This window comes from Mesorhizobium sp. B2-1-1, assembly GCF_006442975.2.
GTDB lineage: Bacteria > Pseudomonadota > Alphaproteobacteria > Rhizobiales > Rhizobiaceae > Mesorhizobium.
In genome coordinates this window covers 4,991,700-5,049,370 of record NZ_CP083954.1, presented here as the reverse complement: position 1 = coordinate 5,049,370, position 57,671 = coordinate 4,991,700, and the positions used below count along the sequence as shown (strand labels likewise).

Sequence of the window (57,671 nt, the reverse complement as noted above, 5' to 3'; positions counted from 1 at the left end):
GGCCTCGCCACCGGCATATCGTCGTCGATCTTGATGCCGACCGTGCCGTTGGCGTGGTCGCCGTTGGAGTCGGTGATGGTGTACCCAAGCGAAAGATTGATGTCGTTCTCGCCGCCGCCTTGCGGGTGATCGACCTCCTGCAGCAGCGTGAAGTTATAGGTCGCCGCTGTCTGGTTAACCTCAATCTTGAAGGCGGCGTGGTTGGCTGCGGCCGTCGCGCCGGACGTGTCGGTCGTGCCGTACAAGGTGTGTGAGGCCGTGTCGTAGTAATAGTGGAGCGCGACGCCGTCATGCTTCACTGTGAAAGCGCCGTCCATGACGGTGTCGCCATTGGCAACGTCGAAGCTGAGCGAGCCATGCCCGTCTGGCCCATAGCTGCCAAGCGACATGTTCGCAGGGTTCGAAGTCGTATCGTCGCCCGGGCTGTTGGTGTTGTGGACGCCCGCTGCAAGATCGTCCTCGTCGACCACGATGCTCGACGAGGTGGCGGTCGGCTGACCGGTGCTGTCGAGCCCGACGGTCAGCGTCGCGGTCGAGCTGTCGCCGTCGCCGTCCTTCAGCGTGTAGGTGAACACGTCGCTGCCGGCCAGGCCGGAGACACGGGTATAGACGTAGCTGCCGTTCTCCTGCAGAGCCAGCGTGCCGAACTGGCCGCTGACGACGAAGCCGCCGCCAGCCACATCGGTGTCCGATCCGCCAGCGCCCGTAACGCCGCTGATCTTGGCGCCGTCGGCACCCAGGGTGTCGATACCGGTGCCGTGCAGACCTTCGTTGGTGCCGGCGCCGTCTGTCACATTGCCGAGGATCGAGCTGCCTATGATGCCAGTGCCGAAGGAATCGGTGTCATTGTGGGCCGTTGGGCCATCATCGCGTATCGCGATGTCCAGCGAAGAGGTGGTGCTGCTGCCGTCGGTGTCTGTAACGACAACACCGTAGTTCGCAAACACCTGATCCTCGAGGCCACGGTCACCGGGCGTCGCATCCGCCGTTGTATTCGGATGAGTGACATTGTCGAGCAAGGTGAACTTGTAGGTCACCGTGCCGCCGGTCGCGTCTCCGACAAAGCTTGTCACCTGGAGCAATCCGTAGGCCGGGCCGCCCAAGATGGTCACCGGCGCTCCGGGCGAGGCGGCCTGTAACTCCGCCAAGCTCAGCGCTGTGGTCCCGATCGTCAGCGTGACCAGGCCGTCGGGCGATGTGAAACCGAAGGCGCCGGTGTTGCTTTCCGACGGATCGACATTGGTAGCCGGATTGTTGTCGTTTTCGCCAGATCCCGCAGGTTCGCCGCTACGGATATCCAGGCCTTTTTCGTCCACGAATGTGTCGCCGCCGGAAGCTTGCAGCGTCAGACCAGTGAGCGTTGTCAAGTAGTTGACGTCAACGGTGGTCGAGCCCGCCGTGACCAGATGCTCATATTCGCTGCCCCCCGACTGCACCGACGCAATCGAATTGGAAATATTCGCCTGGTTGGTGATCTCGGCATCCGTGTAGGTGTGGCTTACGGATCCGGACGTCGCACCGGCGGCGATCGTCACCGTCTCGCCATTGGCCAGCGTGAAGGTCAGTGGCGCGGTCGGTGCGACCGAACCAGGAGTGCCGGTCAGCGTCACCGTGTAGAGGATCGAGCCGCCATTTTCCGACACTGGGATTGTTGAGGACGTGAGCGTCGCCGTCACCGTGTTTGTGGTGTCGGTGACCTGCGCCGTCGCCGTTGCGGCGCCGACCACGAGATGCTCGAAATTGCCACCGCTGGTGTTGATGATGGTCGCGGTCCGGCTCGACGCGTCGAGATAGACGTCCTCGTCATTGCCCGAGGCAATCGTCAGCGTGCCGGTGGTCTGGCCGTTCGCGATCGTGATGTCGCCCTGGTCGGTTGTGATCGTGGTCACGCCCTGGGAGGCGTTCGACAGTGTTGCCGTGAAGACGTAGTTGGCCACCGCTCCTTCCGACACCGTCGAGGCGCTAAGGTTGACCGTCGTGTCGTTGGTGGTGTCGTTTATCGCAAAGCCGAAGTTGGCGGTCGACGTGTCGCCGTCGCCATCCTTTACGGTGAAGGTGCCGGTTGCGGTGCCTCCGGTAAGATAGACGTCGTCGCCTTGCGCGGTGAATGTGTAGCTGCCATTCGCCATGACCGCCATCGTGCCGTGCTCGAAGACGATTGGCTGCGAGTAGCCATCGGCGCCGAACACCAGGGTCTTGCCGTTGATCTGCGTCACCGTGGCACCATCGGCGCCGGCGACGAAGTCCAGCACGCCGGTGACCGTTGTGCCCTCGGCGACGTTTTGCGAGGCACTCACACTCGCCGTCGGCGTGTCGTCGTCGACATCGATCGACAGCGTGCCGGTGGCCGTGTCGTGGTCGCCGTCCGTGACGGTGTAGTTGACCCCGAACTGCAGATTGTTCTCGTCGTCGCCGGCAGGGTGCTCGATCGCATGAAGCTGCGTGACCGTGTAGGCGCCGGATGTGGTGTCGGCCAGATGCACCTTCAGCACATCGACGACGACGTTGTTCTGCATCTGGCTGATGATCAGGTCGGTTCCCGAGTTCGAGGTCACCGAGAACCCGCCCGCAACCGGCAGCGTTGCGCCGGTGAGCAGCGTCGTACCGGCGCCGTCGGCGCCGTAGGTGTGACCGAGCGTACCGGATGTGTGGGCGGTGTCGGGATCGACATCGCCGGTGCCATCGGGATTGCCGCCCAGCGCGTCGTCATCGAGCTGGACCTGTGCATTCATCGCTGCCGCCGGCACGTCGTCCGCGACATTGACCGTAAAGCTCTGGGTGACGGAGTCGCCGTCGCCGTCGACGGCCTTGATGGTGAAGCCGAGCGGCAGCGAGGCGTCGCTGCCGCCGGTGTGGTCGTGGTCAAGCGGCTGCCAGAGGGTGAAGACAAAGGTCGGCGTGCCCACGCCGTTCAGGGTCACCATGAAGACGGGATTGGATACGGTGTCGCCTTGCTTGAAGGCGACGAGTTCCTCATCGACGCCGTTGGCGGCAAGACGGACTGTGTAGTCCAGCGAAACGCCGCCCGAGGTCAGCTCTTCGGGCGCCATGAGAGTGTTGCCGGGACCGCGCGCGAATTCGAGGTGGCTCGATCCCTTGTCGTCCGCATTCCAGTCGATGTTGAGATCGCCGGATGTCGGCTGTACCAGGGGCAGCAGGCTCTCCGACACATTGCCCGTACCCGCGGGGCTGGTGACGACCGGAATGTCGTCGGTGACATGCACGGTGAAGGTGGACGACGTGCTGTCGCCATCCGAATCCGTCGCGGTGAAGTCGAAGGACAGGGCCTTGTCGTTGTGGTCGGCTCCAGCCGGATGGTCGATATTGTCTTGCAGGTTGAACGAATAGTTGCCGTTAGTCTGATCGTTGATCGACACGGTGAAGATGGTGCGGATGACCGAGTTGTGCGTGGCGGTCGCCGTCAGCACGGTGTCGTTGCTGGACAGAGTGTAGGTGATGGCATCGCCATTGGACGTCAGGCCAGCCTGGACGCCGGCCAACGCCGGATTGAAGGTAACCGAGCGGTCGTGAATGCCGCTGTTGGGATTGGCGTCGTCGGCTCCCCACGAGATTCCCAGCGAGCCGGTCGCGGAGGCCGCGTTGAATGCGTTTGTGGAACCCGCTGCGGTGCTTTCCGCCACGGTGGCCTCCGCCGCAGCGATCACTGGCCTGTCATTTTCGACCACAATGTTCAACGTGCCGGCCAGGTTGACGCTGTCGCCGTCGAAGTCGGTCGCCTTGAAGAGCGAGCCGATGTCGATCGCCATCGTCCCGCTGTCGCCGGAATTGAGGCTATGGTCGAGGTGATCGAGCAGCGTCAGCGTAAAGGTGCCGTTGTTGTTGTCCGCAATCGTGAATACGGTGCGACCGTCCGCCGCGACACCATCGACGGCATCGACACCCACAACGAAATGAACCGCCGATCCCCCCGACGACACGCCCGCCTGAGTTCCATTCTTTTCGACGTTGAAGGAGAAAGTCGCGTCGTCATCAGCGCCGATCGAAAGCAGTGGGACGAAGGCCGATGCCCCAAACGTAACCGAGGTTGGCTGGCTGCCGCCTTCCGAATTTCCGCTCGACAGGCCGGTCAGCGTGTCTTCGTAGACGGTCGGAAGATTGGCGCTGCCGTTCAGCGCTACCGGAATGTCGTCCTCGATGCCAATGGTGAAGACGCCGCCGCTGGTGGTGGTGGTCGACGTATAGAGGAAATTTTCGGCGCGGATCTTGTCGCCGCTGTCGAGATCGAAGCGGATCACCAGATGGTCGAACGTGCCCGCCGGGTCGATCGTGACGACTGAGCCGTTGGCCGGCACAGTCATCGTTCCTATCTGGAAACCGGAGCTCCCGGAAACCGGCACGCCGGCGCCATTGTAGGCTTCCCAGGAAATTGTGCCCGAACCGTTGCCGTTGATGGTGAAGCTCACCGCGTCGGTGCCGGGCCGCGAGAAGATGAAGCCCTCATTGTCATGGATATGATTGTCGCCGATGCCGACGCCCTGACCCGAAACGTTGAAGGAATCGCTCCCGGCGCCATTGTTGAAATCGTGAGCCAAGGCTCCATTGAACGTTAGTCCGTCGAACGTAACGCCGCCCACGGTATAGGTGCCGTAATGGCCGGAATGCAGGCTCATGCCTGTTGTGGCTGTCGTGGTCGTCGTCTCGCCGGTGATCGCGATCGTGTCGCCGTCGGCGTCGGTGAACTGGAGCGCATGTGTGAAGTCGAGCACCAGCTTCTGGTTGTCATCGTTGGCGGGGGAGTTCGGCAGGTGGTCGATCTGGTCCAGCAAGGTGAAGGTGTAGGTGCCGTTCGGCTGGACATCGAGGGTGAAGACTTTGCGGTCGCCCGCATCGAGGCCGGGTGTTCCGCTCTCGACATAGCCGGTCAGCACCGTGCCGTCGACGTGGTAGACGATCGCCTCGCCCTTCGATGTCGCCGCCGGCAAGCCAGCGGGGTTCTGGATCAGCGAGAAGGAACCGGGTTCGTCCGCCCCGGCGGAGACCAGCGAGCTCAGCGAACCGGTCGCGACCGTGCCGAGGCCATCTCCGTCGGGATTGCCGACGGAATGACCATTCGAGTTCGCCAGCAAAAGCGCGTCCTCGCCGACATTGCCGGAGACGGTGGCGCTGGTCTGCACCGGAATGTCGTCGAGGACCTGGATCAGGAAGGTCCCGGCGCCAAGGGAGATGGAGTCGCCGTCACCGTCGGTCGCGACGATATACGAGGAAAGATCGATCGGGCTCGTCAGCTGGTTTTCGCCATTGTCTCCGGCCTGGCCGTCCAGCGTGGGATGATCGATCTGATCCTTGAGCGTGAAGACGTAGGAGCCGTCGGCACTCACGGTCAGCCGGAAGACCTCGCGGTCGCCGTCCGAGAATCCGGCGCCGTTTCCTGCCTCGGCATAACCATGCAAGGTGCTCCCATCGGATACGATGAGCACATGCGCGCCCTGCGACGTAAGGCCGGAATCCGCCGGCACGGCCGTCGAGGCAAGATGAAACGCCTGGGCGCCCGGGCCGTCGGCGCCGAAGTCGACGAGCGCGGTCAGCGCGCCGGCAGCGCCCGTGACGGTCGCGGAAAGGCCGATCGCTCCCGTCTCACCCGGCCTGCCGGCATCTGGGTTGTGTCCGGCAAGCCCGTCTTCGTCGACATTCGCCGTGATCGAGGCGGTTCCGACGGCCTTCGGCCCGTCATCCTCGAAGACGATGGTCTGGGAGATGTCGGCGCTTTGTGTGACGTGGTCGCCGTCGCCATCGGTCGCCGTGACGGTGACCGAGACCGAGCCGGCGCCGAGCGCGATGCCCTCGTCGTTGCTGCTGGTGTCGGGATGCTGGAGCGAGACGTATTGCGCAACCGCGACCTGGCCGGTGGCGGCATCGACATGCAGGGCGAAGGCGACCTTGTCGGTGGCGGTAACGCCGTTGTTGTTGGCGTCATAGACGCCGATGATGTGGCCGTTGCCGTCGTTGAACAGCGAGATTGCGTGGCCATCGGTGGTCTTCAGGCCGGAATCCACGCCCGTATTGCTGGCAAGGGTGAGCGCATAGACGAGCGAAGCTTTCGCTGCCGGTCCGTCGGCGCCGAACAGCGCCGTGGCGTTCACGACGCCGCCGCTGCCTTGCGCATATTGGTGCAGCGGCATGTCGGGATCGGTCCCGGCATTGACGCCGGCAAACAGGGCCGCCACGGCAGGATCGGTGGTGTCGTCGGAATCGGCATCGACACCTGCGGTCTCGTCGATAACGATGATGTCGCCGACCTTGATGTTGGCAAGGAAGGTGCCGGTATTGTCGCCCTTTTCGCCGATTTCACGGAACGTCAGTGAGTTGTCGCCGGCCGTCGCCGTGACGTCGATGGCGATGGTCTGCATGACGCCCGACGTGGGATCATAGGTTCCGACCGAGACGCCGTTCCACAGCACTTCGAGCTTGGCGCTGTGTGGGAGGCTGGTGTCGTTGGCGGCGCCGATCTCGAAGGAGATGCGGTATTCGCCGGCGCTGAGCAGCATGGTCTGCGAGATCTGGATGTTGCCGGGGCTGGCCTCGAGGTCGACCATAACGCTGTTGGTCGGGCTGTCTGCACCGCGATAGCCGTCACCGACCTTCTGCAATTCGATGCTGCTGGCGCCCTCGTAAGGCGAGGCCGTGACGGTCCAGGCGCCGGCGGGACCGGTCGTGGTGCCGCTGCCCGCACCCCAGGCGTCGCCATTGGGGACGAAGCCGTCCAGGAACAGGCCGTTCAAGGCACCGTTCGGCTGCGAGATGGTCAGGCTCGGACCATCGTCGTCGAAGCTGATCTGGCCCGAGACATCGGCGCTGGCGCTGGCGGTGTCGCCGTCGCCATCCGTGACGGTCACGCTCACCGCGACCGAATGCAGGTCCAGCACCACCGTGTCGTCCGGATTGGAGGCGTCCGAATGATGAAGCGACAGATATTGCTCGACGGTCACCTTGCCGGTGGCCGGATCGATCGACAGCGCGAACGCCGCATCGCCACTGAACATGCCGCCCTGGACGACGCCGACGACGACGCCGTTGGCCAGCGTCTGCAAGGTGATCAGCGAGCCGTCGGTGACGGCAAGGCCGGAGACCGCATTGGTGACGCTTAGCGCATAGACGGTGCTGCCCGAAACGGCCGGACCGTCGGCGCCGAACAGCGCCGTGATGTTGACGAAGGCACTGTCGCTGGTGCCGTGCGCGATCGCGCCGGTGCCGCCGACATCGGGATCCTCGCCCTTGGTGACCGTACCAGTGTCGATCCCAGCCGGGGTGCTCGTGGTCGCCGTCTCGTCAAGCGCTACCGTAACGCCGGTGGCGGCGACAGCCGTCACCTTCGGCCCGTCGTCGTCGAAGACGATCTTGGCGCCGATGGCGAGCGACTGGCTGACTGTGTCGCCGTCGAAGTCGGTGACGGTGACCACCGCATTGATCTTGCCGGACAGGTTGACCGGCTCGTCATAAGAGCCGGCCGAACCGTTGCCGGCCAGCGGATGCTGCAGCGACAGATATTGTGCCGTCGAGATATGGCCGGTCTGGTCGACCGAGACCGCGAAGGCAATGGCGCCGCCGGGATTGGCCGTACCGTTCGCGTTGTCGACGCGGCCGACGATCAGATTGCCTTGCTTGAACAGCGAGATCTCGTGCCCGTCGGTCGTCTTCAGGCCCGAATCGGTGCCTGGCTCTGCAACCGAAAGGCTGAGCACGGCCGCGCGCGGCTCGTCCGTGCCGGGCAGCGAGCCGAACAGCACCACCGGCAGGTTGCCATGCGCATAGCCCAGGCTTGCCGGGCCCAGTCCAAGCGAATCGAACTGGTGCGCGACCGAGGCGCTGCTGGTGTCGTCGTTCTGGTTGCCCGCCGTCTCGTCATGCACGACCGACACGCCGGTCGCGGTGATGAACACCTGCGGCACGTCGTCGACCACGGTGACCGTCGCCTTGCCGGTCAGCGTGACCGTATCGCCGTCGCCGTCCTTGGCCTGGAACACCGAGCCGAGGTCGATGCCGGCCACGCTGCCGCCGCCCAGATGCGTCTGCAGCGTGGTGTTCTGGTCCGATGTTCCGGCCGCCGGTGCGACATGGTCGAGCTGGTCGAACTGGCGCACCACGAAGGCGCCGCTCGAGGCGTTCAGCGTCACCGTCATCACGGTGCGGTCGCTAAGCCCGTTGTAAGCGCCGTTATGGTTGCTGTCGACAAAGCCGACCAGCGTGTTGCCCTGGATCGCCCAGCTCAGCTCGACGCCCTTCGACGACAGCCCGATGGCCGTCAGGTCTGCGGCCGCCGTGCCGGTGAAGCCGAAACCGCCGCCGGCGGCCGGGCCGTCGGCGCCGAAGTCGACAAGCCCGTTCAGCGAGCCGGATGCGATCGCCGCACCCAGCGGGAACTCCGTGCCCGAACCGTCGCCGGACCCGTCATAGGGCGAGGTTCCCTGCGACAGCAGGCTGGCAATGTCGTCCTCGTCGATCGTCACCGGCGCGGCATGGCCGCTCAGGACCTTCGGCCCGTCATCCTCGAAGACGATGGTCTGGGAGATGTCGGCGCTTTGTGTGACGTGGTCGCCGTCGCCATCGGTCGCCGTGACGGTGACCGAGACCGAGCCGGCGCCGAGCGCGATGCCCTCGTCGTTGCTGCTGGTGTCGGGATGCTGGAGCGAGACGTATTGCGCAACCGCGACCTGGCCGGTGGCGGCATCGACATGCAGGGCGAAGGCGACCTTGTCGGTGGCGGTAACGCCGTTGTTGTTGGCGTCATAGACGCCGATGATGTGGCCGTTGCCGTCGTTGAACAGCGAGATTGCGTGGCCATCGGTGGTCTTCAGGCCGGAATCCACGCCCGTATTGCTGGCAAGGGTGAGCGCATAGACGAGCGAAGCTTTCGCTGCCGGTCCGTCGGCGCCGAACAGCGCCGTGGCGTTCACGACGCCGCCGCTGCCTTGCGCATATTGGTGCAGCGGCATGTCGGGATCGGTCCCGGCATTGACGCCGGCAAACAGGGCCGCCACGGCAGGATCGGTGGTGTCGTCGGAATCGGCATCGACACCTGCGGTCTCGTCGATAACGATGATGTCGCCGACCTTGATGTTGGCAAGGAAGGTGCCGGTGTTGTCGCCCTGTTCGCCGATTTCACGGAACGTCAGTGAGTTGTCGCCGGCCGTCGCCGTGACGTCGATGGCGATGGTCTGCATGACGCCCGACGTGGGATTGTAGGTTCCGACCGAGACGCCGTTCCACAGCACTTCGAGCTTGGCGCTGTGTAGGAGGCTGGTGTCGTTGGCGGCGCCGATCTCGAAGGAGATGCGGTATTCGCCGGCGCTGAGGCCATGCAGCGTCTGCGAGATCTGGATGTTGCCGGGGCTGGCCTCGAGGTCGACCATAACGCTGTTGGTCGGGCTGTCTGCACCGCGATAGCCGTCACCGACCTTCTGCAATTCGATGCTGCTGGCGCCCTCGTAAGGCGAGGCCGTGACGGTCCAGGCGCCGGCGGGACCGGTCGTGGTGCCGCTGCCCGCACCCCAGGCGTCGCCATTGGGGACGAAGCCGTCCAGGAACAGGCCGTTCAAGGCACCGTTCGGCTGCGAGATGGTCAGGCTCGGACCATCGTCGTCGAAGCTGATCTGGCCCGAGACATCGGCGCTGGCGCTGGCGGTGTCGCCGTCGCCATCCGTGACGGTCACGCTCACTGCGACCGAATGCGAGCCCAGCACCACCGTGTCGTCCGGATTGGAGGCGTTCGAATGATGAAGCGACAGATATTGCTCGACGGTCACCTTGCCGGTGGCCGGATCGATCGACAGCGCGAACGCCGCATCGCCATTGAACGTTCCGCCCTGGACGACGCCGACGACGACGCCGTTGGCCAGCGTCTGCAAGGTGATCAGCGAGCCGTCGGTGACGGCAAGGCCGGAGACCGCATTGGTGACGCTTAGCGCATAGACGGTGCTGCCCGAAACGGCCGGACCGTCGGCGCCGAACAGCGCCGTGATGTTGACGAAGGCACTGTCGCTGGTGCCGTGCGCGATCGCGCCGGTGCCGCCGACATCGGGATCCTCGCCCTTGGTGACCGTACCAGTGTCGATCCCAGCCGGGGTGCTCGTGGTCGCCGTCTCGTCAAGCGCTACCGTAACGCCGGTGGCGGCGACAGCCGTCACCTTCGGCCCGTCATCGTCGAAACTGATCTGGCCCGAGACGTCGGCGCTGGCGCTGGCGGAGTCGCCATCGCTATCCGTGATCGTGACCTTCACGGCCAGCGAGCCGGCGGTGAGTGCAACCGTGTCGTCGGGATTACCGGTGTCGGAATGGTGGAGCGACAGATATTGCTCGACGGTCACCTTGCCGGTGGCCGGATCGATCGACAGCGCGAACGCGGCCTCGCCCTTGAACGCGCCGCCCTGCACGACTCCGACAACCACTCCGTTCGCAAGCGTCTGCAAGGTGATCGTTGAGCCGTCGGTGACGGTCAGGCCGGAAACGGCGTTCGTGACGCTCAGCTGATAGACGGTGGCGGTGCTTGCCGCCGGGCCGTCGCCGCCGAACAGCGCCGTCACATTGACCAGGGCGCCGTTGCTGGTGCCGGAGGTGATCGCCCCGGTACCGCCGATATCGGGATCATCGCCCTTGACGATGGTTCCTGTGTTGATCGCAGCCGCCATGCTCAAGGCCTGCGTTTCGTCGAGTGAGACCACGGCGCCGGCGTCGGCGACGACTGTCACCAAAGGTCCATCGTCGTGGAACTGGATCGCGCCGCCGATCTGGGCACCGCCGAATGCGCTGTCGCCATCGAAGTCGGTGACGGTCACCGAGGCTGTGATCTTGCCCGAGAGAGTCAGCACGTCGTCATGGGCAGCAGCGCTCGATCCATCGACAGTGTGCTCCAGCGGAGCGTATTGGGTGACCTTAAGCGTGCCATTGCCGTTGATGACGATGGTAAAGGCGGTGTGGGTGCCGCCGTTCTGATAAGTGCCGGTGACCGTCGTCGCATTGGTCTGCTGCAGCGTGATCGCAAAATCGCCAATGGCCGTCTTCAGGCCCGAATCGAGCGATGCGACATTGCCGGTCAGGCCCAGCGCATAGGCGATGCCGCCGCCGGCGGCGGCGCCGTCGGCACCGAAATTGGATGCAACGGAAATAATCGGGTTGGCGCTCGTCACATCGATCGGAAAGCCAGCCGGCGAACCAGCGTTGCTTTCATCGAGCACCGCGGAACTGGCTGCCGTGTTGCCCACCGTCAGGGCAGGGCTGTCGTCCTCGACGATCACGGTCATGTTGGCCGTTGCCGAGCCGCCGAACGGGTCCTGCACGGTAACCGGGACGACGATGGAGAGGTCATCCTCGAAGCCGGCCAGCGGGTGGTCGAGGGGACCGAGCAGGGCGATCTGGAAGGTTCCCGTGCTCGCATCCGTGATGGTGACGCTGATCACAACGTCCGATCCGACCCTGCCGACGAGATGCGTCGAATCGACCAGTTCCCACACGACGTCGGTGCCGTGCGAGGTAAGTGTCGTGGCAGGCACTCCGAGGCCGTAGGTCAGCGGATCGCCATTGGGATCCGTAGCGCCGAAGCTGCCGTTGATCACCGAAAGATTCGATTCGTCGAAGGGTGAGCCGGGATCGCCGTCCGGGTTTGCGCCGGAAAGCCCTTCTTCCGACACGCGGACGGTGAGATCGCCAAATTCCGGGTTCGCATTGGGAAGGAACAGTTCCCGCCTCTCGGCCTGCCCGAACTGCAGATCGGTCGGCGGCAAGAGCGCCGAAAGATCAAATCCATCGCCGATGCCGCCAGGAGGAATTTCAAAATTTCCACCGGCGCTCGAGGTCGAACCTCCAGGGCCAGCCGACATCGAACCATCGGCGCCGAAGGCGACATCCACATGGCTCGCCTCGAGCGCGGCGATCAAGGCGACGCGCGGCACCTCGACATCGCCAAGGACGAAGGTCGGCACGTTGAGCGCGCCGTCCTTGATCACGATAACCGAGCCGTCGGCCTGTTCGAGCACGAGATTGTGGCCGTCGACCTTGATGTTGTCGATCGAGACGTTCGCCGGAAGCTTCACGACGTTGCCGGCGTCGGCGACGTATTCGTGCGGCGCGGCTGCCGCCTGGGCCTTCGCCTCCGCGGGTGCTTCCGCCGGCGCGCCACTGCCCACATCGACCGGCACTGGTTCGGCCGCTGCCGGCGCGGCCTGTTGCGTCGAAGCCGCCTGTGCGACCTGGAACTCTGCCGGCGAGGTCTGGTCGTGACGTTCACTGGCCATGGAATGCTCGTCCCACGAACCCGAAACGGCGTCCAATTCGTTATTGATGGTCATTGCTTGTACCCCTCCGGCATTTCCCCGAAAGAGACAGCGGCAACCATTACTTTGCAACCGTCCGTCAATCTACTTTATATACCATTATATGCCTACAATGGCATTTTTTACGCGTGGTAAACTGGGAGCATATATTCTGTTATATAAGTCGATATGTGCCGGTGCGGATGAGGCTTCGCCCCCTGTTGTATGGTAAATAGAAGTATAAATTCAAATAAAATTTTACGAAAAATAGCGGAAACAAGTTTCGTCGCCATTATCTACCTTCATTGCCAATAATTTGAGACAAGATCGGTACCGTCCACAGTCAAAAGGTGGGCGTTATGAAAAAAGAAAAAACCGCGCCGGGAACAGCCGGCCTCAAGCTACTCTTGCTGACGATCAGCCTCGCAGGCCTGCCGCAGCCATCGCTCGCGAGCGTCCATTTAGAGGGCACCGCTTCGGTCGGCGGGCTTGTTGAAGACGTGCGGATGCCGCCCAGCCTGGGCGGCGTTTCCCTGGAAAGATTCCAGCCTTGGCGACCGGCGGTAGGATACCAGCCCGACCTGGTTTCCATGAGTTACACGATCGACGATGCCCAAGCGGGCGTTGCGCCGGCGCCTGCGAATGTCGGAATTGATCCCATCAAGACGGCAACGATTATCCCCGGCGTGTTCGGCTCGGTCGCGTTGTCCATGCATAACTTTCCCGTCGCCGCGCGGTGGGCACCGGTCTACCAGGCAATTGTCGGCTGCTCGGCGGGCAGTGCCTGCGAGCAGAAGAGTGCGGCTTTTGCCAGGCTGATCTCGTCGGCACAGGGCAAAGGGTTCAGCGAGAAACTGTCATTCGTCAACAGCGGCATCAATCACCTGATCGCCTACAGGAAGGACAGCGTCATCTATGGCAAGCTCGATTACTGGGCAAAGCCCACCGAGGTGCTCGATAAGCGCGCCGGCGACTGCGAGGATTTCGTCATACTGAAGATGACGGCGCTGCTGAGGGCCGGCATCCCCGCGCAAAGCATGGCGTTGGTTGTTCTCCAGGATCGCAGGCGGGGATTCTTCCATGCGGTCCTGTCGGTAAGCACGGCAAGTGGCGTGTTCATTCTCGACAGCCTCAACAACACCGTGCTGCGCGACAGCGATCTCCCCGATTATGTGCCGCTTTATTCCTTCAGCACGGACCGAGCCTGGATCCATGGTTCGAGATCGGGCAGCGCGCAGGTCGCGGAGATCAAGGGCGGTTTTGCAGGCGTCGCGCCCGGCGAGGGATTGCAGCCCGACACGGCTTCTGGAGCGCTTGCCCGTCGGTGAGCAACCGCGGTTCGCCGGCTTTTATGGAAAACGCCGAACCGCTCTATCTCTTTGTTTTGCGCAATTCCCAAGGGAAAGCGCTACACGCTTTTCCCGGGAAGCGTTTTGCACTTTTCCTGGAACTGCTGCTAGCCGCTGACGAATGCCATCAGCAGGTCCTGCCCGACCAGCGGTGCTCGCACGGCATTCAATTGGCCACGATATCGGCGTTCGCCGGCGCCGATGACGAACCCGCTGGCGACCGGAATCTCGCCATTGGCATCCAGCCGCGCGAAGATGTCCGCCACGTTGAGATCGAGCGCCAGCCTGAGATCCTGACGGCCGTCATCGCTCGGCGCCGTCGGCAATTGGCGCTTTACCAATTGTTGGAACGGAGCGTTGAAGGTCAGGATCTTTTTCGATGATGAAAGGGCGAAGGCGGGCGAGGGGCAGGCGACCAGTATCGCGGTGATCGTCCTGATCGATGCAAGCCTCTTCAACGTCAGGTTTTCTTCCGCCAGATCACGAATGCAAGCAACCCTGATCGCCGATGTCAGATTGCCGGCCGGAGGCTGGCTCTCGGCGATCTCATCGACAAGCATGCCGATCGTGCATTTCCGGTTTTCCGCCATCTGCCTGAGCGACGTCCAGAACGTCCGCTCCAGGCGGATGCCGCGGCGGATGCCGCGGCGCGCGACAACCCGGAACTCCATGCCGAGGTCTTCCGCGGCCATCGGCACGAGCAACCGCTCGAGAACAGCGGGAGGCGTGGCGCTATCGTTCACTCATCGCCTCCTCTCGTGCCTTGTTGATGGGTTTCAGCAGGTAGGTCAGGATCGTCTTGCGGCCGGTCTTGATGTCGACGGAGCAGATCATGCCCGGGATGATGGAATAGGTCTTGCCATCCCGCGTCAGCGTCGACCTGTCGGTCGCGACGCGCACCTGATAATAGGGCTCGCCTGTCTTCTGGTCGACGAGACTGTCGGCGGTGATGTTCGAGACCTTGCCTTCGATGCCGCCGAAGATCGAGAAATCATAGGCGGTGACCTTGATCAGCGCCTCCTGATCCGGCCGGATGAAGGCAACGTCGCGGGGCGAAACCCGCGCTTCGACCAGCAAGGTCTCCGAAGTCGGAACGATGCCGGCCACGACCGCGCCGGGCTGCACGAAGGCGCCAACCGTATTGATGTCAAGCGTGTTGACGATACCGTCGACTGGAGAACGGATGTCGGTGCGGGCCACCTTGTCGGTCGCGCCGCGTATGGTTTCATCGACCACCGAGAGATCGGCCAGCGCCTGCGTCAGGTCGCTCAGCGCTTCCTGTTGCAGCTGCAGACCGAGCTCATCGACCTGAAGCTGGGCCTCGGTGATGGCCGATTTGGCTTTCTTGGTGGTTTCTCCAGCAAGCGTCAGCTGCCCGTTGAGCTCTGTCTGCTCGCGTTCAACCCGGAGTTGCTCGGTTCGCGCCATCAGGCCTTTCTTGACCATGGCTTCGACCAGCTTTGCCTCCTGGTCGCTGACGACCAGATTCTTCGTGAGGCGATCGGAATTGGCCGTCGCCTCGTCCAATTCCTTCTCGCGCTGATCGAGGCGCGACTTGAGAACCGACAGCTTGACTTCGAAGTTGTCGCGGCGGGCGACGAGCAGCTTCTGCTCGTTGTCGCAGATTTCCGGGGCGACTTTCTGGATTTCGGCGGGACATGGAAATTCGCCTTGCAGATCGCCGCTCTGCTCGAACTTCAGCCGTGCAATGCGGGTCTGTAATGCCCGTGCCTTGGCCTGTTGCTCGCCAAGGCTGGAGGTGTTGAACGTATTGTCGAGGCGGATGATGAGGTCGTTCTTCTTCACGACCTGCCCGATCTTGACGGCAATTTCCTGGACGACGCCCGGCTCGCTGGCCTGGATGATCTGCGTTTTGGAAGCAGGTATGACCTTGCCGTCGCCGCGTGCGATTTCATCCACCTCGGCAAAGGACGCCCAAGCAACGGAAGACACGAAGAGTGCACCTATGATAAATATGGACGCCGACGCAAAGAGCGGCGGCCGGTCTTCTCTTGCAAGCATTTCCCACGGCCCCAACGCATTGAATACTTTGATAGTTTTCGTTCTTCAGGTGCTTTTTTTCTGCAGCGCCTGTATCACTTGGTCCTTTGGTCCATCGGCAACGATCCTGCCTTGCTCGATGACGATAAGCCGGTCGGCAAGTTCGAGCATGCTGAAGCGGTGCGTCGAGACGATCAGCGTGGTGTTTCGATCGAAAGCCACTTTGAGCTGCTTGATCAGTTGACGCTCGGAAGCCAGATCCATCGAGCCGGACGGCTCGTCCAGGAAGACGACTTTCGGTTTCGTCAGCAACAGCCGGGCGATCGCCATCGTCTGTCTCTGGCCGCCCGAGAGATTGGTGCCGCGCTCGCCGACATTCATGTCATAGCCACGCGGGTGGCGGGAGACGAAATCGTCGACGCCGGCGGCCTTGGCCGCTTCGACGATCTGCTCATCGGTCGCCTCCGGACAGGCCATCAAAAGATTTTCCTTGATGGTGCCTGAAAACAGATCGTTCGCCTGCGCGACGATGCCGACGGCGGCGCGAACCTCGGAGGGGTGGTATTGACGGATGTCGATGCCGTCCAGCAGCAGTTCGCCGGAACTCGGCAAGAAAAGCCTGCCGATCAGCCGCCCCATCGTCGTCTTTCCCGATCCTATGCGGCCGATGATGCCGATCCGCTCCCCCGGCTTCACGGAGAAATTCAGGCCGGTCAGGACTTCGTTCTCGGAGCCGGGATAGGTAAAGCCGACGTTCCGGAACACCATGGCGCCGTTGCGGATGGGCCGGTTGACGAAGCCCACAGTGTCCGGACGATCCTCCGGCTGAGCCATGATCGAATTCACCATCCGCAAAGAGAGCATGGCCTGGCGCAATCTGGACAAGGTGATGGCGATCTGCCCGAGCGGGGCCACAGCCCGGCTGGCCAGCATGACGGTGCCGATGATGGCTCCGGTGGAGACATGTCCTTCGGAGAAGGCGTAGGCGCCGGCCACCACCAGCGCGACGGTGACCAGCTGCTGGATGGCCTGCGTTATATTGCCGGCGGCGGCCGAAAGCTGCTTGATCTTCTCGGAGGTGTTGGAGGCGTTTTTGGAATGCTCTCCCCATTTTCGCAACAGGTAGGCTTCGGCGCGCAGCGACTTGATCGTCTCCAGCGTGGAAATGGATTCGACCAGCAGCGCCTGGCGCTGCGAGGCCTCGTTCATGGAGGCCGCCACACGCTTGCCGATGCGCCGCTGCGTGACCAGTCCGACGATCACCGACGCGACGAAGGCCAGCGCGGGTATCATGACCAGCCAGCCGCCTATCGCATAGATGACGAGGAGAAAAACAAACACGAAAGCCGTGTCGATGAACACGCTGATGGTGTTGGACGTGAAGAATTCGCGCACGAATTCATATTGGGTCACGCGATTTGCGTATTCGCCCGTCGAGCCCGGCCGTGCCGCCAGAGACGAGTTCAGCACCTTCTCGAACAGCATGTATGAAATGCGCAGATCCGCCTTGCGCCCGGCATAGTCGATGAGCGATGCCCGGGAGGTCTTTAGCAGCAGATCGAACAGGATGACCGCGCCGATGCCGATGGCCAGCACCCAGAGCGTCGATATCGCTTTGTTCGGCAGGATCCTGTCGTACACGTTCATGGTGAAGATCGGCGAGGCGATGGCGAGCAGATTGATGAACACCGCCGACAGGACAACCTTCGAATAGGTGCGCCAGAACGGCCCCATCGTTCCCGTCAGCCAATGTCGCCGCTCGATTTTCGGCGCCGAGCCGACGCTCATGGCCTCCGTCGCGTTGGCGTAGGTGATCGAGAAGGACGCACCGCCGCTGATATAGCTGTTGGCCAGTTCCGACCGGCTGATCCTGGTGCGCCCGTCCTCCTGGGGAGCTGTAAAATATTCCCCGGCTTCACCATCGGCCAGCAGCGCGACAGGCAGCTGGCTGACGCGAAAGACGATCGCGGGGAGGTCGATGCGCCCCCGAACAAAGTCGCGCTGGCTGAATTCGGTGATTTCAAGGCCGACGCGCTCGGCAAGATGCCGGATTGCGTCGATATCGATGCGCGTCTCGGCCAGCGGCACGCCGGCAAAGAGCACGGTTTCGGCGCTGGGGCGGCCGAGATATGCGGCGACGGCCGAAAAGCAGGCCTTGAAAGCCTCTTTCGGTGACAGGATGTTGGGTTGCTGGTTCACGATCCGCCCGCGGGGACTCTCGATCGATCCTTAGGCCCGCCTATTTTTTCCTGACCGGTGCCAGAATATCGAACGGCACGTCATTTTTCTGTTCCGAAGGCGTGCGCGCATAGGTCTCGGTGTCGGCTATTTCCGGTGCGGCGAACTCGGTTCGCGCGTAAGCCGTGGCCTGTTTTGGCGGGTGGATATCCATCGTTTTCAACAACTGCCCGGTCGCCGCCAGAAGCCGATATTGCGCGAAAAGGGATGCGTAGGACGCGGTGTCGGCCAGTGTCGCGGTGTTGAATCGCGTGTTCTGCGCATCGAGCACGTCGAGCAACGAGCGCTGACCGACCTTAAACTGTTCGCGATAGGACGCGACCAGCTTTTCGTTGGAGACTGCTTGTAGCTTCAGGGTCTTGGCCAGATCGGCCTGCCGGAAGCGACGATCCCATGACGTGCGAACGGCTTCCTCGATCTCTCGGAGAACCTGGTGCATCGCGAGCCGCTGCTCGCTGGTGCGGCGGATCTGCTCCTGCTCATTGGCCTTGTCGATGCCGCCCCGATAGAGATTCCAGCGCAACACCAGACGTGCCTGCAGATCGGATGCGTCTCCATTGTCGCCGTCAATGTCGTAGCCCGCCCGGGCAGAGCCTTCGGCAATGATCGAGGGACCATATTTCGCCCGCGCCGCGTCCACCAGCGAGGCCGCCGCGGCAATATCGCTGTTGGCCATGTGGACGCGCGGGTTACTCTCGCGCGCAAGGCCCAACGCATCGTCCAGCGACCTTGGCAGCGTGCCGGACACGTCGGCCGGCCTCGCTGCATTGGTCAGCGGCTTGCCGACGGTCTTGAAAAACCGTATCCGCGCGGCCTCCAGTTCCTCCGACGCTTCCTGCATGCGGGCCTTGGCCGCGAACAGCCGCTCCTCGGCCTGTTGCCGGTCGGCTTCGTTCAACCCGCCGCCGGCAATGCCTTCCTGGATGTCGTGGAGGATTGCTTGATGGAAGCCCAGGTTTTTCTTTGCCTCGGCAACAATCGAAGCCTGGAGCATGTATTCGAGGTAGTCCTGGACAACAGAGAGGCCGATGAATTCCGACCGTTCCAGCACTCGAAACGACGCGCCATCGACGCGGGAGGCCTGGCGGTTCAATTCTGCGCGCCTTGCGCCGCTGTCATAGAGCGTCTGCGAAACGGTCAGGTCGGTTTCTGCCGGATAAAGCGCGTCGTCCTCTATCGAGAGTGCGCGCCGTGACGAATTGTCGAGACGGCGAGCGCCAGCCGACGCCTGCAGGTCGACGCTGGGCAAATAGAGGCCCTTTGCCTGACGCAATTCGAACTCGATCGCTTCGCGATTTTCTATCGCCTGGCCGATCTCCGGATTGGATTCGACCGCTACCGCCACGGCCTCCTTGAGCGTGAGGGCGTTCGCCCCCCCGCAAGTCAGCATCGTAGCCGCCATCAAAAGACCAAGGCGCTTGCCTATGGCCGACATGCCAGTTCTATTCATTTAGCCCACCCGTTTCCCCAACGCCTTCCTCAAGGCGCTTAAGCGGGCCAACCCCAGGCCCACCATTGCCGAATTACCCGATATATTCAGAAAATACGTGAGCGAATATTAATTTAGGCGACTCTAAATGGGTTTTCCCAGTCATGAGCAGCGACATGTAGCAAAAATAACACATAACAGCGGGACCGATGGGGGTGGGAGAATGCCGATCGGCTGCAACGAAAAAATGCCTTGGTTGGAGCGGCTAGGGCACTTTTTTGAAAAAACCGCACAATGGTCCCGAAAGTTGCCTGGGCCGAGACGGTGGCGCTGTTGCCGAACGGGGATGCCGGACGCGGACTATAACGGATGTAGCCTCCGATAACTGCCGATAACGCGTCAATGGAGTGCTGCCCATCCAGTCACAAGAATAAGGGCAAGCGTAACCAGCGCTCCCGAAACGTACAGAACCGTCCTGACACTGCCTCCCTTTGCGGCGTTTCCGCCACGTAGGTAGATTCCCAGATGAATCAGGCGTATCGCCAGGTGCAGCCCCACAAGCGTCGCCAAAGTGGTCGGTCCAACACCAACCATCATCGCCAGCACCGCGGGCACGACAAAGGGCGCCAGCGCCTCAACCGAGTTCATGTGGACGCGGTCGATCCTGTAGAGCGGGTTGTGGTCGTCCGCCGGGACTACCGGTCCTGAAAGCACCCCTGCAAATCCCTTGGACGAACCGGAATAGACTGCCAACACCACCGACAGCAAACAAAGCATAAGCACGCCGAGGATGCTTAACCAATAGACTTCCATATTGTCTCTGCTCCTGGAATCCCAGTGGGCGATACGGTGCTTGCGAGTCATACCCCATGAACTGCAACGCGGTTGTCAGGCTGTCCGATGGTTGAACAAGTCGTGGAACCGTTGCAGGTAGAGCGGCCAGCCCTGATCGCTATCAACTGCACCCCTCACGCCTACCCAGCCTTCCCCATGGCGCTCGAAATGCCGGTGCTCGATCTCAACTCGGGTTCTGTTCTCGGTCTCGGCCGTGAACCGGACCTCCCATTCGCTCGTCTTGTTCGGGTCGGTCTCGATCTGCCACCGAGGGCTGATGTCCCAGCTCAGAACCAGCCGGCTGGGCGGATCGTAGGCCAACACACGAGCCCAGCGGCACTCGCTGCCATCCACACCTCGGTCGTAAACGTGCCCTCCGACCCGGGGTTCGAAGATCGTTTCTGCGATCGGAACGGCAAGAAGATTGTGCTCTCGAGGTTTGAATCTCCCGAAATCCTCGGTGAAAACCTTGAAGGCACGCGCAATGGATGCCTCGACAACGACGAAATGCCTTACGGGCGCGAGTGCAGGGTCCTTACTCATACTTGGTCCTTTTTTGGATACTCGACGGCTAATTTGTAGCCCGCCAGGGTCTTGCTCCAGAACTGGTCGATTTCCGCGCGCAGGCCTGCCAGCCCATCCTGATCGATACGGTATATGCGTTCTTTGCCCGAGCGCGTGTCGGCCACAAGCCCGGCAGCCTTGAGTATCTTCAAGTGCTGAGAGACGGCCGGCCGGGTTACAGGCAGGGCACGAGCAAGTCCGCTGACCGAACAGGGCTGTTCGACCAGCAGTTCGAAGATCGTGCGCCTTGTCGGATCTCCGAGCGCTGTCCAGTAGTTCGCGTTAGTAGCCACTAACGCGAACTTAAATCGATGGCCGCGACCTGTCAATATCGGGAGGTCAACGATGCGTCGTCCAAGCCCCCGTCCGGCTCCGCGGGATTAAAGGAAACCATTCAGCGACCTGCGCCGTCTCGTGGCGTGAATCATGCGGCCGTCGCAGGGAGTGCCAGTTGCGCTTTGACGGTATCGGCATACCGAATTGCATTTTTTGAATTGGTCTTTGCCGACCTGCCTTGGCATTTATCGAGCAGTCAGTTGATGCTGGGATCGAGGATGGCCAAAGTGGCGCAAGTCTATTGCAATCGGCGTTACATGCCCGAAGACGAGGCGCGCATCGGTCTCTTCGATCGGGGGTTCCTCTTTGCAGACGCGGTCTACGAGGTGACCGCCGTGATCGGCGGCAGGCTGATAGACAATGATTTCCATCTCAATCGTCTCCAGCGGTCGCTTGCCGAGATATGTATTCCCATGCCCGTGACGCTGCCTGAGATAGAAGCCATTCAATTGGAACTGATCTCGCTCAACGGATTGGATGAAGGAACGGTCTATCTCCAGATTTCGCGCGGCGAAGCCAAGCGCAATTTCCTGTTTCCCGATGATCTTGAGCCGACCATGGTCGCCTTCACAAGCGCCCGCAAACTCGTAGGAACCAAGGCTCAGGCCGAAGGCGTCGCCGTCGACTTGGCGCCTGATCCGCGCTGGGCGCGGCGCGACATAAAGACTGTCATGCTGCTGGGGCAGGTTCTGGCAAAGCATGCTGCAAGCGAGAAAGGCTTCGATGATGTCTGGTTTGTCGAGGGTGGACAGGTGACCGAGGGCGCATCGGCGACGGCTTTCATCGTTACGCACGACGGCCGTGTCATTACTCGCGCCAATTCTCAAGCCATCCTGCCCGGCTGTACGCGGCGAGCAGTGGCGCGTCTATGTGAAGACCAGGGCATTTTGTTTGAAGAGCGTGCGTTCTCGCCAGAGGAGGCGTTTTCGGCGGCGGAAGCGTTCCTGACCTCCGCCTCGAGCCTGGTCACCCCCGTCGTCCGTATTGCCGGCCACAGGATCGGAAACGGCCAACCTGGTCCATTGACACGCCGCCTGCAGGAAATTTACGTCCAGACAGCTTTTGCAGAGATGAACGGGCATGCGGCCGGAAGAGCGGCCCTTGCTTGATGAGTGGGATGTGAAAATGGGCGCGGCACGGCGTTTAGGCCTTTGCATGGGGCGGCTGCCGCCCGGCCCGAACAATGCGATCACGGACGTGCCGGGTGTCCTGGTCGGCCATAAGACGATCATCGCCGACGGACTTGCGACAGGCGTCACCGCCGTCTTGCCCCATGGCGGCGACCTGTTCAGATCCAAGGTCAGGGCGGCGGTCGATATCATCAACGGTTTCGGCAAGTCCGTCGGGCTCATGCAATTGTCCGAACTGTGCACGATCGAAACGCCGATCCTTCTGACCAACACGTTCTCGGTCGCACCATGTGCGGAGGCGCTGATCAAGCGTGCCATTGCCGCCAACCCGGAGATCGGGCGCAAGACCAGCACGGTCAATCCCGTCGTTTGCGAATGCAACGACGGCGGCATCAATGATATTCAGGCAATGGCGGTCACCCGGCATGACGCCGAAGCGGCGCTGGATGCCGCGAGCGCCGGTCCGGTCGAACAGGGCAGCATCGGCGCCGGCACCGGAATGACGTCGTTTGGCTTCAAGGCGGGTATCGGCAGCGCGTCCAGGTCTGTCGAGATCGGGTCTCGCGCCTTCACGCTTGGCGCTCTGGTGTTGTCCAACTTCGGCAGGGCAGGGGATCTTGTCCTCCCGGATGGCCGCAGAGCCGATCCCAAAGGGCTCGGCGAGCCTGAAAGCGGGTCGATCATCATCATTCTCGGCACGGATATTCCTCTTGACGACCGGCAATTGAACCGTGCCGCCAGCCGGGCCGGCGCCGGCATTGCCCGCCTCGGTTCGTATTGGGGACACGGCAGTGGCGATATCGCCATCGCCTTCACGACCGCCGATCCTCTGCCGCACGTCTCGCCCTCACCGTTCATTTCGATTTCGCGTGTCGATGACAGATACATCGACCTCATTTTCGAAGCGGTTGTGGAAACCACGGTCGAGGCCGTTCTGAACGCCCTGTGCGCCGCGCAAGGCGTGGTTGGACGAAATAGACGCAGGATTCCGGCGTTGACCGACTGGCTGAAGGAGCCCCTTTGAGCATGAAGATTTTCATTTCGGCCGATATCGAAGGCACCGCGGGCATTCAATCCTGGGACGAGGCGGAAAGAACGCATGCCGACCACAGGGAATTCCGCGAACTGATGACCGGGGAGGTCCTGGCCGCCTGCGAAGGAGCGCGAGCCGCTGGCGCCACCGAAATCATGATCAAGGATGCGCATGACAGCGGGCGCAACCTTATTCTCGAACGCATGCCGCCTTTCGCGCGCATCGTGAGGGGCTGGTCGGGACATCCGGACGCAATGATGTTCGGGATCGATGAAAGCTTCGATGCCGCGCTTTATACCGGCTACCATTCCAAGGCCGGCGTCGAGGACAACCCGCTTGCACACACATCGACATTGCGAATATCGCGGCTGATCCTGAATGGCGAAACAGCGTCCGAATTCACATTGAATGCGTTGTGCGCCGCGCGCTATGGCGTGCGCTCGGTATTTCTTTCCGGCGACGAAGGCATTTGCGCCGACGCCAGAGCCCTCGTCCCGGGGATAGCCACTGTCGAAACCCTCAAAGGCATCGGCGCGGCCACCATCTCCCTGGCGCCTGCGGCGGCGCGCGGCGCAATATGCGAGGGCGTTGAAAGGGCGTTGCGCGACAGGGCGCGGCAAGCTTTGCCGTCAATGCCGGAAAGGGTCGAGATCATCATCGAATTCAGCAACCCCGTCGATGCCTATCGCGCCTCCTGGTATCCCGGAGTGCGCCGGCACGGGCCACGTGCCGTCGCCTTTGCATCGAACGACTATTTCGAGGTGCTGCGCGCCTTCCGCTTCATGAAGAGCTGAAGGTCGCCGTGCCCGCGGCTGGCGCGGCGGGCTTCAACGTTTGCGCCAGCGCCTTGGATGATTGCCAAAGAGCCTCTACCATGGTGCTTCGCGTCTTCTCCGAGCTGCGATACAATCGTATCTCGAGATCGAGCGTCCATGTGCTGTCATTCGAACAGATGACAAGGGCTCCATTGGAGATGTCGTTCTCGACGAGGCTTTCTGGCAGCCAGCAGATGCCCGCGCCGGTCAGCGCAAGTTCCTTGAGTCCGGCGCTTATTGTGCTTTCATGCACTGTCTGACGCCGGAACGGCGAGTGCTTCGAGAACAGTTTTCCGAGGGCGACACCAAAGAAAGAGCTGTAACCATAGCCCAGATAGGGCAAAGCTCGCTTTGCCGTTTCCGGACTGTCCAGAATGCCCGCCGCGGGCACGGTCGACTTGTCGAAGCGCAGTTCCGGCGCCGCGACCGGGATGAGCCGATCCGATCCGATAGCCAGATGAGAAAACTTGTCGCGATCCAGGTGAAACGGCACTTCACGGTGCGCATAGGTCAGGAAGAAGTCGGTTTCGCCATCGGTCAGTGCAGCCAGGTTCGCCTCGATGCCACCCCTGTCAGCCATGAAGGATGTGCCGAAGGTGCGAGTGTTCCGCTGCACCTCCCGCAGCCAAACCGGAAAGAACGTGATGGTCAATGTGTGAAGGGCCGCAAAGCGTACAAGCCCCTGTTCCGCAGGCGGGCGCAGAGACTCGCGCACCGAATAGAACATCCTGATGGCGTCTTGCGCCATCGGAAGAAAATTGCGTCCGGCCGATGTCAGTTCGGCCGGCATGGTGGCACGACTGATGAGCGGTGCTCCGAGCCACGTCTCAAGCTGCTTGATGCGCCGACTGAAGGCCGACTGGGTGACATTGCGGATTTCGGCTGCCCGCGAAAAGCTCGATGTTTCTGCAAGTGTCACGAAATCTTCGAGCCATTTGATTTCCACGCGGCCTCTCCTCCACTGCGTTCGAGCATTGATCGAACCGCAATGGGGAACATATTTCATTATAATTGCTATGTTATGCAAATTTTGCATGCTTGATTGCGAAAACCGAATTGGCCTTGTGATCGCCGACGCCCCAACGTCTGCAAAACGAAAAAGCTGGCAACTGGAGCCGGTGGCAGGGGGAACGTGACGTCGAGCGCGGGAGAAGAATCTGACCGCGCGCGAAACGGAATGCCACTCAAAGTCAAATCTATGTCGGCGACGTCCGTGAACGCCGGGGAGAAGAAAAGGCAGCATGAATTCGCAGAACCAAGCCGATCTCGTTTTGCATGGCGGCAAGATTTGGACCGGTTACGGAAATCCGATCGCGGAGGCGATTGCGGTCTTGGGCAACCAGGTCGTGGCCAGTGGCTCCAACGCCGAAATCAAGGCCCTGATCGGAAAGGGCACGAGGGCCGTGGATCTGGCCGGGCGCTTCGCAATGCCCGGTCTGAACGATGCGCACCTGCATCTGATCTCGACGGGGCTCCTGCGCGGCAAGGTCGATGCGACGCCCGATGCCGCGCCGACCCGCGGCGCGCTGATGGCTGCGTTGCAGGCGCGGGCCGCCGAAACGCCCAAGGGCGCATGGGTGACCGCGCGGGGTTTTGACCAGACCCGATATCCCGACGCACTGATGCCGACCGTGAAGGAACTGGACGCCGCCCTGCCCGATCATCCCGTTTCGGTCACGCGCGCCTGCGGCCATGTCACTGTCGTGAATTCGCTGGCGCTGGCGCTGGCGGGAATCGATATCGACACGCCCGATCCGGATGGTGGCGTCATTGGGCGCGAGGCCGGGCAACTGACCGGAATGCTGGCTGAGAACGCCCAGAACTTCGTCTACGACGTCCAGCCGACACCCTCTTTCGCCGAGATACTCGATGCTATCGAAGCGGGGGGCCGTGACCTCCTGCGGTTCGGCATGACGTCCTGCATGGACGCGGCCACTGGCCAGATCGACGGTATGACCGAGATCGAGGCTTATCATGAGGCCGAGCGCAGCGGCCGGCTCCCGGTACGGGTCTGGGCAACACTTCTGGGCGACCCCGGTTCGTCCATCGTCGAGCCTTGCCATGCCGCGGGTCTCGTTACCGGGGTCGGCAGCGACATGTTCCGCATAGGCGGCGTAAAGATATTCACGGACGGCTCGGCCGGCGGACGCACGGCCTGGATGCGCCAGCCATATATTGACCAGCCTGACAATTTCGGTGTCCGGATGCTGCCAGACGCTCAATTGTTCGAACTGGTCGACCGCTACACCGCAATGGGCTACACCATGGTCTGCCATGGCATTGGCGATGCCGCCATCGACCAGCTCGTGCGCGCTTATGAACGTGTGCGCGCCGCCAGGCCGGATCACAAGCACCGGCACCGGATCGAGCATTGCGGCTATGCCGATGATGCCATCAATCAGCGGATGTTGAAGGCAGACATCCTGCCTGCGCCGCAGCAGGCCTTCATCTATGATTTCGGCGACGCCTACGTCTCTGTTCTCGGGCCGGAGCGCGGGTTGCGCTCCTATCCGATCGGAACCTGGGATCGCCTCGGCATGAAGCCGTCCACCGGCAGCGACTCGCCGGTCTGTTCGCCCAATCCCTTCCCGGACCTCTACGCCATGCTGACGCGCAAGACGCACAAGGGCACGGTAATGGACGCTTCCGAGATACTGACGCCCGAGCAGGCGTTGCGCGCCTATACCGAACATGGTGCCTACTCCCAGGGCGCGGAAATGGTGAAGGGCCGGCTGGAGCCTGGAATGCTCGCGGACATCGCCGTGTTCTCCAACGACCTCCTGACGGCCACACCGGAGACAATCCTGCGTGAAACGCGCTGTGAGATGACAATTCTGGATGGGCGCATCGTCCATGAAGGAAGTTGAGGCGGAATGCCGGCTGGGCCCGTCTCTGACAGGAAATCACCAACGAACCACAGGGAGGAATTGAGGGATGTTGAACAGACTTGGCTTGATCGCGGCGCTTGCGCTTGGAACGGCGACCGCCGCGCTGGCGCAGGACGCCACACCGAAGGATGGGGGGAAATTGGTGTTCACCGCGCCCTATGGCAACTCCATCACATCGCTGGACATCACGGCGACACCGCATACGCAAGACGAGATCGTGGCCAAAGCGATCAACCGCTCCCTCTACAAATGGAACCCGGAAAGCGGCAAGCCTGAGCTCGACCTCGCCGGAACGGTAGAGAAGTCGGCGGATGGCAAGACCTATACCTACAAGCTCCGGGAAGCGACCTTTCACAATGGCGACAAGCTCGACGCCGATGACGTGATCTGGTCCTACAACCGTCTGGCCGATCCCAAGAAGGCCCTGCCGGGCGCCGAGCAGATGTTGCAGATCGCCGGCGTCGCCGAATTTCAGGCAGGCAAGGCCGATCATATTTCCGGGTTGAAGAAGATCGACGACAGGACCATCGAAATCACCTTCATCAACCTGGCCGATCCGGGCTGGAACCTGATGTCCAACTATGCGCCGATCTACTCCAAGGACTATCCGGAGGATCAGCTCGCCTCCAAGCCGAACGGCCTTGGCCCGTTCAAGCTCGCCAATTACGTCGCGGGCTCGAAGGTCGAACTGGAGAAGTTCGACGGCTATTATGAGAAGGGCAAGCCGCATCTCGACAAGCTCGACATCATGCTGATGGGCGAAGCTTCGGCTCGCGACGTCGCCTTCCGCAACGCGGAGATCGATACCAACGTTCTCGGCCCTGTGCAGTATGAGGCCTACAGCCAGGATCCGGCGCTGAAGGATCACATCCTTGAGGTGGCCGAAGTCTACACCCGCAATATCGGCTTCAATCCGAAGGTCGAGGCATTCAAGGACAAGCGCGTCCGGCAGGCGATCAATTATGCGATCAACAAGGACCTGATTGTCGAGAAGCTCTTGAAGAACAAGGCTTATCCCGCGGTCTCCTGGCTGCCGATTTCATCGCCGGCCTTCGACAAGGACGCCAAGCCCTATGCCTATGATCCGGAAAAGGCCAAGGAACTGCTGAAGGAGGCAGGGTTCGAGACCGGTCTGAAGTTCTCGGTCACCGCGACCTCGAACGAAAGCTGGGGCCTGCCGATCGTCGAGGCGATCATCCCGATGCTGGCCAAGGTGGGCGTCACCGTGACGACCGACCCGGTGGAAAGCTCGGTCCTGTCCGACAAGATCCTGTCCGACAATTTTGATGCCTTTATCTGGTCGAACTCGTCGGGCCCGGATCCGCTGAAATATCTGAACTGCTTCTATTCGAAGACATCGCAAACCGCCTGCAACTACGTCAAGTTCAACAATGCCGACTTCGACAAGCTGATCGAGCAGGCAGGCAACGAAACCGATCCGGCCAAACAGAACGATCTTCTGAGGCAAGCCAACAACCTGCTGCAGGACGAGGCTCCGGTCTGGTTCTTCAATTACAACAAGGCCGTCATGGCCTACCAGCCATGGGTCCACGGGCTGAAGCCGAACGGCGCGGAACTGGCTATCCAGGATTACGAGGACATCTGGATCGACGACAGCGCACCCGCATCACGCAAGTAGCGCGATGGCATGGCTGGCGGGCGGGACCGGTTTGTACGGCCCCGCCCACCGCATGGCGCCCACTCCTCGCCCGCCGCGTGGCGCCCAGTTGTTGAAAGGCAGGATTCGCGGATGTCGCGCTTCATCTTTCGTCGCACGCTGCAGATGATCCCGACCCTGCTGGCGGTCGTGCTGATCATTTTCGTGATATTCAGCGTCGTCCCCGGCAGCTTCATATCGAGCCTGATGTCGGAGGGGCGCAACGCCACGAATGCCGATGTGATGGCGCATCTGAACGAGCAGTTCGGGCTGGACAAGCCTCTGCCGGTCCGCCTGTGGGACTATCTGTGGGGGCTGGCGCATTTCGACCTTGGAATTTCCTACCGCACCCGCGAACCGGTGTGGAACGTGATCGAGCCGCGGCTCTGGCCTTCGATCAAACTGGCGCTGGCGGCGATGGGCTTTGCCGCGGCAGTCGGTATTCCTCTGGGATTTCTGGCCGCGCTGAAGCCCGGCAGCGTGTTGGACACCGGCACGATGATGCTGGCGGTTTCCGGCCTGTCGGTTCCCGAATTCTGGCTAGGTTTGCTGCTAATGTACGTCTTTGCGCTGCAGCTCGGTCTGCTGCCGAGCTTCGGCTACCAGCCCGGCGGCATCCGCTACATCATATTGCCTGCCATCGCGCTCGGCGTATCGCCGATGGCGCTCCTGGCGCGAACCACCCGCGCTGGCGTTCTGGACGTGATGAACGCGGATTTCGTGCGAACGGCGCGAGCCAAAGGGTTGACCGAACCGCGTCTGGTGCGCAGTCACGTCACCCGCAACGTGCTGGTGTTGATCCTGACCACGCTTGGCCTTCAGATCGGTTCGCTCATGGGGCAGGCGATCGTGATCGAGAAACTGTTTTCCTGGCCAGGGATCGGGTCGCTTCTGGTCGACAGCGTGTCGGCACGCGACATTCCCGTGGTTCAGGGTACGGTCATCGTGATCGTGTTGTGGTTCCTTGTCATCAACATGCTGGTCGATATCGCCTATGCCATGATCGACCCGCGCATCAAGGTGGCCTGATCCATGCGGTTGCGTTTCAATTTCGCCCTTGGCCTGGCGCTGGCGTTGCTCGTGGTCGCCGCAGCCGTCAGCGCCGGCTGGATTGCCCCGTACAACCCGATATTCGACGCCGACCTGATGAATTCTGAAATGCCGCCGAGCTGGGACCATCTTTTGGGCACGGACGGGCAGGGTCGCGACGTCTTTTCCCGTATCCTCTACGGCGCCAGGGTGTCGCTGACCGTCGGCCTCGTTTCGCAGTTGATCAACTCGTGCATCGGTATGGCGCTTGGGGTTTCGGCCGGTTATTTCGGAGGCTGGTGGGACGACCTGGTGAACGGGCTGACCAACGTCATGCTGGCGATCCCATCCCTGGTCTTCGCGCTCGCCATCATGGCGGTGTTGGGACCCGGCTTGCCAAGCCTCCTGATCGCATTGGGCCTGACCAACTGGTCCTGGACCTGCCGCATCGCCCGCAGCTCCACCTTGTCGCTCAAGAATCAGGGCTTCGTGCAGGCCGCCAGGGCGGCCGGCTTCAGCGACGCCAACATCATGCGCACGCAGATACTGCCGAATATCGTCGGTCCGGTGCTGGTCATCGCGACACTTGGCATCGGCGGCGCGGTTCTGGCGGAAGCTGCACTGTCTTTCCTCGGCGTCGGCATCCGGCCACCACAGCCGAGCTGGGGGAACATGCTGACCGACGCGCGCGAACTGATCCGCACCGCCCCCTGGGCCTCGCTGTTCCCCGGCCTCGCAATCTTCGCCACGGTCCTTGGCTTCAATCTGCTCGGTGACGGGCTGCGCGACATGCTGGATCCGCATATGAGGATAAGGCAGGCATGAGCGGCATTCTTCCCGACCCTGTTCTGTCCATCCGCGACTTGCGCATCGGCGTCGGCAAGCGGAACGAAATCCTTCACGGCGTGTCTTTCGATATCCTGCCTGGGGAAACTTACGGACTTGTCGGCGAATCCGGTTCGGGCAAAAGCATCACCGGCCTTTCGGTGATGGGGTTGCTTAAACGCCCGCTGGAGGTGACCGGCGGCTCGATCTTCTTCCGGAGCCAGGACGTGTTGAAGCTTGGCAGCCGCGCCAGGCGCCGTCTGCGCGGCGACCGTATGGCGATGGTGTTTCAAGAGCCCATGACGGCGCTCAATCCGCTGATGGCGATTGGCCGTCAGATCGCGGAAATGTTCGTCGTTCACAGGGGCTTCGGGTGGTCGGATGCGCGCAGGAAAGCCGTCGAGGCACTGGAAAGCGTTCGTGTGCCGGCGCCCGAGGAACGCGCCCTGTCCTACCCCCATCAACTGTCGGGAGGGATGCGCCAGCGCGTCATGGTCGCCATTGCACTGGCCTGCCGTCCCGACCTGCTGATTGCGGACGAGCCGACCACCGCACTTGATGTGACGGTCCAGGCAGGCGTCCTGGAATTGCTTGCCGAACTTTGCACGGCTGAAGGAACGGCCGTGCTGCTGGTCAGTCACGATTTGGGCGTGATCGCCAATATGTGCCGGCGCGTCGGGGTCATGGACCGGGGGCGGCTCGTCGAGGAGCAGGACACCAAGGCTTTGTTCGAAAATCCGCTGCATCCCTATACCCGAGGCCTGCTCGCGGCGCGCCCGCGCCTGGGGTCGCGAACGCTGGTGGGACGAGCCCGCCTGACCGAACTGGACCAGGTCGTGACCAGCGAGGAGCGTGGACATGACGCACCGACGCTGACCACGCCGCGCGGCTTTGGCCTGGAGGCGATCGCATGAACCAGCCTCTTCTGGAAATCCGCGACCTCAACGTCCATTTCCCGCTGCCGCGTCGCTCGCTGCTGGGGCCAAAGCGGACGCTTCGTGCCGTTCAGGGCGTGAATCTGACCCTGAACGAGGGAGAGTGCCTGTCCATCGTCGGTGAATCCGGCTGCGGAAAATCCACCACCGCGCTGACCGTGATGGGCCTGCAGGAGCCGACTTCGGGAAAAATCCTGTTCCAGGGCAAGCCGTTGACAGGCCCTGGCGCTCCCGCCCGCAAGGAGCGCGCGCGCATCGCTCAGATGGTGTTTCAGGACCCGTATGCGTCGCTGAATCCGCGCCAGACCATCGGCCGCATGCTGTCCTCGCAGCTTTCCCTTCATGGAATCGCCAAGGGAAGCGAGGCCAGCCACCGCGTCGCCGAGATGCTGACCCGTGTCGGCCTGACGCCCGATCACGCCGACCGTTATCCGCATGAATTCTCCGGTGGGCAGCGCCAGCGGATCGGCATCGCGCGGGCGTTGATGCTCGATCCGAAGATCCTGGTGCTGGACGAGCCGGTGTCGGCGTTGGACGTGTCCATCCAGGCGCAGATCATCAACCTGCTGATGGACCTGCAGGAAACGCTGGGCTTGAGCTACATCATGATTTCCCATGATCTGAGCGTGGTCGAGCATGTCAGTGACCGGGTTGCCGTCATGTATTTCGGCCGCGTGGTGGAAGAGGGTGACTGGCATTCGATTTTCAGCCGCCCAACGCATCCCTACACGCGTCGCCTGATCGGTTCGGTTCCCGATCCCGACGCGATCCTGACCGGGGCACGCGCCTTGCCAGATGCTGCCTTCGTCCCAGACGCCGCCCGCTTTTCGCCCGACATTTCGCGCCGTCCGGACCCCGACGAAGAACCCGAGTCAAGCGAGCTTGTCGAGATCGGCCGCGGTCATCGCGTCCGCCTCGCGCAATAGGAATTGCCGATGACCTTCACCGTCCTTACCTGCGAATTCATGCACGAGAGCAATACGTTCTCGCGCTTCCGCACCGATTTGCCGCAGTTTCAGGTGGACACGCTTCTCCTTGGCGACGACGCGATCCGCGCCCGCCGCAACGCCAACACCGAACTTGCTGGGTTCATGGATGTGGCGGAACCGGCGGGCTGGAACGTGATCCACGCGATTTCGGCACATGCCGTGCCCGGGGGGCGGGTGACGAAAGCTGCCTATGACCACATCGCGGGTATTGTCCTGGAGGCAGCGCGTTCGAACAAGAGCCGCCTCGACGGAGTGCTGCTTGGACTTCATGGCTCGATGGTGCCTGAGTTTTGCCCGGACGGGGAAGGGTATCTGCTAGGCCTTCTGCGGGCCGAACTTGGAGCGGACATTCCTGTTGCGGTAACGCTCGACCTTCATGCGATGGTGTCCGAAGACATGGTTCGGGACGCGCAGATCCTTGTTTCCTACAAGACCTATCCGCATGTGGACATGCGCGAAATCGGCGCGCATGCCGCCCGTATCCTGGATCGCGCAATGAAAGGTGAAATCGCGCCCCGGACCGTCAGGGCGCATGTGCCGATGCTGGACGAAGCGAATTCCGGCCGCACCGACATTCCCGAGACGCTGGCCCTTTATGACCGCGCCCGCGAGGCCGAGGCCGAGGGCTTGCTCGCGGTTTCCGTCAATGCAGCCTTCACGGGCGCCGACGTGTCCTGCGTCGGTCCCACCGTGCTCGCAACCTATGACAGCCGTGATCCCGGCGCCAAGCCAGCCGCCATGCGTGTGACAGAGGAACTTGCGGACAGGATCTGGCAGGGCCGGACCAAGAAGCGCAATGTTTTCATCGAGGTCGACGAGGCGGCTGCCGAGGCGCATGCCTGGCGCGGCGACAAGCCACTTGTCATCGCCGATTACGCCGACAATCCCGGCGCCGGTTCCTACGGCGACTCGACCGCGCTGTTGAAGGGCCTGCTTGATGCGGGAGTAAAGGGTGCGGTACTCGCGCCGATGATCGATCCTCAAGCGGCAAATGAATTGCACCGTCACCGGCAAGGCGAGACTGTCACGGTGACGATTGGCGGCAGGGGCGACCCCAATTTCGGCGGTGGCCCGCTAACAGTGACGGGTGTGCTGACCAGGCTTTCGGAGGGCAGCTATGTCGGTGACGGACCGATTCAAGGCGGGCTCACCCATAGTTTCGGACCCACCGCCGTAATCGATGTCGACGGGATCGAAGTCCTGGTCGTTTCAGAAGCGCAGCAGATGGTCGACCTTCAGCAATTGCGGGCCTTCGGAATAGAACCGACGGCTCGCCGCGTGTTGGTCCTGAAATCGATGCAGCATTTCCGGGCGGCATTCGAGCCGATATCGGGCAAGGTCATCGTCTGCGATGCGGGCGCGCTGGCAACGCCGCGGGCAGAGCGGCGCCCCTATATCCACGCGCCGCGCCCGCTCTGGCCGCTCGACAAGGATTTCGAGCGCTTCGTTCGTCCCTTGGTCGACACATTCTAAATTACCAAAGCGGGCCAGTGCAGACGGCCCCTTCCTGGATGCGAATGCTGACAGCGAGCGCACTCTTCGCAGGCCCTGCATGTCGACCGGATTTGACCTCGCCATCCTCCTCCTCAGCGCGCCCTCGATACCGTCCAGTACGATGCCGCGCACACGCGTGGCGACGCGGTGCTATCGATCACCGACCGTCAAGACATCGCCACGTTTGCGATACGCTTCAGCTCATCTATTCGCTCCGGCCCGCGGGCCTGCCCCGGCCGTTCTTCGAGGCTGGGAAAACGGCGGCGTCCGCGCTGCATCGTGACGCGGGTCGTCCCGGTACCAGAAGTCGAGAACGGCTGCGGTGATAGCCTCTGGCGCGTCCTCCTGAACAAGATGCTTCGCATCCGGTACGACAATGAATGGAGCGTTTGGGATGCGCCGCGCGAGTTCTTCACCATCTTTCAACGGGATAAATTCATCCTCGGAGCCCCAAAGAATGCTCACGGGGCAGCGGATTTCACCGTAGCGGTCCTCGACCTCTTCGCTGTACTTGTCGTCCATCTGCGCCACCTGGCGCCAGAACGCCTTCTTGCCCTCCTCGCTAAGCCAAGGCTGGAGGTAAAGCCGCATCTCCTCTTCGCGCAATTTGTGCTTCGCTGCGGCACCGATATACGCGCGCAGGACGGCTTCATGGATATAGGCTGGTAGACCGGCAAAAACGTCTTGGTGCACCTTGGCCGCCTGCACCAGCGCGGATCCCTGCGGGCTGATTGCGACAGGATCGATCAGCATCAGGCTGCTGTAGTCGATGCCGTCCATGAGATGGGCGCGCAGCGCGGCAGACCCGCCAAAGTCATGCGCGACGACGTCCGGGCGCTCTATACCCCAGTGCTTTACCAGCGCCGCGAAAAGTCCATTCTGAAGACCATGCAGGACGTCGGCGTCCGGCTTGTCGGACTGCCCGAAACCCAGCAAATCATAATAGAAAACCCGACGGTGCCGCGCGAGCCACGGTGCAATTCGCCGCCACACCAGCGAGGAAAATGGCGAGCCGTGCAGGAGGATCGCAGCCTGTCCCTCGCCGAGCGTGCCCCAGGCGATCGCATGACCGCGGTAGATGAAGCGTTCAGGCAGAGTCCAGTTCGCAATCATCTCGTCCTCCGTATCCAGAGACTTGTCGAGGAATCCGACAGGAAGCGGGTCGGACCGAAACTCTCAGCCATGGTGCGATGGTGCGAATTCCGGCCCTGGACAATCTCTCGGCGACAGAAACCCAGGTGGTAGCGTCGTCAGGCCAGCCGTGCAGCAGCAAAGCCGCTGTGTCATGCTTCGCGCCTTCCTCCAGAAAGGCGATGTCGAGCATTTGTGGCCGCGGTTGACGGCATGATGAAGCGCGCGTGGGTCTGCATCCCTGCCCAACGAGGACGGCGCGATCGGGTTCCTTGGCATGCGACCATCAGGCCGCTCTTGTCGACCTCCGTCCGAGGCAGCCCGTTCACGGAAAGCCTTCCCCTATCCGAGCCGGACTTGCTTCATGATCCTGTTCCTCAGATGACCCCGCCATTCGCTCGGACGATCTGGCCGTTGATCCAGCCGCTGTCCGGTCCAACCAGCAGGGAGACGACGCGCGCGATGTCGTCGACCTCGCCCAGACGGCCGAGCGGGTTCATCTGTTTGATACGATCGAGCGTAGCCTGATCCTTGCCTTCGAGAAAAAGCTCGGTGGCCACCGGCCCCGGCGCAACCGCGTTGACCGTGATGGCGCGGGATCCCAACTCCTTCGCCAGAATGTGGGTGAGCGCTTCGACCGCGGCCTTGGTGGCCGCATAAACGCCATAGGTCGGCTGGTAGAGTCCGACGACGCTGGTCGAGAAGTTCACGATGCGGCCGCCGTCGCGCAGGCGCCTCGCCGCCTCGCGAAGGCCGTTGAACGTGCCCTTGAGATTGATCGCGATGGTCTGATCGAAAGTCGCATCATCAAATTGAGCGACCGGTGCGAGCTTCATGATGCCGGCATTGTTCACCAGCACGTCGACGCCGCCATGGGCCGCTTCGGCGGAATCGAACATCCGTCTCACAGCTTGGGGGTCGCTGACATCGGCCTGGAAGGAGGTGGCCCGACCGCCGGCCTTTTCGATCTCGTCCACCAGCTTGGCGGCCGCTTTGGTGCTACCTGCATAGTTGATGACGACCGTGAGGCCGTCGCTCGCCAGTCGGCGGGCGATGGCCGCTCCAATGCCACGAGACGCTCCCGTGACGATCGCAACTTTGTTCGTTGAGGTGGTCATTGTCGTTGTTCCTTTGCCGTGTTGTTGCCGACATCAATCCTTCGCTCGATATTCCTGCGGGATCACGAAGACCTCGTCGGCGCGGGCGTAACCGCCGTCCTTGACCTCCTCGATCAGGACCATGGTATGCGGCCGAGCGGCCTCGGAAAATATTCCACGAGCATCGCGGTGGCCCGATGGACGATCTCTTCTTTCTGGGCCCGGTTCAGCGCCGCCTCGGGGACCTTGAAATTGACGAAAGGCATGATCTTCACTCCTGTCGATCTGAGGACTTGAATGGTGTGAAGATAGCCGTTTTTAAAACCAGCACTAGAAAGCCGATTTCAACATCACCATTTCAAAAGCCATAACAATCGACTACGAGATGGTCATGGATCGTATCGACGTCATGCGGCTCTTCGTCAGGATCGTCGAGCGTGGGAGCTTTGCCCAGGCCTCGCGGGACCTGCAGGTTCCGCGGCCCACTGCCACCCATGCGATCCAGCGCCTGGAAGCGGATCTCGGCGTTCGGCTCCTCGAACGGACAACCCGAAATGTGAGGCCGACGCTCGATGGCGCACTCTACCATGAACGCTGCATCCGGCTCCTTGCGGACCTGGATGAGGTGGAGAGCGTCTTCAGGAATGCGGAACCCAAGGGTCCGCTTCGTGTGGATATGCAGGGGACCATCGCGCGGTTTTTCGTCATGCCCGCCTTGCCCGAGTTCATCACGCGCTATCCCGGCATCTCGCTCAGCCTCAGCGAAGGCGACCGGATGGTCGACCTCATCACTGAAGGCGTCGATTGCGTCGTGCGAGCCGGCGAACTGTCCGACTCGTCTCTGGTCGGTCGCCACATAACCGCATTCGAGCAACTCACCCTGGCGAGCCCAGCCTATCTTGAACGTCACGGCGTCCCTTCAACACCGGATGATCTCGGCGGCCATCGCATGGTTGCCTATACCGCCTCCGCGACAGGGCAGCCGTACGCGCTGGAATTCGAGATGGACGGCGCGGCAAGGGAAATTCCACTGCCCTACGATATCGTCGTCCGGGGCGCCGAAATCTACACGGCCTCCGGCGTCGCCGGGCTCGGGTTGATACAGGTCCCGCGCTATCGCGTAGAGCATCAGATCGCCACCGGGGAATTGGTTCCGATACTGGAAACCTTCCCACCACCGCCGATACCCGTATCCGTGCTCTATCCCCAGAGCCGCCATCTGTCTTCGCGGATCAGGGTGTTCATCGATTGGCTGGCGGACGTCTTTCGCGCCCCTCGCGGCGCTGCCGGGAGTTCCTCTCAGAAGGGCTCGGTCGAGATATCAAGCTGAGGCAGTTCATCGTTGCACGGAAAGGCGGAACAGGTACACCACGCTTCGGCACACCGTCTCATGGCCTGCCCCTCGACACGAATATGAGATGCCTCTGGTGCATTCTCAGGCGAAGGCGTCTGGCGAGCAGAAGCGCCAGACCAAGCGCAAATACGATGCCGCCCGCCACCAGCGCCTGGGCCGCCAGAACCAGCACCGTCTGCTCTGTCGTCGAGCCTGCCCGCATCTGGCGCACATCGGCTGCCGTGACGCTGACTTGCGGGTTTCCGAAGCGCGCTGTCACATAGTTTGCAAGGGCCGCCACCTGGCCGTCGTCCAGCCAGCCGTCAAAGGCCGCCATCGATTTGCGGCCCGCGACGCCGCCTGCCTTGACGCCTTCAAGGATGGTCATGACGACATTCTCAGGCGAGGTTACGCCGAGAGTGCTGTTGTTGGTCAGTGATGGATAGGTGCCATCCGCCGATCCGCCTCCATTCAGGCCATGACATCCCGAGCAGAGCGACCGGTAGAGATCGTCGCCCACCGCGACCCCGCTGCCCTCCACGCTGGTCTTCGTCCCGGCATCGCGGGCGGCTGCGGGCGGATTGGTCCACGCGAAGCGCGGCCGCTTCTCGTCTCCCGATTGGGCGGGCACGGTCCTGAGATAGGCGACGATGGCATGAATGTCGTCGTCCGAAAGATATTGCAGGCTGTTCATGACCGTTTCCGCCATCGGACCGCCCGCATATGCCTTTCCAGGCATGGCGCCGGTCTTGAGAAACCGAAACAGCTCCTCATCGCTCCAGCCGCCTATGCCCGCGATCTTGTCGCCGCTGATGTTGAACGCCTGCCAGATACCGGCGCTGCCGCCGGCAAGCTTGCGATCTTCATCCATGCCGAACGTCGTATTCCTTGGAGTGTGGCAGGCGCCGCAGTGGCCAAGCACCTCCACCAAGTAGGCGCCCCTGTTCCATGCGCCGGTTCGGCTTGGATCTGGTCCGAAGCCGCCGGCGTGGAGGTTGGCAAGTTTCCACAACCAGAGCGTCCAGCGCTGGTTAAATGGAAAGGGCAGTATGTTTGGCGGCGACGGCTGAGAAATCGGCGCGGTCGTGAGCAGGTAGGCTCGGATCGCGAGCACATCCTCGCGGTTCATCCCGACGAAGCTGTCATATGGCATGGCGGGATAGAGATCGGCCCCGTCGCGTCTGACGCCTTTCTGCACGGCTCGCACGAATTCGTCGGCGGAATAGCGCCCGATGCCTGTGTCGGGGTCCGGTGTGATGTTGGTGGAATAGACATCGCCGAACGGCGTCGGCACCCGATAGCCTCCGGCGAAAGGCCGGCTCGGATTGGACGTGTGGCAGCCGACGCAATCGGCGGCTCGGGCAAGATATTCGCCTTTCTGGATCTCGTTCGCCCGCAGCGGCGTGCCAGGCGCCAGCGACGCCATGACGGCCGCGATTCGTAGGAGAACGGCGAGGAACGGAACGCTTGCAGCAGGCCAACGCAAACGCTGCCCAGGGCGGATGACCGCTCGTCGGCTCCGCTGCACAGTCACAGTTCGCATCCGCTGAAGATCAATCCGGCCGCCATTTGCGCCAGCATGACGAGCGTGAACAGGGCCCCGATGCCTACCGAAGTCCTGGCCAGAAACGCGCGCGTGCGCGCCTTCAGGGGCGGGCTCGTGCCGTGCCCTGGATCATGAACGGCGCGCCATGACAACAGGACGCCCAGCGCCGCGACGGCGGCGCCTGTCAGCGAGAACAGAACAGTGGGCTGAAACCCGGCGTCGCATTGCCAATATGCGATTGAATAGTCGAGCTGCAGCGATATCGCCCACGCCGTTGGTCCGGTGGCCATGCCTGCCCAGGAAACGCCCGTGCGGATCGCCTGCATGTTACATCCTCGGAACCCAGTAGATTACGAGATAGAGCACGACCCATGAGACGACCACGAAGTCCCAGTAGAAGGCATTGTCCGACACGTCGCTGAAGTGGCGTCCGGTGTTGCCTTTCTTGGTGAACATGAGAACGGCGAGCACGATCGTGTCCCCGACATCGGTGAGGAGGTGTGTCGTGTGCAGGCCGAGCAGGAACCAGACGATCGACCCGTAGGCGTTCTGGTCCCAGGAGATCCGGAGCGCGGGAAATTCCCAGATGCGCACGATCAGGGGAAGAATTCCGGCGATCGACATGACGACGATGCCGATGCGCACCTTCACAAGGTCCTGCCGCCGCGCCCAAAGATCGATCAGACGGTTGGGGACGGCGCTGGCAAGCAGAATGATCAATATTGCCGTGCCCGGCAGGAGATCGGGTGCCGGCGCTCCGATCGGCCAATGCCGCGCCTGCACAGCCAGGTAGAAATAGGTGCCGATCGCCAGGGCAAAACCGGTTGCTTCAAGGGTGATGAAGGCCACCGTTCCCCACCAGATCGGGCTTGCCGATCCAAAATCATAGGTGGGCAGGTGGCTGACGTCGACGGTTGGCCGGTGTCTCATTCTTCGTCCTCCGGCTCGCCTTTCGGCCAGAACCAGCAGATAAAGCCGATCGAGACCGGTATCGCGCCCCAGACCACCGCCCATGGCGTGTAAATCGAGCCCAGAAACGCGCCACCCACGGCGACGGCCGAGAGCAGCGGCCAGATCGAGTTGTCGGCCGATGGCACGCGCAGTTGCGGCACCGCATCGGCGACCGTGCCGGCAAGCACTTCGCGCGCATCGACGCGCAGGCCCTCGACCACCGGGAGTATGTCGGGTTCGGCCCAAAGCGGCTCGCGATGGGTCACCACTGGCAGGCGCGAAAAATCGTAGGAAGGTGGCGGCGACGTCGTTGCCCATTCCAGTGTGCTCGCCCCCCAGGGATTGTCTCCCGCGAGGCGACCGTTGCGAAGGCTGAGCAGCATGTTCAGGACGAGAAGCGCGAAGCCGGCGAACACCACCAGCGACGAGATGCTGATGAACAGGTTCGTGCCGCCCCAGCCGCTCGCCGGCGGATAGGTGTAGACGCGCCGCGGCATGCCTTGCAAGCCAAGGATGTGCATCGGGAAGAAGGTGAGATTGAAGCCGATGAAGACAAGCCAGAAATTCCAGCGGCCGAGCCTTTCGGACAGCATGCGGCCAGTGATCTTGGGAAACCAGTAGTAGACGGCGCCGAGCAGGGGGAAGACGGCGCCGCCGACCAGCACATAGTGGAAATGCGCGACGACGAAATAGGTGTCGTGCACCTGCAGGTCGAGCGGCACCGAGGCGACCATGACTCCGGTCAGCCCGCCAATCACGAAGGTGAAAATGAAGCCGAGCACGAAAAGCAGCGGCGTGGCAAAAATCGGCCGGCCGCCCCAGATCGTCGCGATCCAGCAGAAGATCTGGATGCCGCTCGGAATGGCGATCATCATCGAGGAGGCGGTGAAGAAGCTTTCGCCGAGCTGCGGCAGGCCCGTGGCGAACATATGGTGCACCCACAGGCCGAAGGAAAGAAAGCCGATCGCGATCAGCGACAGCACGATCCCGAGATAGCCGAAGACCGGACGGCGCACGAAGCTCGGCAGGATAGCCGAGACGAAGCCGGTCGCGGGAATGAAGATGATATAGACCTCCGGGTGGCCGAAGAACCAGAACAGGTGCTGCCAGAGCAGTGCGTCGCCCCCCGCCGCCGGGTCGAAGAACCTGGTGCCGACCAGCCGGTCGAGGATCAGCATGGTGCTCGACACCATCACCGCGGGCATGGCGAACAATATGATGAAAGCCATGACGAGGACTGACCAGACATAGAGCGGGATGCGATCGAGCGACATGCCAGGGGCGCGCTGCTTGAACACAGTCGCGATGATCTCGACGGCGACCGCGAGTGCGGACACTTCGGTGTAGGTCACCATCTGCGCCCAGAAATCGGGGCGCTTGCCGATCCCATATTCAGGTCCGGCGAGCGGCACGTAGGAAAACCAGCCGGCATCCGCGCCGGTGTCGAAAGCGAAGGCGATCCAGATCATCAACCCACCGGAGAGATAGACCCAGTAGCTGAAGGCGTTGAGCCGCGGGAAGGCGACGTTTCGGGTGCCGATCATCAGCGGCACCAGGTAGATGGCGAACGCTTCCATGACCGGTACGGCGAACAGGAACATCATCGTCGTGCCATGCATGGTGAAGAGCTGGTTGTAGAGATCGGGGCCGATATGGCGTGCCTCCGGCGTGGCAAGCTGGAACCGCATGGCAAGTGCCGACAGGCCTGCAAGGGCGAGGAACAGGAAGGCCGTCACCATATAGCGCCGGGCGATCAGCTTGTGGTCGACCGTGACCAGCCAACCATAGAGGCCGTTCGGCGTCCGCCAGGCATGCGCCAGATAGTCGTGCAGTCTTGCCTCGTCGAGCCCGGTGTCGCGGATGCCTTTCAGGGCCGCTTCCTGTTTTCGCCTAGCCGTCTTCCCGGCAACGCCACTCATTCAAGACTTCCAAGATAGGTGACGACCGCACGAAGATCGTCGGCGCTGAGAGCAATGCGCGGCATCTTCGCGCCGGGTTTTGTGGATTGCGGATCGGCGATCCACGCGGCGAGCGCGCCGGGTGTCATGGCCAGCGTGTCGGCGGCCAATGCACGCCGGTTTGCGAGATGGGTAAGGTCGGGCCCGACCGCTCCCTTGGCCGGCGTCCCCCTTATCGTGTGGCAGAGCGCGCAACCGGTGGAAAGAAAAGCCCGCTGGCCGCGGCGTTCCTCCTCGCTGGCAGGCGCGATGGCGGCGGCGTCTTGTCTGGACCGCCATGCCTCGAACGCTTCGCGGCTTTCCGCGATGACGGTGACGGCCATGTGAGCATGCTGGTAGCCGCAGAACTCGGCGCACTGGCCGCGATAGATACCAGGCCTGTCGGCAATGAGGGTGATCTCGCTCGGCCGGCCCGGAATGAGGTCCCTTTTACCGGCCAGGCTTGGCACCCATAAGCTGTGAATGACATCGGTCGAATCGAGTTCCACCTTTACCCGTTCGCCGACGGGAAGATGGATCTCGTTCGCCGTGACAATCATGCGCGACCGATCATCGTTGGGATAGCGTATTTCCCACCACCATTGATGCCCTGTGATGCGGATGGTGAGCGTCTCCTTTCCGCCCAGCGAGGCGATGGATTTGCCGGCGAAGAAGCTCGTTATCGTCAGCGCGGCGAGAACCAGCACGGTCGCCGCGACGGCGCTTCCGACCGCGCGGTTAAACCTGTGCTCCTGATGGCTGTCGATGACCAGCGGCGGGGGTCCTGCTTGTGCCCGGCGCTGATGGAAGAGCGCCATTGCCAGGGCCAGCATGACGAGCAGCCAGGTGATGGTCGCCACTGCGCCAAAAGACCAGATGAGATCGAGAATCGCACGGGCATTCGCACCATGTGCGTGGAGTGCGGATTGCCAGCCGCTGCACCCGCTCAGGACCGGTGCCGAGACCACTGTAGACGCGAGGCCGAGCCATTTCAGGACGCCTGGAAGACGGCTGCCGGACGTGCTTCGAGCTGGACGTGCAAAGGCGGACGCAATGGGCCATTGCCGCCGTTGCCGCAGGCGGATGGACGGGCCCGTGCATCTTGCCATGTGAAATCCCCATGGATGCCAAGGCGATAACGCGAATCGCTGTAAAAGGATGCTGGCAACGATGGCCGGCTTTTCTCCGCCATGCGATTGGCGCCGGGCCGATGCTTGCGCGCCGGGAGCGCAACCAAATGGCGGATATGTCCGTTTCTCCAGGCAAAGGCGCGGGACGCGCATCGGACGGTTCCACGCCGCGAAAGCTTAGGAACTAGCCATGAGCAACACAGACAAAACGGCCGGCGGAAATCGAAGCGTCGCAGGCAAGGACGATCGCAGCCAGGACGCGACGCGCAACGACCGCCGAGGCAGGGAAGAGACGCGGCAGGAACAGGCTGCGGACAGCCATCCGGAAGAGGATCCGGCGGAGGGCTCTCGCCAAACGGTCGAGCACGAGTTGGACAGGCTGGATCGGTCGGGGCGCAGCGCCTCGCAATCCGCGGACGAGGGCCAGGTGGAACGCGCGCGTGAGGAGTTGCGGAAGCAGGTCAGCGAAGAGACGCAATTACCGGGACGAGGTTCCGCCTGACAGCGGCTGTGGATCGCCCCGCGGTTGGCTTTTTGTTTCGATTCTTCGGTGTCAGACGGCACGCAGGTCGTGTCGGGCCTGCCGCCTTCCGCTTTCCCGGATCCAGAGGGTCGCCATGAGCAGCGCCGCCCCGCCATAGATCGGGCCGGCGAGGGGAAGGTGCGGGTGAAGAGCCTCACCGCACTCTTTTCGACCGTCGGTCCCAGGCATATCCATGTCGATCTTCAAGGCGATGCGGCTCCAGCCGCATCAACGGCCAAGGCGGGCGCTGCGTTTCATTGGCGGTTGGCTTCCACAGGAACAAAAAGCTTGACCGGAGGTTCGAACCTCAATCTCGGCATCGGCACTTGGTCGGAACAATCGACATGATTTTTTCCCGTGTGGTCTCGTTGGACACGCATCTCCCATGAGTGGAGCAGCTGACGATGCCGGCCGAAGCGAGGGAGAGCGAAAAGACGGCGGCATCACACGCGCTCTCGGGCTCGGACTGATCACTGGGGCGGCTGACGACGATTGCTCGGCCATTGGCACCTATGCGAGTGCCGGAGCCCGGTTCGGGCCCGACCTTTTGTGGACGGCTCCTGTCACTCTCCCGATGATGTACATCGTCGTCTATCTCTCGTCCAAACTTGGCCAGGTGTCGGGCCGTGGTCTTTTCAAGGTCATTTCCGATTTCTATCCGCGTTGGCTGCTGTGGTCCGTGCTGGTGGGCGTGCTGATCGGCAACACGATCGAGGCAGCCGCCGACCTTGGCGCGATGTCGGCGGCTGTCGTGCTGTTCGTTCCGCTGCCTTCAAACTCGGTCGTCATCGGTGTCGCGATGATTATTTTTGCCTTGCAGATGTTCGGATCCTACAAGCTAATCCGCAACATATTCCGATGGTTGGCACTGGCCCTGCTCGCCTATGTGGTCTCCGCTGTGCTCGCCAAGCCGGATGTGGTCTCGGTGCTGCGCGGCACCTTGCTGCCGAAAATCGAGTTCAGCCGCGAATATCTGTCCATCATCGTCGCCATCATCGGCACGACGCTGTCCGCCTATCTCTACACCTGGCAGTCCAATCAGGAGGTGGAGGAGGAGATCGCCAAGGGCAGGACGAGCCTCGAAGAGCGCAAGGGAGCCACCGAGGGTGAACTCCGCCGGTCCCGGCGCGATATCCTGATCGGCATGATCTTTTCCAACCTGATCATGTATTTCATCATCCTTTCGACCGGATCGACGCTGTACGAGGCGGGGCATACCCAGATCGAAACGGCGGCGCAGGCGGCCGAAGCGCTGCGGCCGCTTGCCGGCGACGCGGCCGGAATTCTCTTTGCGGCCGGGGTGATCGGCGTCGGCTTCCTGGCGGTGCCGGTCATGACTGCCGGCGCCGCTTTCGATTTCGCGCAGGCCATGGGGTGGAAGAATGGCCTGAACGCCAAGCCCCGGCATGCGCCCAAATTCTACATCGCGACGGGAGTGATCACCCTGGTGGCGGTGGGTCTCAATTTCTTTGGCTTCAACCCGATGAAAGCCTTGGTCTGGTCCGGCATCGTGCAGGGTTTTTCGACGCCACCTCTGCTGCTTCTCATGCTCATCATGACCAACAATCGCAAGATCATGGGCGACAAGGTCAACAGCAGGGCCACCAACATTCTGGGCGGCGTGACGACCATAGCGGTCTTTGCGGCGTCCGCGGGACTGGTGGCGACCTGGTTCATGTAGTTCGCCGGCGCGGAAGGACGTTCAGGCGCAGTGGAACATCCACGGTCAACTCTCGTTGAAATGCGTGTGAGAGAAAGGGCTGTCCATGTCAAAGCTCCAAGCCGTCACTCAAGAGCATTTAGAGCAACTGAGACTCGAGGCTTCGGCTCGTTTCGCCCCGATGATGCTGCATGAGGCATTGTTGCGTCTTTCCCGGGCCTGCGGGGGTGATAGCCTTGCCCGGTTCGAGAAAGCCATGGTCGATCAGATCGAGGCGACCAAGGACGATCGAGCCGATTTCGAGGCAATCAAGGAATTCGCGATCGAACAGCTTTATGCCTGGATCAGGAACGCGAACGAATCGCCGGATAAGAAGCAACCGCTGGAAAAGATAGAGGACCGCAGAACCCCCGGCCGCTCGGAAGAGCCGCAAACGCTGGAGGATCAGCTGCAGGCCGGTCTGGAAGATTCCTTTCCCGCAAGCGACCCGCCAGCGGTGGTGTCCACCTCCATTCCAGGCGGAGCCAAGAAGCTGGTCGGAACCGACGAAGTGCTGAGAAAACAGCGGGAGGCCAAGGAGCAAGACCGCCCCTAGCCCGCACCGACTGGAATCCCGCTGGCCGAACCGCCGCTCACGGACGGGAATCCGTGCCGGTCGATAGCGTCACAGCTTGACGGCCGCTTCCCGGGCCCACAGCCGCAGCTTGCGGCAAGCCTGCACGAATGTGTTGGCGGAGGCTGCGGAGTCCAGCCGCATCAATCCCTCATCGGCATCGGCTGCGACGCCTGCCTTGGCCAGGAGAGGCGCGGCTCCCGGTGTGAAGCCGATGAATTTGCAATGCGCAAAGGCATCCGACACGAAGTCCTTCGCGGCTGCCTCCTTGACCAACAACTCGGCGCCCGGCTCGGACAGGAGCAGTACCACGGCGTCGAACAGGACCGACGGACCGCCGTCGATCATGTGTCTGGCTTCGATGTGGGTGCCGTCTGCGGCCTCGACGCCGCCCACCTTGGGCGCTATCACCTCCATGACCGCGCCTTCCGTTTCGATGGCCGAGCGAAGTTGTTCGAAAAGGGCCGTGTCGGCCCCGTCGCTCAGCAAGACGCCGACCTTGCGGCCTTTGAAACTGTCGGGGCCGTTCTCGATGATACTGAGAGCCGGAGACGGCGGCAGGTCGTCGCGCGGCGGGATGGCGGTCTCGGCGGGGTCGGGCATGTTCCGAATGCCAAGCTTGTCGGCGACTTGAGTCGCCAGCGTTTCGTCTATGTTCAGCAGATGCGCCACCATGCGTTCGCGGATCGCCGGTGCCTGCACCTTGCTCAATTCGAATGTCAGCGCCATGGCGATATGGCGTTGCTCCGGCGCTGTCTGGCTGTTGAAGAATTGCCGCGCCTGGCTGTAGTGGTCGGCGAAGCTCTCCGCCCGCAGACGCACCTTCTGCCCCTCTTCGGCGTCGGCGAAAGAGCGGAAGCCGCGTTGCGGATCCTCGCGGGGACCCGAGCCCCACGAATTCGGCTCATAGTTGGCGCGGCCGACCGGGTTGTGCATGGCCATGTGCCCGTCCTGCTGAAAATGTGCGAAGGGGCATTTCGGAGCGTTGATCGGAATATGGGTGAAGTTCGGGCTGCCCAGCCGCTTCAACTGGGTGTCGAGATAGGAGAAGTTGCGGCCCTGCAGAAGCGGGTCGTTGGAGAAGTCGATCCCGGGCGGCACGTTCTGGGTCATGAATGCAACCTGCTCGGTCTCGGCGAAGAAATTCTCCGGCATGCGGTCGAGCACCAGCCGCCCGACCGGGATTGGCTCGATGATCTCTTCAGGTATGATCTTCGTGGCGTCCAAGATGTCGAAGTCGAAGCTGTCGGCAAAATCCTGGTCGAACAATTGCACCGTCAGCTCCCATTCCGGGAAGTTTCCTGACTGGATCGCTTCCCACAGGTCGCGGCGGTGGAAGTCGGGATCGGCGCCATTGATCTTGACCGCTTCGTTCCAGATCACCGACTGCATGCCGAGTTTCGGCTTCCAGATGAATTTGACGAATGTGGATTCGTCGTCGGCATTGACGAGGCGGAACGTATGGACGCCAAAGCCTTGCATGAAACGGAAGGAGCGCGGTATCGCTCGATCCGACATGATCCACATGACCATGTGCATCGATTCCGGCATCAGGCTGATGAAATCCCAGAAATTGTCATGTGCGGTCTGGGCCTGCGGGAAAGCCCGGTCTGGCTCCTGCTTGGCAGCATGGATGAGGTCCGGAAATTTGATGGCGTCCTGGATGAAGAACACGGGAATATTGTTGCCGACGAGGTCCCAATTGCCTTCTTTGGTGTAGAGCTTGACGGCAAAGCCGCGCACGTCTCGGGCGAGGTCGAACGAGCCCTTGTTGCCGGCAACCGTCGAGAACCGCACGAAGGCAGGCGTCTTTTCGCCGGCGCGCTGGAAAATGTCGGCACGCGTGTATTTGGCCAGCGATTCATAAGTCTCGAAATAGCCATGAGCGCCGTAACCACGGGCATGCACCACCCTTTCCGGGATGCGTTCGTGATCGAAGTGGAAGATCTTGTCGCGAAAGTGGGAGTCCTCGATCAGAGACGGTCCGCGCTCGCCAATCCGCAATGTGTTCTGGTCGTCGGAGACAGGCGTCCCCAGGGCAGTCGTGAGAACAGGCGTGTCGGCTTCCGCGATCTGGTGCAATTCGCCGCCATTTCCGCGCGCGGCATTCTGATCGTGCATAGGCGCCGATTTGGGAACTGAACGGTGTGCGGATTTGGCCATGATTTTTTCCTCGATTGACGCCCGTGGGCTGACTTGGCTCAAGGCGCCGAACTGCCGGTGCATGGCTTTGTTCCCGCACAACGGCGCGTCGCGCCTATCCTAAGCCAGCGCGAACACGCTGGTGGACGGCGCGCAAGGGGGGCGCGGCCGCAGCAGGATCGTTCGGCCGCATCAGAATTTTCTGGAGAGTTGTCTTCAACGCCCGGAACGATACAAACGTCCATGCATTTAGCTGGGGTCTGCATTCATACTTCTTTCTGGGAGCTGGACCATTGTCAGGCGAAGGCTATCTTTTGGCCGACCAGGAAACCCATGAAGTTTCCATCGTTGACCTGATACCCGCGCTACGGGCTTTCGCGCGCACCTTCTGCCGTATCCCCGACGATGCCGACGATCTGGTGCAGGAAACGTTGACGAAGGGCCTTGCCAACATCGACAAGTTCGAACCCGGCACGCGCATGAAGTCGTGGCTCTTCACGATCATGCGCAACACCTACTACACCCGGGTCAAGGTCGCGGCCAGGGAAGCGCCTGGCCTGCTCGACTGCGCGTCCTCGAGGCCGATTTCGGAAGCCACACAGGAATGGACCGTTCAGAGCAAGGAAGTTCACGGCGCCATCCAGAGGCTCCCTGAACACCAGCGCGAGGTGCTGATGCTGATCGGCGTCCTAGGTGTCAGCTATGAGGAGACGGCCGAGATATGTGGCTGTGCGGTGGGAACGGTCAAAAGCCGGCTCAACCGTGCCCGCGCCGCCGTTCTTGAGTTCCTGGGGGAGAGTTCGCTGCAGACGCTGATGGAAAGACGAAATCATCTGTCGGACGGGCAGATCGATATCGATGCCGACAGCCGAAGATAGTCAGTTCTTTATGTCGCGCCGGCGTTTCGCAAGGAGCGCGTTTTGCAGTTCGATCGCCAGTCTGGTCAAGCGATCAGGAACCTTTTCCTGCTCGATCGCGATCAGCAGAGAGGCAATCTCCTGATCCATCGCCATTCCTGCGCGCGGGTCCATTCTATCATCGCTCGAACGAGACATCGTATTCCCTGGCTGGATGGATGGCAGTCCGTCATCCTATTGTGATGACAAGCAACCGCCATTACAAGGAGATGCCCGGTGCCGAAACCGTTGCCGGCAGCCCTTGCACAGGTTTTTCTTCCACTCTCGATTGCCGAGGTCACAGATCCACTGCGGCGCTTTCAGTCCTTCGGCAATCGATTTGCGGCATGATCCTGATATTGATCGGACTTGATCTGATTGCCGTCCAGGCCGCGTTCCTCGCTGTGCTGCTTCTTGTCCCTGTTGGATAAAACGGCATTCTCTTCGATCTTGTCCTTGGCCAGTTCGGTCATTGCTCCGGCGCCGGCCCCTTTGCCGTGGCTGCCACGGCCGATATGTTTCTTGCTGCCGGATGCCATGCTGTCCTCCTTCGAATTGGCGCCGCTCTTCAGCGTCGCTGTGTTCGACGCCCGAACTGGCATTGGCTGGTAATGTTCCGTCACGCCGGCAAGCAGGAAGGCGTCGCCGTCCCACAGCCGAAACGGCTTTTCGCCATCGATGACGACCTGCAATCCGTGACGTTGCGCCAGGCGACATATATCGGAGCGGTCCAAAAACAGTGATTCGCGATATGAGTAGTTCAGCAAGGCCAGCCTGCCCGGCCTTTTGAGGACGCGCGCAATTTCGCCGAAATGCCGCTCCGCCACGCCGGCTAGCACCAGATAGGGGAAACTGTCGACCGCCAGAACGCAGTCGAAACTCGCGTCGCCGAACTCCGCCAGATCCAGGCCTGAGGTCCGCCGCAACTCTACATTGCCAAGCGCTGCGCATTGCTCACGGGCGATCGATATCATCCTCGACGATATGTCGATACCGACGACCCGCCCACAGGACGCCGACAGCGCGCGTTCGAAACGCCCGATGCCGCAACCGATGTCCAGAATGCTGCGTCCAGCGCCGGTGAAGTCTTGCGCTGTCAGCCATGCAACGATTTCGTCGGTCGTGGCTGCCAGCCTTTCCTCATCGCCAAGGGAAGCCAACTGGACACTCGCCACCCGGGAAATCGCTGCCGCGGCATCAAAGCCCGAGGCCAGCCGCGTCACGACATCTGCATCCGTCTCGTCGTCGTCGCGTTCGTGACGAACGGCAGAACCCGTTTTCTGCAACGTGGCAAAAACCTCCGATCCGCGGCGAAGCAGCCCGGCTATCTGCTGGAGCCTTTCCCTGTCTCGAGTATCGACCGGATCGATCTCCGCCACGATCTCCGCCAATTCGACTGCCCCGATGCCTGGGTGGAGATGCAACGCCAGCCTGGCGATGACGGCCTCGGCACTGACAGCGTCCGCCATACAGTCCTCGACCGCCAGCCTGACCGCTATCCGGCGGCGCACGGATGTTGGTTCCATCGAAACCATGGTCTCATTTCCGCGTCCAAGTCCTTCGCATCGTCCACCTGTCGCCAGCGCCCCAGCCATATTTGTACGGCTCCTGGCCGCGCAGGAAGTCGAACTCGCGCGCACCTTCGCGGATCGATTCGGCGATTGCGTGGCCGACCAGGATCGCGCCTGGACTTTCCTCGGCATAGGCAGGATCGAAACCGCCAAGATAGGCATAGGCACGGCCGCGATGGTGAAATCCGTAGTAGACGCCGATTGGCTTGCCGTCGATGGCGAGCACCCAGCATCGGGTCAGGTCTCGAGCGTCGAGCAGGGGAAGCGAGCACCTGTGGAATTGCTCGACGGCGGGGTCGGCCAGCACGCCGCCTCCGTTTCCGGCCCAGCGCGCCCCGTGCAGGCCTATCAGGTGGTCGAGGAACAGTTGAGGATCGCCTCGTGCCGGCGACAACTCGACCCGGCCGCGTCTGGATGCGGCGCGGCGCGCCCGGCGCAACTGGCGTCTGCGCCGGGCAGGGACGCAGCCCGCCAGCGTTTCATCGCCGTCGGTGGCAAGCACGGGACAAACGGCGTGGCCGACCAGTCCATCGGCTTTCAATTCGGGATGTTCGATCGCCAGACCGGCACTGCCTTGCGGCAGATCCGGCAGGATCCACTGCGACCACTCGATCGAGAGTATCTTCTCTGCAAGGGCAGCGGCGACCTGGGCCTCGCTGCCGGGCACACACAGCACGTCCAGATAGTCGCTGAGGGAAATGCCGATCGGAAGCAGTTTCGAGCCTTCCGTGCCAGGTTCGAGATAGAGCGGCGCCAGGCCCACCAGATCGTTGCCGCGCCAGATGGCGACCGTCGCCAGCTCCCCCGGAGCGAATGTGCGCCACCACGGCAGCAGCCAGGCGGGACATTGAAAGGGCGTCGCCGACGAACTCTGCTCCCACAGGTTCCACCAGTGCGGCGCCAGTGCATGCAATTGCTCTGGATCACCGATGATCTCGCTGCGCAGCATCTGCTCTTTCACCGCACCGCGGCGAGACGCCTGCGGTCGGCGCCGAGCCGGGCCAGCGCCAGATAGGCGCTCATGTAGGACGAGACCATGCGCTCGAGCGAAAACCGCCGGCGCGCCTCGCTTCGGCACGTCTCGGCATCAAGGCTGGGTGCCGCGACAATTGCTTGCGCCATCTCGTCGACATTGTTGACGATAAAGCCGGTCTTGCCGTGCTCGACCACTTCGGGAAGCGCACCATTTGGAAAGGCGATCACCGGTGTGCCGCAGGCGAGTGCTTCCATCGCGACCAGCGAACTGGTCTCGGCGGCGAGGCTCGGAACGACCAGGCAGCGTGCTGCATTGAGCAAGCGCCGCTTGGCGGCGAAGCCGAGCGGACCGAGGAAGCAGCGCCGACGATCGAGGCGAGGTTCGACCTCATCGCGAAAGTACTGGGTATGCGTCTCGTAAGGATAGACCCGCCCGCCGATGACCAGCGGCACATCAGCCTGCCTGGCGGCATCCAATGCCAGGTGTATGCCCTTTTCCGGGCAGATGCGGCTGAGCACGACGGCGAAGTCGCCCCTGGGCCGCGGCTGGTTCAGCGCGTCGATATCGACACCATTCGGGATCGGGGCAACCAAGCTTGCGTCCGGCGGTGCGGTTCTTTGCTGGGCTGACGAGACGGCGTGAAGCCAGAGATCGTCGCGCCCTGGGCGCAGCGCCCCGGCCGGGTACCAGTCGAGCGGCAGGTGAAGCGTCACCAGGGTCGGACCGTCGGCAGGCAGGTAGGCGTCGAAGTCGATGCCATGCAGGTGAACCACGTCGATCGGCCATTGGGCGCGGGCAGCGGCGATCGCGGCGCGATGGGACTCCTGTGCCCGGTTTTTTGCTGACTGGTCGAGCACGCCGGCTTCGGCGGGCGTTTCCACCAGAATGCCGCTTGCACTGGAACCCTGGCAGCCGATGACGATGGACCGGTGACCGGCGCGGGTCAGGGCCTGATCGAGCATTGACAGCACCTGCTCGGCGCCGCCAACGGCGTTCGGTCCCACCGGCGCGAGAGGATAGGCAACATTGAGCACTGTGAGCGTCATGGCTGGTCGAGCCGGAGCGCCTCGTGAGCACGGGCGCTTGCATGCAGCCAGGTGCCGGGCTCGAAACCCAGCGGCAGCGATTCATAGTAGAGCCTGCCATCGTTGGGCAGCTTCAGGAAATCATAGGTCGGCGCCAGCCGGAAACGCTCGGTGTGGGTCGAGAACGGCGCCAGCGTCCGCTGCTGCGTCAGGTGGCTGGCCAGCATGCGCTGCTTTTGCTGAAAGGCCGCTTCGGTCAGGCAGACCTCTATGCAATCACTGCCGGTGCCGCTGGCGAAATCCTGAAATACCGGGCCGTCCGGGCCAGCCGAATAAAAGGCCATTTCGATGATGGTGGGCACGGGCCGGCGGTCACGGCGCAGAAGATGGCAGGCCGCGTGAACGGCAAAAGCGGTCGCGTCGTGGTCGGGATGGCCTCCCTCGAAAGGATGTGTGCAGACGAAGCGGATGTCGGGTTCGCAAACAAGGCAGGCGAGTTCCTGCGCGAGCGCCACGAGATTCGCCGCAGCCTCCTTGTCGGGATAGCCAAGAGCGGTCAGGCCCGATGGCGATATGCCGGCCGCGGCCAAGGCTTCCGTCAGTTCCGCACGGCGGGCATCGGCATAGTCCTGCCATGTCTCGAAACCATGCGCTTGCGCGTCGGCAAGATCGCGTGGTGCTCCGTCCGTGACATGGACGATGCGGCATGACCGCAGTCCGGCAAGATGCCCGCCGATGCCGATCGTCTCGTCGTCCGGATGCGCGACGACGACCATGATGGCGGAGCCATGTGCTGCGTCACTGCCCGTCAACAGGGCCGCGAATTCGCCCAGGGTTGCCGACGGTTGATGCATGGGGGCCTCACGCTGCCGAGGCTCGCCGCTTCGACGTGGAAGCCACGCCGGGCGCGTAGCGGCGGATCATGGTTGCACAGAATTCGGCGAATTCCTCCGGCACCAGCGGCGGACTGGTGTGGTGAGGCATCATCCCGCGATGCTCTGGCGTGAAGCAGAAGGTGACGGTCACGTCGAAATCGGCGAGCGCTTCCATCTGTCGGTCGAACCAGTTCAATGCATTCGGCCTGAAACTGTCGGCCCAGGAAAGTCCGGTCCGCATATTGGTGACCCCGAGCCGCTTCATCCAGGCGACGGCGTCGTCCAGCCGCGGGTCCTCGAAATGAAACCACTGCACCAGCCCCATCTCGGGCGTATGGCGCAGGAATTCCTCCAGTGCCGGTTTTGGCGTGCCGTCCTGGCGCAGCAGCCCCATATGGAAGTGACGATAGTAGGAGGAGCCTTCCGCTTCGCGATGGCGCGTTGTTGCTTCCCATTCGCGCGGAAGATCATAAAGGCTGTACCACTGGATGCGCGGAGCGTTGCCGAGCAGCAATTCAGCGGTGCGCCTGAGGCCCCAGACCTGGATCTCGTCGGCGCCGAAGGTCGATACGCCAACTTCGCTGACCCAGATCGGGAGATCGGTGACGGCCGCGATCTCACCGATCTTCTGTGGCCATTCCTGGATCTGCCACAGGTTCCAGTCGAGCGGAAAGCCATGCACCGCGACGGCATCGACGTGGTCCAGCAATCTGAGTTCCTTCATGCGCGTGACGAAGCCGGGGTCGATCGGAGAGATGCCGCCGAGCACCTTGGTCAGGGCCGGGTTCTCGGACGCTATCGCATCCGCCGACAACATTGCCATGGCGGCGAAGCGGCTCCAATCGGGGTCGAGCTCGGGATCCCAATGCGATTTGTTGTTGGGCTCGTTCCAGATCATCGCGGCTTCAATCATGGATCTGTCCTTTCGACGGGTAGACGGCGCCGCCGCCGGCCGGATCGCCGGCGGAACGGCAAAAATAAACCTCCTGCTCGGGGTGCAAAAAAATCTCGAAGCCGGCGCTGCGCAACATCGCTTCGGTGCAGGCGCGGTTGGGAATCCACCAATTGGTCGGATCGTCGGCATATCGATGTTCGATGAAATGCAGTTTCGGAAATTCCGGCCGATCGAACAGGTCGTGCGTCCAGAAATGATAATTCTGCTCAAGCGCAGGCAGATCGGCGCTGCCGCGTTGCATGGACTGGAAGATCATCAGGTCGCCGGCGACATGCCCGCGGATCAGGTCGAGCGCGAGCAGGGGATGGCGCAGGTGGTAAAGAACCCCCATGAACAGCACGATGTCGAATGTCTCGCGCAGGGCGCCGACGTCATAAACCGAAAGCTTCTGGAACTCGATGTCGCAGTCCGCGATCTCGGCGGCAAAGCGCGCCTGTGCCAGATAGGCCTCGTCGAAATCGATGCCGAGGACGCGACCGGCGCCGCGCCGTTTCATTTCGATGGAATAAAAACCGGCATTGCAGCCGATATCGAGCACGGACTTGCCGGACAGGTCGGCTGGAATGGCATAGGCGAACTTGCGCCATTTGACCAGCGGGTAGTTACCGAGAAAATGGTCCGGAGCAGTTTCGACGCCGGCTAGTTCCATGTTGTGGAACCATGGGCCGAGGGCATCGATACGGCGTTGGATTTCAGCATGGGAATGCAGCATGGCTAAGCTCCTTCGCCCGGAACGGCATGCGAATGTGCAGTAGGCGCGATCATCGTGGGCCGGTGCTGTTTGGACGCAGCATCGTCGTCGAGCAGCCGAAGGGCCGCGCGATAACCGTTGAAAGTGCCGACATCGACGTAGGCGGCCCCTGCCTTCACCCCATACGCCTGACCGCCCGCCGTCAGGTAGGCGTTGATCAACGTGCCGATATATTCGTCATAGCAATCCCGCTCGCGCCAGAGTGCCGCGAGCTGGTGCAGGACATGGCCCGGCATCTTGAACGCGCCCCATATCCAGTTCGTCGCCGCGTCCTGCCGCTTGACCTGGATTTCCCGCACCCGGCCCTCCTCGTCGAGAACCACGGCATCGAAGAATTCCGGCCGATCCACCGGGAAGAGCAGGAATGACAGCCGGTCGTCCGGCAGACGGCAGAAGCCGTCTTCGGGAAACCAGATCGTATCGGGAAGCCCGATCAACACCGTCTCGTCCGGTGCGACGAGGGGTGCTGCCCGGAAGATGGCGTCGCAAAGGCCAACGGGGTTGGGTTGTACCACGAACAGAGCGGTCGCCGCTCCGTAGCCCGCGGCATAGTATTCGAGAATGTCGGATTTACCCGATCCGATGATGAAACAGACCTTGTCGACGCCGGCGCGCACCATCCGCCGCACCAGGTACTCGCTTACGGCACATGGGCGCTCTGTCTGTCCATCGATCCGGCTCCCGACCGGCAGCAGCTCTTTCGAGAAGCCGAGCGGTTGAATGCGGCTGCCGCGTCCGGCAGCGGGCACGATGCCCAACATCAGACTGCTTCCTTCATCGGTTCGCCGGCCGACCTCTGCAAGGCTTCGTTCAGGATGCGATCCAGTTCCGCCGCGCGCCGCGTGGATGTGTGTTCGTCCAGAACCCGTTCACGCGCACGGCTTCGAATTGCATCGAGCTCGTGCGATGGCAGTTTGAGCGCCGCGATCACGTCGTCTGTGTCGTACGCCAGCAGGATCTCGCTACCGGGTTCGAAGAAACTGCTGAGGCCCGGCCAGGTGTCGGTGACGATCGGCACGCCGCATGCCGCTGCTTCGAACAGCCGGCCCGAAGGGCACCACCCCTTTTGCGCCATCGCCTCGCGCGTCACATTCAGCGTCAGGCGGGACGACGAAAAGAAGGCTGGATGATCTGCCGGCGGAAGATGCCTGACGAAGAAGATGTTGTCGCTCCACGGGAATTCCTGTGGATATTGTGCACCGCCGATGATGAAGCGGTGGTCAGGCAGGAGTGCGGCCGGACGGACCAGCAGTTTCTCGACGCCGGCCTGGCGATCTGCCGCATAGGTCCCGAGATAGGACAGATCGCCCGCAAATTCCGGCCTAGGTGCTGCCGGCCGGTGTTGGTCGGGATCGACATGGCCATAGAGCGGCACCACGTGGCGTGCACCGAGGACCGACTTGAGTGCATCGATTGCCGAGCCGCCCGTGTAACTCAGGACGAGATCGAAATCGGCAAGGCCCTCGGGCCCGAAATAGGGTGGGCGTTCACCTTGATCGAGGCGCGCCAGAGTGACCGGAGTGTCCAAGTCGTAAAAGACGCGCAGCCCGCGGCATGCCTGCTGCGCCAGGCGCGAAGCGTCCACGGCGTCGGGACAGTAGGAGGTAATGATGACGACGTCGGATTGCTTGATCGTCTGCTCCGCGACCCTCCGGATGTCCTCCCAGTCGGGGTAGAGCACGATATTGCCGCCATCCAGTTGATCGAGGTCCCGCGCACCGGCATAGTAGGGGGTGTTGCGCTCGAAAAAGGTGATGGACCAGCCGTGCCGGGCCAGCGCGCGGATCAGGCCACGCCACAGGGTGGCGTGGCCGTTTCCCCATGAAGACGTGACGGTGAGACCGAAAATGACCATCTGCATCCGGCAAGTCCTCGTCAGGCAAGTTCGTTCAGACGGATGAGCTTTGCTCCCCAGTCTCCGGACACGATCGTCGTGATTGAGGCGGGGTCGATATCGAAGCGAAAACTGTCGCCGACGGGCAGACCAAGCACATGGCAGATGGCTGCCTTGATCACGTCGGCATGGCTGATCAGCGCGACGCATTGATTCTGATGCCGCTCGCGAGCCTGATCCATCAGCGAGACGATACGCTGTTGGACATCCAGCATGGTTTCGCCGCTTGGGGTGCTTGCTTCCTGCCGCCGGCTGTTCCACGCCTGCCAGCCGGCATCGCCGTTCAGCTCCTCGAACGTCTTTCCCGACCAGATGCCGAAGTCGATCTCGTCGAGTTCGGCGCAGATCGCGATTTCGCCGACATTACAGGCAGTCGCGATCGGCTTGGCGGTTTCCTGCGTGCGCTCGCGTGGGCTGCACCAGATAGCGGCAATCGGCTCGCGGGCCATGCGGCGGCCAAGATGCGCCGCCTGAGCCCTGCCGGATTCGCCAAGGCGAACTCCGCCCATCCGTCCGGCCAGATAGGAGCCGACATTGTCGTGTGCCGCGTGCCGGATCAGGAAGAAGGTCGTCGTCATTCCGCGGCATCGAGCATAGGCTCGTCCCTGCCTGTGATGAATGCGAGCGTGCGCTGCCGAGCTTCGGCATCGGTGAACTGCTCAGGCGGAGACTTCATGAAATAGCTGCACGGACCGGTCAGCGCGCCGGCGATGCCGCGGTCAAGCGCCAGCTTGGCGCAGCGCACGGCGTCGATGACCACGCCGGCCGAATTGGGCGAATCCCAGACTTCCAGCTTGAGTTCGGCGTTGAGCGGCACTCCACCGAAGGTCGTGCCTTCAACCCGGATGTAGGCCCA

Annotated in this window: 44 protein-coding genes and 2 pseudogenes (2 of these 46 cut by a window edge); 16 read left to right on the top strand and 30 right to left on the bottom strand. The window is 62.2% G+C overall.

All coding sequences use genetic code 11. The features are described from left to right. Positions 1-12,299 carry the 5' portion of a DUF5801 repeats-in-toxin domain-containing protein gene (locus FJ972_RS24730; protein WP_226880407.1) on the bottom strand. The gene continues 3,595 nt to the left of window position 1, outside the view, so the window shows 12,299 of its 15,894 coding nt (coding positions 1-12,299); its start codon is at positions 12,297-12,299; the stop codon falls past the left edge of the window. A gap of 323 nt (positions 12,300-12,622) precedes the next feature. Between FJ972_RS24730 and FJ972_RS24725 the strand changes: the two genes are divergently transcribed. Further along, positions 12,623-13,591 carry a transglutaminase-like cysteine peptidase gene (locus FJ972_RS24725; RefSeq protein ID WP_140515173.1) on the top strand — a complete coding sequence of 323 codons (969 nt, stop codon included), beginning with the start codon at positions 12,623-12,625 and terminating at the stop codon, positions 13,589-13,591. 128 nt (positions 13,592-13,719) lie between these two features. Here the strand turns inward: FJ972_RS24725 and FJ972_RS24720 are convergent, their stop codons facing one another. The 7 genes from FJ972_RS24720 to FJ972_RS24690 form a co-directional block, all read right to left on the bottom strand. After that, on the bottom strand, positions 13,720-14,355 hold the full coding sequence (locus FJ972_RS24720; RefSeq protein ID WP_140525160.1) for a ribbon-helix-helix domain-containing protein: 636 nt from the start codon (positions 14,353-14,355) through the stop codon (positions 13,720-13,722). Continuing rightward, positions 14,345-15,634, bottom strand: coding sequence for an HlyD family type I secretion periplasmic adaptor subunit (locus FJ972_RS24715; RefSeq protein ID WP_140497322.1), 1,290 nt, complete (start codon positions 15,632-15,634; stop codon positions 14,345-14,347). Before FJ972_RS24715 ends, FJ972_RS24720 begins: the two co-directional genes overlap by 11 nt. Positions 15,635-15,679: 45 nt before the next feature. Continuing rightward, complete coding sequence (locus FJ972_RS24710) at positions 15,680-17,812, bottom strand: type I secretion system permease/ATPase (RefSeq protein WP_140525159.1); 2,133 nt, start codon at positions 17,810-17,812, stop codon at positions 15,680-15,682. Positions 17,813-17,852: 40 nt separating this feature from the next. After that, positions 17,853-19,301: a TolC family protein gene (locus FJ972_RS24705; protein WP_140525158.1), complete on the bottom strand. Its 1,449-nt coding sequence runs from the start codon at positions 19,299-19,301 to the stop codon at positions 17,853-17,855. A gap of 378 nt (positions 19,302-19,679) precedes the next feature. After that, positions 19,680-20,093, bottom strand: a complete 414-nt coding sequence (locus FJ972_RS24700; RefSeq protein ID WP_140525157.1) for an MAPEG family protein — start codon at positions 20,091-20,093, stop codon at positions 19,680-19,682. Positions 20,094-20,168: 75 nt separating this feature from the next. Continuing rightward, the gene (locus FJ972_RS24695) at positions 20,169-20,657 is read right to left on the bottom strand and encodes an SRPBCC family protein (RefSeq protein ID WP_140497330.1); all 489 of its coding nucleotides are present in this window, start codon (positions 20,655-20,657) and stop codon (positions 20,169-20,171) included. Beyond that, positions 20,654-20,971 (bottom strand): ArsR/SmtB family transcription factor, encoded by a 318-nt coding sequence (locus FJ972_RS24690; RefSeq protein ID WP_210239482.1) that lies wholly within the window; start codon positions 20,969-20,971, stop codon positions 20,654-20,656. Before FJ972_RS24690 ends, FJ972_RS24695 begins: the two co-directional genes overlap by 4 nt. 261 nt (positions 20,972-21,232) lie before the next feature. On the opposite strand from FJ972_RS24690, the gene FJ972_RS24685 reads away from it, so the two are divergent. The 3 genes from FJ972_RS24685 to FJ972_RS24675 are packed head-to-tail and all read left to right on the top strand — an operon-like array spanning position 21,233 to position 23,971. Continuing rightward, positions 21,233-22,123 carry a D-amino-acid transaminase gene (locus tag FJ972_RS24685; RefSeq protein WP_140525166.1) on the top strand — a complete coding sequence of 297 codons (891 nt, stop codon included), beginning with the start codon at positions 21,233-21,235 and terminating at the stop codon, positions 22,121-22,123. A 16-nt stretch (positions 22,124-22,139) separates the two neighbouring features. Further along, positions 22,140-23,168, top strand: coding sequence for a P1 family peptidase (locus FJ972_RS24680; RefSeq protein WP_140525155.1), 1,029 nt, complete (start codon positions 22,140-22,142; stop codon positions 23,166-23,168). 2 nt (positions 23,169-23,170) lie between these two features. Further along, on the top strand, positions 23,171-23,971 hold the full coding sequence (locus tag FJ972_RS24675; RefSeq protein ID WP_140525154.1) for a M55 family metallopeptidase: 801 nt from the start codon (positions 23,171-23,173) through the stop codon (positions 23,969-23,971). Here FJ972_RS24675 and FJ972_RS24670 read toward each other — a convergent pair. After that, positions 23,958-24,938: a LysR family transcriptional regulator gene (locus FJ972_RS24670; RefSeq protein ID WP_140497338.1), complete on the bottom strand. Its 981-nt coding sequence runs from the start codon at positions 24,936-24,938 to the stop codon at positions 23,958-23,960. The genes FJ972_RS24675 and FJ972_RS24670 overlap by 14 nt on opposite strands. Before the next feature lie 295 nt (positions 24,939-25,233). Between FJ972_RS24670 and FJ972_RS24665 the strand changes: the two genes are divergently transcribed. The 7 genes from FJ972_RS24665 (at position 25,234) to FJ972_RS24635 (ending at position 33,788) form a co-directional block, all read left to right on the top strand. After that, entirely contained in the window at positions 25,234-26,859 is a 1,626-nt protein-coding gene (locus FJ972_RS24665) for an amidohydrolase (RefSeq protein WP_140525153.1), read from the top strand. 67 nt (positions 26,860-26,926) lie between these two features. Further along, entirely contained in the window at positions 26,927-28,519 is a 1,593-nt protein-coding gene (locus FJ972_RS24660) for an ABC transporter substrate-binding protein (RefSeq protein ID WP_140525152.1), read from the top strand. Between the two features lie 111 nt (positions 28,520-28,630). Further along, entirely contained in the window at positions 28,631-29,566 is a 936-nt protein-coding gene (locus FJ972_RS24655) for an ABC transporter permease (protein ID WP_140497345.1), read from the top strand. Between the two features lie 3 nt (positions 29,567-29,569). Continuing rightward, positions 29,570-30,391: an ABC transporter permease gene (locus FJ972_RS24650; protein ID WP_140497347.1), complete on the top strand. Its 822-nt coding sequence runs from the start codon at positions 29,570-29,572 to the stop codon at positions 30,389-30,391. A gap of 5 nt (positions 30,392-30,396) precedes the next feature. After that, on the top strand, positions 30,397-31,305 hold the full coding sequence (locus FJ972_RS24645) for an ABC transporter ATP-binding protein (protein WP_413466341.1): 909 nt from the start codon (positions 30,397-30,399) through the stop codon (positions 31,303-31,305). Next, a complete protein-coding gene (locus tag FJ972_RS24640; RefSeq protein ID WP_140525150.1) occupies positions 31,302-32,252 on the top strand; it encodes an ABC transporter ATP-binding protein in 951 nt (316 codons plus the stop codon). The genes FJ972_RS24645 and FJ972_RS24640 overlap by 4 nt, the downstream gene beginning before the upstream one ends. 9 nt (positions 32,253-32,261) lie before the next feature. Next, the gene (locus tag FJ972_RS24635; protein WP_140525149.1) at positions 32,262-33,788 is read left to right on the top strand and encodes a M81 family metallopeptidase; all 1,527 of its coding nucleotides are present in this window, start codon (positions 32,262-32,264) and stop codon (positions 33,786-33,788) included. Positions 33,789-34,010: 222 nt separating this feature from the next. Here the strand turns inward: FJ972_RS24635 and FJ972_RS24630 are convergent, their stop codons facing one another. The 3 genes and pseudogenes from FJ972_RS24630 to FJ972_RS24620 all read right to left on the bottom strand — a co-directional run bounded on the left by FJ972_RS24630 (position 34,011) and on the right by FJ972_RS24620 (position 36,303). Next, positions 34,011-34,922: an alpha/beta fold hydrolase gene (locus FJ972_RS24630; RefSeq protein ID WP_140525148.1), complete on the bottom strand. Its 912-nt coding sequence runs from the start codon at positions 34,920-34,922 to the stop codon at positions 34,011-34,013. A gap of 395 nt (positions 34,923-35,317) precedes the next feature. Beyond that, positions 35,318-36,058: an SDR family oxidoreductase gene (locus FJ972_RS24625; RefSeq protein WP_140525147.1), complete on the bottom strand. Its 741-nt coding sequence runs from the start codon at positions 36,056-36,058 to the stop codon at positions 35,318-35,320. A 33-nt stretch (positions 36,059-36,091) separates the two neighbouring features. Further along, positions 36,092-36,303: pseudogene (locus tag FJ972_RS24620) on the bottom strand (tautomerase family protein). Between the two features lie 125 nt (positions 36,304-36,428). Between FJ972_RS24620 and FJ972_RS24615 the strand changes: the two are divergent. Continuing rightward, complete coding sequence (locus tag FJ972_RS24615; RefSeq protein WP_140525146.1) at positions 36,429-37,367, top strand: LysR family transcriptional regulator; 939 nt, start codon at positions 36,429-36,431, stop codon at positions 37,365-37,367. 58 nt (positions 37,368-37,425) lie between these two features. Here the strand turns inward: FJ972_RS24615 and FJ972_RS24610 are convergent, their stop codons facing one another. From FJ972_RS24610 to coxB, 5 genes are all read right to left on the bottom strand, one after another. After that, complete coding sequence (locus FJ972_RS24610) at positions 37,426-38,796, bottom strand: c-type cytochrome (RefSeq protein WP_140525145.1); 1,371 nt, start codon at positions 38,794-38,796, stop codon at positions 37,426-37,428. Between the two features lie 104 nt (positions 38,797-38,900). Then, positions 38,901-39,242: a hypothetical protein gene (locus tag FJ972_RS24605; protein WP_140525144.1), complete on the bottom strand. Its 342-nt coding sequence runs from the start codon at positions 39,240-39,242 to the stop codon at positions 38,901-38,903. Between the two features lies 1 nt (position 39,243). Continuing rightward, the gene (locus tag FJ972_RS24600) at positions 39,244-39,846 is read right to left on the bottom strand and encodes a heme-copper oxidase subunit III (protein ID WP_140525143.1); all 603 of its coding nucleotides are present in this window, start codon (positions 39,844-39,846) and stop codon (positions 39,244-39,246) included. Further along, positions 39,843-41,786, bottom strand: coding sequence for a cytochrome c oxidase subunit I (gene ctaD, locus FJ972_RS24595; protein WP_140525142.1), 1,944 nt, complete (start codon positions 41,784-41,786; stop codon positions 39,843-39,845). The genes FJ972_RS24600 and ctaD overlap by 4 nt, the downstream gene beginning before the upstream one ends. Further along, positions 41,783-42,664, bottom strand: a complete 882-nt coding sequence (gene coxB / locus FJ972_RS24590) for a cytochrome c oxidase subunit II (RefSeq protein ID WP_319023021.1) — start codon at positions 42,662-42,664, stop codon at positions 41,783-41,785. Before coxB ends, ctaD begins: the two co-directional genes overlap by 4 nt. 460 nt (positions 42,665-43,124) lie before the next feature. Between coxB and FJ972_RS24585 the strand changes: the two genes are divergently transcribed. From FJ972_RS24585 to FJ972_RS24575, 3 genes are all read left to right on the top strand, one after another. Further along, entirely contained in the window at positions 43,125-43,436 is a 312-nt protein-coding gene (locus FJ972_RS24585; protein ID WP_140525140.1) for a hypothetical protein, read from the top strand. Between the two features lie 406 nt (positions 43,437-43,842). Next, positions 43,843-45,138 carry an Nramp family divalent metal transporter gene (locus tag FJ972_RS24580; RefSeq protein WP_140525139.1) on the top strand — a complete coding sequence of 432 codons (1,296 nt, stop codon included), beginning with the start codon at positions 43,843-43,845 and terminating at the stop codon, positions 45,136-45,138. A gap of 85 nt (positions 45,139-45,223) precedes the next feature. Beyond that, on the top strand, positions 45,224-45,712 hold the full coding sequence (locus tag FJ972_RS24575) for a hypothetical protein (protein WP_140525138.1): 489 nt from the start codon (positions 45,224-45,226) through the stop codon (positions 45,710-45,712). A gap of 69 nt (positions 45,713-45,781) precedes the next feature. Here the strand turns inward: FJ972_RS24575 and FJ972_RS24570 are convergent, their stop codons facing one another. Next, positions 45,782-47,893, bottom strand: coding sequence for a catalase (locus tag FJ972_RS24570; RefSeq protein ID WP_140525137.1), 2,112 nt, complete (start codon positions 47,891-47,893; stop codon positions 45,782-45,784). 293 nt (positions 47,894-48,186) lie between these two features. Here FJ972_RS24570 and FJ972_RS24565 point away from each other — a divergent pair, with 293 nt between their 5' ends. Next, positions 48,187-48,750 carry a sigma-70 family RNA polymerase sigma factor gene (locus tag FJ972_RS24565; protein ID WP_140498076.1) on the top strand — a complete coding sequence of 188 codons (564 nt, stop codon included), beginning with the start codon at positions 48,187-48,189 and terminating at the stop codon, positions 48,748-48,750. Here the strand turns inward: FJ972_RS24565 and FJ972_RS24560 are convergent, their stop codons facing one another. The 12 genes and pseudogenes from FJ972_RS24560 to FJ972_RS24505 form a co-directional block, all read right to left on the bottom strand. Further along, complete coding sequence (locus tag FJ972_RS24560) at positions 48,751-48,903, bottom strand: hypothetical protein (protein ID WP_181165412.1); 153 nt, start codon at positions 48,901-48,903, stop codon at positions 48,751-48,753. It abuts the gene before it with no gap. 185 nt (positions 48,904-49,088) lie between these two features. Continuing rightward, complete coding sequence (locus FJ972_RS24555) at positions 49,089-49,307, bottom strand: hypothetical protein (RefSeq protein WP_224519089.1); 219 nt, start codon at positions 49,305-49,307, stop codon at positions 49,089-49,091. A 258-nt stretch (positions 49,308-49,565) separates the two neighbouring features. After that, a pseudogene (locus FJ972_RS24550) lies at positions 49,566-50,237 on the bottom strand (class I SAM-dependent methyltransferase); the annotation flags it as partial. A gap of 70 nt (positions 50,238-50,307) precedes the next feature. Beyond that, positions 50,308-51,288, bottom strand: coding sequence for a GNAT family N-acetyltransferase (locus FJ972_RS24545; RefSeq protein ID WP_181173498.1), 981 nt, complete (start codon positions 51,286-51,288; stop codon positions 50,308-50,310). A gap of 8 nt (positions 51,289-51,296) precedes the next feature. After that, on the bottom strand, positions 51,297-52,361 hold the full coding sequence (locus FJ972_RS24540) for a glycosyltransferase family 4 protein (protein ID WP_140525135.1): 1,065 nt from the start codon (positions 52,359-52,361) through the stop codon (positions 51,297-51,299). Next, positions 52,358-53,194, bottom strand: a complete 837-nt coding sequence (locus tag FJ972_RS24535) for a PIG-L deacetylase family protein (protein ID WP_140525134.1) — start codon at positions 53,192-53,194, stop codon at positions 52,358-52,360. The genes FJ972_RS24540 and FJ972_RS24535 overlap by 4 nt, the downstream gene beginning before the upstream one ends. 7 nt (positions 53,195-53,201) lie before the next feature. Beyond that, positions 53,202-54,128 (bottom strand): beta-xylosidase, encoded by a 927-nt coding sequence (locus FJ972_RS24530; RefSeq protein ID WP_140497390.1) that lies wholly within the window; start codon positions 54,126-54,128, stop codon positions 53,202-53,204. After that, on the bottom strand, positions 54,121-54,882 hold the full coding sequence (locus FJ972_RS24525) for a TIGR04290 family methyltransferase (RefSeq protein ID WP_140525133.1): 762 nt from the start codon (positions 54,880-54,882) through the stop codon (positions 54,121-54,123). The genes FJ972_RS24530 and FJ972_RS24525 overlap by 8 nt, the downstream gene beginning before the upstream one ends. 2 nt (positions 54,883-54,884) lie before the next feature. Next, the gene (locus FJ972_RS24520; protein WP_140497394.1) at positions 54,885-55,682 is read right to left on the bottom strand and encodes a sugar phosphate nucleotidyltransferase; all 798 of its coding nucleotides are present in this window, start codon (positions 55,680-55,682) and stop codon (positions 54,885-54,887) included. Beyond that, positions 55,682-56,782 carry a glycosyltransferase gene (locus FJ972_RS24515; protein WP_140525132.1) on the bottom strand — a complete coding sequence of 367 codons (1,101 nt, stop codon included), beginning with the start codon at positions 56,780-56,782 and terminating at the stop codon, positions 55,682-55,684. Before FJ972_RS24515 ends, FJ972_RS24520 begins: the two co-directional genes overlap by 1 nt. 14 nt (positions 56,783-56,796) lie before the next feature. After that, entirely contained in the window at positions 56,797-57,393 is a 597-nt protein-coding gene (locus FJ972_RS24510; protein WP_140515201.1) for a histidine phosphatase family protein, read from the bottom strand. Further along, positions 57,390-57,671, bottom strand: partial view of an inositol-3-phosphate synthase gene (locus FJ972_RS24505; protein ID WP_140515202.1) — the final stretch only. It continues 822 nt past the right edge of the window; the window shows 282 of its 1,104 coding nt (coding positions 823-1,104); the start codon falls outside the window, past its right edge — the gene reads right to left on this strand; it ends in the stop codon at positions 57,390-57,392. Before FJ972_RS24505 ends, FJ972_RS24510 begins: the two co-directional genes overlap by 4 nt.

Coding starts and splice junctions, on each gene's coding strand:
- FJ972_RS24655 (WP_140497345.1), top strand. CDS start 28,631: ATGTCGCGCTTCATCTTTCGTCGCACGCTGCAGATGATCCCGACCCTG.
- FJ972_RS24580 (WP_140525139.1), top strand. CDS start 43,843: ATGAGTGGAGCAGCTGACGATGCCGGCCGAAGCGAGGGAGAGCGAAAA.
- FJ972_RS24530 (WP_140497390.1), bottom strand. CDS start 54,128: ATGATTGAAGCCGCGATGATCTGGAACGAGCCCAACAACAAATCGCAT.
- FJ972_RS24685 (WP_140525166.1), top strand. CDS start 21,233: ATGGCCAAAGTGGCGCAAGTCTATTGCAATCGGCGTTACATGCCCGAA.
- FJ972_RS24680 (WP_140525155.1), top strand. CDS start 22,140: ATGGGCGCGGCACGGCGTTTAGGCCTTTGCATGGGGCGGCTGCCGCCC.
- FJ972_RS24555 (WP_224519089.1), bottom strand. CDS start 49,307: ATGGCATCCGGCAGCAAGAAACATATCGGCCGTGGCAGCCACGGCAAA.
- FJ972_RS24725 (WP_140515173.1), top strand. CDS start 12,623: ATGAAAAAAGAAAAAACCGCGCCGGGAACAGCCGGCCTCAAGCTACTC.
- FJ972_RS24615 (WP_140525146.1), top strand. CDS start 36,429: ATGGATCGTATCGACGTCATGCGGCTCTTCGTCAGGATCGTCGAGCGT.
- FJ972_RS24510 (WP_140515201.1), bottom strand. CDS start 57,393: ATGACGACGACCTTCTTCCTGATCCGGCACGCGGCACACGACAATGTC.
- FJ972_RS24640 (WP_140525150.1), top strand. CDS start 31,302: ATGAACCAGCCTCTTCTGGAAATCCGCGACCTCAACGTCCATTTCCCG.
- FJ972_RS24515 (WP_140525132.1), bottom strand. CDS start 56,782: ATGCAGATGGTCATTTTCGGTCTCACCGTCACGTCTTCATGGGGAAAC.
- FJ972_RS24570 (WP_140525137.1), bottom strand. CDS start 47,893: ATGGCCAAATCCGCACACCGTTCAGTTCCCAAATCGGCGCCTATGCAC.
- FJ972_RS24630 (WP_140525148.1), bottom strand. CDS start 34,922: ATGATTGCGAACTGGACTCTGCCTGAACGCTTCATCTACCGCGGTCAT.
- FJ972_RS24695 (WP_140497330.1), bottom strand. CDS start 20,657: ATGAGTAAGGACCCTGCACTCGCGCCCGTAAGGCATTTCGTCGTTGTC.
- FJ972_RS24575 (WP_140525138.1), top strand. CDS start 45,224: ATGTCAAAGCTCCAAGCCGTCACTCAAGAGCATTTAGAGCAACTGAGA.
- FJ972_RS24605 (WP_140525144.1), bottom strand. CDS start 39,242: ATGCAGGCGATCCGCACGGGCGTTTCCTGGGCAGGCATGGCCACCGGA.
- FJ972_RS24635 (WP_140525149.1), top strand. CDS start 32,262: ATGACCTTCACCGTCCTTACCTGCGAATTCATGCACGAGAGCAATACG.
- FJ972_RS24520 (WP_140497394.1), bottom strand. CDS start 55,682: ATGTTGGGCATCGTGCCCGCTGCCGGACGCGGCAGCCGCATTCAACCG.
- FJ972_RS24540 (WP_140525135.1), bottom strand. CDS start 52,361: ATGACGCTCACAGTGCTCAATGTTGCCTATCCTCTCGCGCCGGTGGGA.
- FJ972_RS24600 (WP_140525143.1), bottom strand. CDS start 39,846: ATGAGACACCGGCCAACCGTCGACGTCAGCCACCTGCCCACCTATGAT.
- FJ972_RS24665 (WP_140525153.1), top strand. CDS start 25,234: ATGAATTCGCAGAACCAAGCCGATCTCGTTTTGCATGGCGGCAAGATT.
- FJ972_RS24650 (WP_140497347.1), top strand. CDS start 29,570: ATGCGGTTGCGTTTCAATTTCGCCCTTGGCCTGGCGCTGGCGTTGCTC.
- FJ972_RS24525 (WP_140525133.1), bottom strand. CDS start 54,882: ATGCTGCATTCCCATGCTGAAATCCAACGCCGTATCGATGCCCTCGGC.
- FJ972_RS24705 (WP_140525158.1), bottom strand. CDS start 19,301: ATGAATAGAACTGGCATGTCGGCCATAGGCAAGCGCCTTGGTCTTTTG.
- FJ972_RS24545 (WP_181173498.1), bottom strand. CDS start 51,288: ATGCTGCGCAGCGAGATCATCGGTGATCCAGAGCAATTGCATGCACTG.
- FJ972_RS24625 (WP_140525147.1), bottom strand. CDS start 36,058: ATGACCACCTCAACGAACAAAGTTGCGATCGTCACGGGAGCGTCTCGT.
- FJ972_RS24715 (WP_140497322.1), bottom strand. CDS start 15,634: ATGCTTGCAAGAGAAGACCGGCCGCCGCTCTTTGCGTCGGCGTCCATA.
- FJ972_RS24585 (WP_140525140.1), top strand. CDS start 43,125: ATGAGCAACACAGACAAAACGGCCGGCGGAAATCGAAGCGTCGCAGGC.
- FJ972_RS24560 (WP_181165412.1), bottom strand. CDS start 48,903: ATGGACCCGCGCGCAGGAATGGCGATGGATCAGGAGATTGCCTCTCTG.
- ctaD (WP_140525142.1), bottom strand. CDS start 41,786: ATGAGTGGCGTTGCCGGGAAGACGGCTAGGCGAAAACAGGAAGCGGCC.
- FJ972_RS24675 (WP_140525154.1), top strand. CDS start 23,171: ATGAAGATTTTCATTTCGGCCGATATCGAAGGCACCGCGGGCATTCAA.
- FJ972_RS24535 (WP_140525134.1), bottom strand. CDS start 53,194: ATGCATCAACCGTCGGCAACCCTGGGCGAATTCGCGGCCCTGTTGACG.
- FJ972_RS24700 (WP_140525157.1), bottom strand. CDS start 20,093: ATGGAAGTCTATTGGTTAAGCATCCTCGGCGTGCTTATGCTTTGTTTG.
- FJ972_RS24660 (WP_140525152.1), top strand. CDS start 26,927: ATGTTGAACAGACTTGGCTTGATCGCGGCGCTTGCGCTTGGAACGGCG.
- FJ972_RS24610 (WP_140525145.1), bottom strand. CDS start 38,796: ATGGCGTCGCTGGCGCCTGGCACGCCGCTGCGGGCGAACGAGATCCAG.